This is a genomic window from Microbacterium sp. NPDC090003 (genome assembly GCF_044748385.1).
Taxonomy (GTDB): Bacteria; Actinomycetota; Actinomycetes; order Actinomycetales; family Microbacteriaceae; genus Microbacterium.
In genome coordinates, this window is record NZ_JBIVFW010000001.1 from 1 (window position 1) to 57,025 (window position 57,025).

The window sequence follows — 57,025 nt, forward strand, 5'->3', positions numbered from 1 at the left end:
TTACATTCCGAACCCGGAAGCTAAGCCTCACAGCGCCGATGGTACTGCAGGGGGGACCCTGTGGGAGAGTAGGACACCGCCGGACTTCTTTTAAGTAAAATGGCCACCCAATGCTGGGTGGCCATTTTGCGTTTACAGGGATAGGAATCATCATGCCGGAAGACGACCAGCGCCGACCGCGTCGCGACAACGATCGCGGAGCCCGCAACGAGCGCCCTTCCGGTGGTCGACCGAACTATCGCGAAGGCGGCCAGCGCCGCGAGGGCGGATACAACCGTGATGGTGGTGCCCCGCGTCGTGAGGGTGGATACAGCCGTGATGGTGGTGCCCCGCGTCGCGAGGGCGGGTACAGCCGTGATGGTGGTGCCCCTCGTCGTGATGGTGCTCCGCGTCGCGAGGGTGGATACAGCCGTGATGGTGGTGCCCCGCGTCGCGAGGGCGGGTACAGCCGTGATGGTGGTGCCCCGCGCCGCGAGGGCGGATACAACCGCGATGGTGGTGCCCCTCGTCGTGAGGGCGGCGCTCCCCGTCGTGAAGGTGGGTACAACCGCGACGGTGCTGCTCCCCGTCGTGATGGTGGTGCCCCTCGTCGTGAGGGCGGGTACAGCCGTGATGGTGGTGCCCCGCGCCGCGAGGGTGGGTACAACCGCGATGGTGGTGCCCCGCGCCGCGAGGGTGGATACAACCGCGACGGTGCTGCTCCTCGTCGTGATGCTGGTGCCCCGCGTCGTGAGGGCGGCGCTCCCCGTCGTGAGGGCGGGTACAACCGTGATGGTGGTGCCCCGCGTCGTGAGGGCGGCGCTCCCCGTCGTGAAGGTGGGTACAGCCGTGATGGTGGTGCCCCGCGCCGCGAGGGTGGATACAACCGCGACGGTGGTGCCCCGCGCCGCGAGGGCGGATACAGCCGCGACGGTGCTGCTCCTCGTCGTGAAGGCGGCTACGACCGCACGCCTCGCCGGGAAGGTACCGGCGCCGGCCGCTCGTACCCGCAGCGCGGAGGAGCCGGCCGGGATCGTCCGGTCCAGGCGGCGAACGAGCGCCCGCGCTTCGACGAGCCGCAGATTCCCGAGGAGGTCACCGCACGCGATCTCAACGGCGCCGCACGCAACGAGCTCAAGACCCTGAGCAAAGAGAACGCCGAGCACGTCGCTCGCCATCTTGCGATGGCATCGCGTCTCATCGATGAGGACCCCGCGCTGGCGCACGAGCACGCGCTTGCCGCATCGCGGAGCGCTGGACGTATCGCGATCGTCCGCGAGACTCTCGGGATCACGGCCTACGCGACCGAGGACTTCGCTCTGGCGCTGCGCGAGCTTCGCACCTTCCGCCGTATTTCCGGGAAGGACGACCAGATCGCCCTCATGGTCGACAGCGAGCGCGGCATCGGTCGTCCCGACCGTGCGCTCGAGACCGGACGCGCCGTTGACCGTTCGACGCTGGCGACTCCCGTGCGGGTCGCGCTGGCCATCGCGATGTCGGGCGCCCGTCTCGACCAGGGCGACCTCGAGCTCGCTCTCGGTGAGCTCGAGATCCCCGAACTCGACCCCGATCGTGCCTTCGAGTGGAGCCCGGCGCTCTTCGCCGCGCGCGCCGCTGTGCTCGAGGATCTCGGTCGCGACGATGAGGCAGCGTTCTGGACGCACCGCGCGGAGGTCGCCGCTGAAGCACTCGGTATCGACGAGGCGGGCGACGAAGAGATCTTCATCGAGGACGGCCTCATCGAGGGCGAGTTCGACGACGTCGAGGACGCTGAAGACGTGAGCGGTTCCGAAACGGCGGAAGGTCCCGATTCGGAGCCGGCTGACGCTGACGACGAGCCGTCTGTCGAGGATGAGGTGCGCGAGCTCCTCGACGAGACCGACGACGACGCAGAGACGCCGGGGGCCTGAGTGGCGCTGTTCTCCAAGAAGCGCGCCGCAGCGACCCCGCTCGACGGGGTCGACACCGTCCTAGCCGACCTCGACGGCGTGGTCTACGCGGGCCCCGGGGCTCTTCCGTTCGCGGTCGACAGCCTGAACGAGGCGGCACGCCGTGTGCGGCTCGGTTACATCACCAACAATGCCTCGCGCACCGATGCGTCGGTCGCCGCCCACCTGACCAGCCTCGGTCTCGAGGTCTCGCCGCACGACGTGGTGACCAGCCCTCAGGCGGCTATGCGGCTCCTCGGCGGTATCGTCCCCGCTCCCGCCACCATCCTGGTCGTCGGGGGAGACGGTCTCGTCGATGAGTTGCAGAAGGCCGGCTACACCGTCACACGCAGTGCACAGGACTCGCCTCAAGCCGTCGTGCAGGGCTTCGCACCCGAGGTGGCCTGGACCGACCTCGCCGAAGCATCCTTCGCGCTGCAGGTGCCCGAAGACGAGGGCGGCATCCCCTGGATCGCCACGAACACCGACTGGACGATCCCGCGCGAGCGGGGCGTCGCTCCGGGCAACGGCACTCTTGTCTCGGCCGTGCACACGGCGGTCGGCAGGCTCGCGACCGTGGCCGGGAAGCCCGAGACGCCGATCTTCGAAGAGGCAATCGCGCGCTTCGATGCGAAGAAGGCGCTCTTCATCGGTGACCGGCTCGACACCGATGTCATGGGCGCCAATCGCGTCGGCATCGACTCCGTGCTCGTCCTGACCGGGATCGACCGACCGAAGCACGTTCTGGCGGCACCCGAGGGGTCGCGCCCGACCTTCATCGTGAGCGACCTGCGGGAGCTTCACCAGCCCTACCCGGAGACGGTCGAGCGCGACGGCGCGTTCCACGTGAACGGGGCCGCGGTGCGCGTGCGCGGCGCGGATGTCGAGATCATCGCCGACGCCGGCGAGCAGATCGACCTCCTCCGTGCAGGAGCGGCCGCGATCTGGGCTTCCGGAACCCCGGTTTTCGTGCTGAGGGTGCCGGAGCGCCTCTACGACGATCCGTTCCACCGGCCCTGACCGGACCTTCGGCCGCAGGTGAGCGGCTCCGCCGTGGCGACCGCCGCCGTCGGAGGCTCCGCGTACAGTGGAATCCGTGAGCGAAGACAAGACGACCAGCCCGACCGACGGTCTGTGGAGCCGGCTGCGTCTGATCGAAGGACAGCCGCTGCGTGCGCGCGCCGATGCCTACTCGGCGCTGCACGACGACCTCGCCCGACGCCTCGAGAGCGGGGCGAAACTCGACTCCCGGGAGACGCCGACACGATGACGCGCCTCGATGCCGCCCTCGCCGCGCGGGGACTCGCTCGTTCGCGTACGCATGCCGCCACTCTGATCGCAGACGGGCTCGTGTCGGTCGATGGCACCCCGGTCGTCAAAGCGTCCACTGCGGTGACGGAAGCATCCGAGATCTCGATCGCAGGCAGTGATCACTATGTCGGGCGGGCCGCGCACAAACTGATCGCAGCGCTCGACGGATTCGATGTCGACGTCGACGGGCGTCTCGCCCTCGACATGGGGGCATCCACCGGCGGTTTCACCCAGGTGCTCCGCGAACGCGGTTCCCGTCGCGTCCTCGCAGTCGATGTCGGACACGGCCAGCTCGCGCCTTCGATCGCAGCCGACCCCTGCGTCGTCTCGGTCGAGGGCTACAACGTCCGCCACATGACCTCCGGGAATCTCGCGGAGGCGACCGGGGAGCAGGCGCCGCCCGAGGTCATCGTCGGTGATCTCTCGTTCATCTCCCTCGAACTCGTTCTCCCTGCGGTCGCGGGTGTCGCGGCCCCGACGGCCGACATTGTGCTCCTCGTGAAGCCGCAGTTCGAAGTAGGGCGCACCGCGGTGCGCGGGGGACTCGTCACCGACCCCGCGACCCGTGCCGATGCCGTGGCGCGAACCGTGTGGAGCGCGTGGGACGCGGGACTCGGGATGCTCGGTATCCTTCCCTCCCCGATTCTCGGAACACACGGCAACTCCGAATACCTTGTCCATCTCGCGCCGGGGCGCGGCAGCAATCCGACAGAATGGTGGGACCGCATCAACGCTTTGGCAGGAGGACGATGAACGAGCGCAGCATCCTGGTCGTCGCCCACGCCGGTCGCGCCGACACGGTCGCGGCTGCACGGCGGGTGATCGAGTCCCTGCGCGGCGCGGGCGCGCGCCCCGTGCTGGCATCGGACGACCGTTCCGAGCTCGCCGCGGTCGACGCGTTCTTCGCCGACGTCGACGAGCTCGGCACCACCGTCGATCCCGCTACCCTCGAGCTGGCGATCGTGCTCGGCGGCGACGGCACGATCCTGCGGGCGGCCGAGCTCGTGCGGGAGACCGGGGCGCCGGTCCTCGGCATCAACATGGGCCATGTCGGCTTTCTCGCCGAGATCGATCGCGACGACATGGACGACGCCGTGCGGCGCGTGATCGCTCGCGACTACGAGGTCGAAGAGCGTCTCGCCCTGTCGGTGCGCGTCAAGGATGCGGCGGGCGCGGTCGTCTACGAGACCTGGGCGCTGAATGAGGCGACGGTCGAGAAGGCCAGCCGAGAGCGCATGATCGAGGTCGTGCTCGAGATCGACGGTCGCCCGCTGTCGAGCTTCGGCTGTGACGGCATGGTGATCTCGACGCCCACCGGCTCGACCGCGTACAACTTCTCCGCCGGTGGTCCGGTCATCTGGCCGAGTGTGGAGGCGATCGCGGTCGTGCCGCTCTCGGCGCACGCGCTGTTCGCCAAGCCCCTCGTCGTCAGCCCCGACGCCGCCGTCGCCATCGAGATGCTCGAGCGCACGGACGGCTCCGGCATCCTGTGGTGCGACGGACGCCGTTCCCACGACCTTCCGCCGGGCGCGCGCGTGGTCGCGCGCCGCTCGTCGCGGCCCGTGCGCCTCGCACGTCTGCACCCGACGGCGTTCACCGACCGCCTGGTGCGCAAGTTCCAGCTCCCGGTCGAAGGGTGGAGAGGGCAGGAGGTGCCGTCGTGATCGAGGAGATGCGGATGCAGGGGCTCGGCGTCATCGACGACGCCGTGCTGCCGCTAGGGCCTGGGTTCACGGCGATCACCGGTGAGACGGGTGCGGGAAAGACCATGGTCGTCACCGGCCTCGGGCTGCTCCTCGGCCAGCGCGCCGACTCCGGCGCGGTGCGGGCGGGCGCTGCCCAGGCATCGGTTGCTGGTGTCTGGATCGTGCCCGAGACCGGTGCGGTGTCGGAGATCGTGGCGGATGCCGGAGGCGAGCTCGAGCCCGCAGGAACCGGTCGCTCCGAGCTCTACGTCTCGCGCACGTTGAGCGCCGAAGGCCGCAGCCGCGCGAGTGTCGGAGGTCGGGCTGCCCCGGCCGGCGTGCTCTCGGCACTGGCCGACGAGCTCGTGGTCGTGCACGGCCAGTCCGAACAGCTGCGACTGCGATCGGCCGCCGCACAGCGTGACGCGCTCGATCGTTTCGGTGGCGCTCCCATCGCATCCGCGCTGCAGGCTTACAGCACCGCGTTCGAGTGCTGGCGGACGCTGGATGCCGAGATTTCCGACATCAGTGAGAACCGCGACCGTCGCGCCGACGAGGCGAACCGTCTGCGGGAGGCCCTCGCGCTGATCGAGGCGACGGCGCCCGAGGCGGGGGAGGACGAGGAGCTCGCCGAACGGGCCGAGCGCCTCGCGAATTCTGAAGAGCTCCGGCTCGCGGCGTCCGTCGCCCATGGGGCGCTCTCGAACGAAGAGGGGGAGCCCGACGCCTCTGCTCTGGTGGCGGAGGCACGACGGGTGCTCGAGCGGGTGACCGATGCCAAGCTGGCTGCGATCTCCGAGAGCCTCGCCGACATCGGATACCGCCTGACCGATGTCGCCGGACTCCTCTCGGCGTACCTCGCTGACCTCGACGAGTCCGGCCCACATGAGCTCGCCGCCGTCGAAGAGCGGCGTGCTGCCCTCGGCACCCTCATCCGTGCGCACGGCTCTCTGGGTGAGGCGCTCGAGGTATGGCATACGGGATCGGCTCGGCTCGCCGAGCTCGATGACGATGACGACCGCCTCGAGAGGCTGCTTGCCGACCGCGACGCCGCCCGCGAAGAGCTCGATGCCGCGGCGGATCGTCTGACGGCCGCTCGCACCGAGGCGGCCGAGCGCCTGGGCACCGCCGTGACCGACGAGCTGCATGCCCTGGCGATGCCGGACGCGCGTCTCACCGTCGCGGTATCGACGGGATCCGAGAGCACCCACGGTCGTGACGATGTCGCCATCCTGCTCGCCCCGCATCCCGGTGCGGAACCGCGCTCCGTCGCCAAGGGCGCCTCGGGAGGAGAGCTCTCCCGCGTGATGCTCGCGATCGAGGTCGTCATCGCCGCGACCGATCCCGTGCCGACCTTCGTCTTCGATGAGGTCGACGCCGGCATCGGCGGCGCAGCGGCGATAGAGGTCGGGCGGCGACTCGCCCGGCTTGCAGAGAAGTCGCAGGTCATCGCAGTGACGCACCTCGCCCAGGTCGCCGCGTTCGCCACGAACCACCTGTCCGTCGTGAAGTCCAACGACGGAGCAGTCACCGCCTCGAATGTGAGGCGGCTCGATGGTGCGGATCGAGAGGCGGAGATGGTTCGTCTGCTCTCCGGACTCACCGATTCCGACGCCGCACTGACCCACGCCCGTGAACTCCTCAGCCTCGGACGCTGAACGAACTGTTAGGATAGAAGCCCGTGATGAACTCTTCTTCTGCGGGACCCAGCAACGACACCACCAAGCACATTTTTGTGACGGGCGGTGTCGTTTCGTCTTTGGGTAAGGGGCTCACCGCAGCGAGCCTGGGAAACCTGCTCACGGCTCGCGGAATGCGCGTCGTGATGCAGAAGCTCGACCCGTACCTCAACGTCGATCCGGGAACGATGAACCCGTTCCAGCACGGTGAGGTCTTCGTGACCGATGACGGCGCCGAGACCGATCTCGACATCGGCCACTACGAGCGTTTCCTCGACATCAACCTGTCGCAGGCCGCGAACGTCACCACCGGCCAGATCTATTCGCAGGTCATCGCGCGCGAGCGGCGGGGGGAGTACCTCGGCGACACCGTCCAGGTCATCCCGCACATCACCGACGAGATCAAGCGCCGCATGCGGCTGCAGGCGTCGGAGGACCCGCGCCCCGACGTCATCATCACCGAGGTCGGCGGCACCGTGGGCGACATCGAGTCGCAGCCCTTCCTCGAGGCGGCCCGCCAGCTGCGTCACGAACTCGGTCGAGACAGCGTCTTCTTCGTGCACGTCTCGCTGGTCCCGTTCATGGGTGCCTCGGGTGAGCAGAAGACCAAGCCGACGCAGCACTCGGTCGCGGCCCTCCGACAGGTCGGCATCCAGCCCGATGCGCTCGTGCTCCGCAGCGATCGTCCGGTGAGCGAGAGCAACCGCAACAAGATCGCCCTCATGTGCGACGTCGACGTCGAGGGTGTCGTCAACACCGTCGACCTGCCCAGCATCTACGACATCCCGTCCACGCTCAACGACCAGGGCCTCGACTCCTACATCGTGCGTCGTCTCGGTCTCGACGCCAAGGCTGCCGAGGTCGACTGGACGCGCTGGAACAAGGTGCTGCACGCGGTTCACAACCCCAAGCACGAGGTCACGATCGGGCTCGTCGGCAAGTACATCGACCTGCCTGACGCGTACCTCTCGGTGACCGAGGCGCTCAAAGCGGGTGGATTCGCCCAGGAGACCAAGGTCAACATCCGCTGGATCCCCTCGGACCTCTGCGAGACGCCCGAGGGTGCGCAGGAGCAGCTGTCGCAGCTCGACGGAATCTGCGTCCCCGGTGGTTTCGGCATCCGCGGCATCGAGGGCAAGCTCGGCGCGCTGCGGTTCGCCCGCGAGCAGGGCATTCCGACGCTCGGCCTGTGCCTCGGACTGCAGTGCATGGTCATCGAGTACGCGCGTCACGTGGCCGGCATCGAGGGAGCGTCGTCGAGCGAGTTTGACCCCGAGACCTCCGAGCCGGTCATCGCGACGATGGCGGAACAGGTCGAGATCCTCGACGGCGGTGACCTGGGCGGCACGATGCGTCTGGGCCTCTACCAGGCGGCCCTCGCCGAGGGTTCGCTCGCGCGCGAGGTGTATGGCGCGCCGCAGGCGTCCGAGCGTCACCGTCACCGCTACGAGGTGAACAACGCCTACCGCGGACGTCTGTCCGACGCCGGCCTGGTCTTCTCGGGCCTCAACCCCGAACTCGACCTGGTCGAGTACGTCGAGCTGCCGCGCGACGTGCACCCTTACTACATCGCCACCCAGGCGCACCCCGAGCTGCGTTCGCGCCCGACCGACCCGCACCCGCTGTTCCGCGGTCTGGTCGGGGCAGCCATCGAGCGCCACCGCGCGAGCGAGCTGTTCGACGTCGACGTGGCCGCCGATGCCTGAGACTCACGGCTTCACGGACGATCTCCACGACGAGCCCTTCGAACCCGAGGTCCTGCAGAGCGACCTCGCGTTCGAGGGGGCCGTGTGGAACGTCCGTGACGACCGGGTGCGCTACGGCGACGGCGAGATCCGTCGCCAGTACGTCGAGCACACGGGGGCGGTCGCAATCCTCGCGCTCGACGACGACGGACGCGTGCTGCTCATCCAGCAGTATCGGCATCCGATCCGTCACCGCGACTGGGAGCTGCCCGCCGGACTCCTCGACGTGCCGGGGGAGGAACCGCTGGAAGCGGCTCGCCGCGAGCTCGCCGAGGAGGCCGACCTCACCGCTTCCCAGTGGGAACCCCTGGTCGCGTCGTGGACGACCCCGGGCGGCAACGGTGAGCTGATCCATGTCTTCCTCGCCACGGGACTATCGGATGCCGAGACTCCGCACGCGCGAGAAGACGAAGAGGCCGACATCCGCATCGAGTGGGTTCCACTGGCGGATGCCGTCGACGCGGTGCTGACCGGTCGGATGCGCAACGGCATCCTGGGCCTGGGTGTGATGGCGGCGACGCTGAGGCTGCGCGACCGGGGCTGAGGATGCTGCTCGCGCGCGCCCTCGACTCGTATCTGCGTCATGTCACGATCGAGCGCGGCCTGAGCGAGCACACTGTTTCCGCGTACCGGCGCGACCTCGGCGGCTACATCGACTGGCTGTCGGAGGCGGGGGTCACGGACACCGCGGAGGTCACGGCACAGGTGATCGGGCGCTTCATCGAGGAGCGCTCATCGGAGGTTCCACCGCCGGCCGCCACCAGCCTTGCGCGACTGCAGTCGTCCGTGCGCGGATGGCATCGGTACCTCGCGCGCGAGGGCATCGAACAGGACGATCCGAGCGGGCGTCTCCGGCCGCCGAAGGCTCCGCGCAGGCTGCCGAAGGCGCTGACGATCGACCAGGTCGAGAGACTGCTCCAGGCGCCCTCGTCGGAGGAGCCCATCGGCATCCGCGACCGCGCGCTGCTCGAACTGCTCTATGCGACCGGTGCGCGCGTGTCGGAGGCGGTTGGACTCGACGTCGACGATCTGGCCCACGGTGACGTGCTGCGTCTGCGTGGCAAGGGGTCGAAGGAGCGCATCGTTCCCATCGGATCGTTCGCGCGCGAGGCGGTCGACGCGTACCTGACGAGGGTGCGACCCGGTCTCGCCGCGAAGGGGAGGGCGTCGGCACGCCTGTTCCTCGGGGCTCGAGGCGCGCCTCTTTCGCGTCAGAGCGCCTGGCTGGTCATCCGCTCCGCCGCCGAGCGCGCACAGATCACCGCCGAGGTCTCGCCTCACACGCTGCGCCACTCGTTTGCCACGCACCTCCTCCAGGGCGGCGCGGATGTGCGTGTCGTTCAGGAACTGCTCGGGCACGCATCGGTCGCGACCACCCAGATCTACACGCACGTCTCGGTCGACACACTGCGCGACATCTACGCGACGTCGCACCCCCGGGCCCGCTGACGCGGCGCGCTTCTCGCGTCGGCATCAGGGTGCTGATCCAGTGGATTGGTATGCCGGAAGCCTCCAAGTTCACTTCCAAATGGGCCCGTATCCCGCCCCGAGGATGGGTGTCGACCCTACGGTGAAGACTTCTCTTGGACGAACATTGGAGTCTTTCGTGCGCTCATCCATCTTCCTCGCTCCTGTGGCAGCGATCGTCATGATCACCCTCGCCGGCTGCTCGGCGACACCGTCCACCGGCGATGCCGACGACGCTGCGCTGACCGCCGAGGATTCGCCTCTCTCCGAGTATCTCGAAGCCTCCTACTCGGCGGGGCTCTCGCCGGAAGACGAGGACAAGAAGGACGCAGCCGTCTGGGACGCGGGGGAGGAGCTCATCGCCGAATGCATGAAGGACCAGGGCTTCGAGTACACGCCTGCCGCATACATCTCAGAAAATACGGTGACCGTCGATGAAGGCGATTGGAGACCGGATGATGAGGATTGGGTCGCCGAGTGGGGCTACGGCATCACCGACATTCCGGCGAGACATATGTCGGCAGATGAGGCCGCGCCGGATGGCGCGGGGACGAATCCGAATCTCGACTACCTCGGCACGCTGTCGCCGGTTGAACTGGAGGCGTATCTGGAGGCACTCGAGGGGCCCCCTGCTGATGCGGAGGAGCTCGTCGACGGCGAGAACGTATACAACTGGGAGGAGTCCGGTTGTCGCGGACTTGCCTATCACGAGGTGGTCGGAGAGCAGGCCGACTTGAGCGAATTCGACGGTCTGTGGGGTCAGATCCACGCGTTCGAGAAAGACCTCGTCGACGCTCCGGAGTTCGCCGACCTCGATGCGGCCTGGTCGTCGTGTATGTCGGATGCCGGCGAATCGGGCTTCACTCGCCAGGAGGATGCCCGGCAATCGATCACGGACGCGATGCCCGAGCCGGAGGAAGCACCGGAGGGCGGGGCAGCGGCAGCTGAGTATGAGAATCCGATGGATGACCCCGAGGTCGCAGAGCTGCACGAGCGAGAGACCGAGCTCGCGCTCATCGACCTTGAATGCCGCACGAAGACGGACTACTCCCAGTCCGCGTTGAGGATTCAGTTCGAGCTCGAGGAGCAGTTCATCGAGGATCACAAGACCGAGCTGGAGGCATACAAGCTCGCGGCCGAACAGGCCGGCTGAGTCCCGCGGGTCGGCGTTCGCCCTGGATGTCGGGCGGGGCGAACGCCGACGAGTGCGCGGCAGTGTGACCGCCGGATCTCACAGCGGCACAGCGGCGGGCTGGCATACCGGAAGCCTCCGAGTACACCGCCAAGACGGGCCGAATGCTCGGGGAACCTGTGCCTCGCTTCGTACGGTGAGATCTTCCGTCCCCCGCGACATTGGAGTTCTCATGCGTCCTTCGCGCGTTATCGCCGCATCTGCAGCCGCGGCCCTCACCCTCTTCACGCTCTCGGCGTGCGCCGATGCACCCACAGATGGCGAGAAGACAGACGGGCCGGTCTCGCCGTTGACGCCCTACTACGACGCCGCTTACGGAACGGGGGTCGACACCGAGGCCCAGCAGAAAGAGTGGGACGAGCAGCAGGCCAAGATCGAGCAGGCCGTCGCCGTCTGCATGACCGAGCAGGGCTTCGAGTACACCCCCGTTCCGGTCGAACCCCAATCCTCCGTCGATGTTGGAGCGGACGACGGCGCTGAGGATTGGAACCCCGACGAAAAGGCCTGGGTGGAGCAGTGGGGCTACGGCATCGTCGACTGGCCCGGGCGTGAAGAGATGACGGACGACTCCTACGCGGAAGAGTCGAGCACCGAAGGTGCCTCCGATGACCCCAACCTCGCTTATTACGAGTCTCTCTCAGAGGGCGAGCAAACAGCGTACGACGAGGCACTCCGGGGCCCGTCCATGAACGAGGAGATTCGCCCTGGCGAGAGCCTGGAGTACGACTGGAAGCAGTCGGGATGTTCAGGCAAGGCCTCGCACGACCTCGGCTTGGACGCGGATTCGATGCCCGATCTGAGTGAGTTCGAGGGTCTCCTGGCGCGGATGGACGAGCTGTCGAAAGACATGCCGGATGCTCCTGAGGTTGCAGCCCTCGATGGGGAGTGGGCGGCGTGCATGCAGGAGTCGGGCCATGCCGGTTTCACTACCCAGACGAGCGCGTGGGACTCGATCGCCGCAGAACTCGACGAGTTCTTCCCCGAGACCGATGCGGCGTCGCCGGACGCCGCTTCGGAAGAACTCCCCGATCTGTCGCCCGAGAGCAATCCGGAGATCGCCGAGCTGCAAGAGCGAGAGATCGAGCTCGCGCTGGCAGATCTGTCGTGCCGGGAACAGACGTCGTACCAGGAGGAGTACCAGCGGATCACCTTTGCGAAGGAACAGGAGTTCCTCGACGCGAACAGGGCCGAACTCGATGCGATGAAGCTCGCGGCCGAGCAGGCGAACTGACCTTCCTTTCCCCACTTCGACAGATTCCGGAGTCTCTTATGCGTGCAATTCATCCCCTCGCAGCCTGCGCTGCCGCGGCCCTCGTCCTCACGCTCACGGCCTGCACCGACGCGTCCTCGCCGGACGGTAGCGGCGGCGGAGGAGGCGAAGCCGAAACGACGACGTCGCCATTCGCCCCTTATCGCGAAGCGCTCTACGGCGGTGGATCCGATGCCGAAGCGCAGCAGCTGAAGCAGTTGCAATTCAACGCGAAGGTCGAGGAGAGGGTCGTCGTCTGCATGAAGGAGCAGGGTTTCGAATACACCGCAGCCGAGCCGGACTCCGAGTCCGACCGCAATCTTCTGAGCGGCAAGGACAACGAAGAACAAGAGGAGTACGCCTGGCAACCCGACGATAAGGACTGGGTCGAGAAGTGGGGCTACGGCATCGTCGACTATCCCGGCCGTGCGGAGTTCACCGAGCAGGCGGCCGAGGTCGAGGTCGAGGTCGATGATGCCGAAGGCTCGGGCGACGAGTACTACGACTCCCTCTCGGAGAGTCAGAAGGCGGCCTACGAGGAGGCGCTCCACGGCCCGGCCATCGACAAGGAAGCCGCTCTCGCCGACGAGAACTACGAGTACGACTGGAAAGAGGCCGGCTGCTACGGCAAAGCTCAGCACGAGCTCGAAGGGGACGACGTCGCGACGTTCGATCCGACCGAGTACCAGGATCTGATGGATCGGATGAGTGCGGTCGGCGACGAGATCGCGTCCGATCCGAAGATCGCCGCTCTCGACGCGCGCTGGGCAAGTTGCATGGATCAGGCGGGCGAGCCGGGCTTCGCCATGCAGATGGATGCCGCGGACTCGATCAACATGGCATACGAAGAGCTCTACGTCGCCGCGATGGGGACTTCCGACGGCGAGATGGCAGAGGGCGACATGAGCGCAGAACCCGACCTCTCGCCTGCGACGAACCCGCAGGTCGCTGCACTCCAGGAGCGTGAGGTTACCGTGGCGCTCGCCGATCTCGAGTGCCGCGAGAAGACGTCGTATCAGGACATGTGGGACCAGATCACCATCGACCACGAGCAGGCATTCGTCGATGCGAACAAGGCTCAGCTCGACGCGATGAAGCTCGCGCTCGAGCAGGCGGAGGGATAGAGCGATGACGCATCGGGACGAGAACGAGATCGGCTCGACGTCCGATCCGACAGAGCCGATGGCTGCCCGCACGGAGATCGTTCGGATCGAAGACGAGACGCCGACGACGACCTTCACGAAGCTGCTCCACGACTCGACTGACGGTGAGGTCGGAGACGGTGATCCCGAACGACCGGACGATGTCTCCGACGAGGCGGCGTCCGACGACGCAGCGTCGGGAGACACGTCGCGGGTATCGGGCTGGGGCCGCGTGATCCGAGGCAATCGTGTGCTGTGGATCGTCGCCGCGAGCGCCGTCGTGTGTCTGGTCGCTGGGCTCCTGGTGGGGCGCTTCGTGCTGACTCCCGCGGATGCTTCGGCCGAGACCCCCGAACCGGGGTTGGTGACGGCTCCCGTCGAGTTCGGCGAGCTGACGAACGATGTCACGCTCCGCGCGGACGTGGGCTACGCGGATGCCGTCGAGGTGAAGGTCGACACCTCCGCGCTGTCGAGCGGGGCCGCAGTCGTCACCCTCCCTCCTCCCGCCGTCGGTACGGTGCTCAACCCGCTCTCCATCGCTCTGGAAGTGTCGGGTCGTCCGGTGATCGTTCTCCCCGGTGAATTGCCGGCGTATCGCACGATGAAGTTCGGCACGTCCGGTCCGGATGTGCTGCAGCTCAAGCAAGCTCTCTCCGGTCTCGGCTTCGGCGTGGGCGACGTGAAATCGAACCTCTTCGATCGAGCGACCGCAGAGGCGGTCGGGGCGCTCTACGCCAAAGCAGGGTACCCGGTGCCGGAGGCAGAGGAGGAAGGGGCTGAGGATGCTGTCGCCCTGGCCGAGAAGGCGGTGCGCACCGCGAACGACAGTGTGGCGTCGGCGGAGAAATCGGTCGCCGAGGCGGGAGCCGGGCCCAGCCGTTCCGAACTTCTCGACCTCGACGTTGCCGTCGCCGCAGCGGAGCAGATGCTCGCCGATGCGAAGAAGACCGGGGATGGTGTCCAGCAGGCGGAGTGGGATCTTCAGAAAGCCCGTGTCGCACGCGAGGAGGCGCTCGCGCCGAAGGACACGAGCGCTGAACAGGCCGCACTCGACTCGGCGAGGGAAGATGTGACCGCCGCCGAGAAGGACCTCGAGGAGGCGCGCCAGGACGCCCTGCCGTTCCTCCCCGCCAGCGAGGTGCTGTTCTTGACCGAACTCCCGCGCCGCGTCGATGCGGTGAACGTGAAACGCGGCGATGTGCTGTCCGACGCGGCGATGACGGTCTCGGGTGCCACGATCCGCCTGACCGGTGCCGCCGCCGCGGCCGACGGCGAACTGATCGCCAAGGGCGGAGACGCCACGTTCGAACTCGCTGACGGCACGGAACATCATGCCAAGATCGCTGCAGTCTCGCAGGGCAAGGGCGACTCCGCGCGCTGGACCGTGATCCTCGAGCCCGATCCGCTGAATCCGGAGCAGATCGAAGCGCTCAAAGGGACGAACGTCCGGGTGAAGGTGCCGGTCGGCAAGACCGAGGGCAAGGTGCTTTCGGTACCTGTGGCCGCCGTCACGGCGGGGCCCGGCGGGGAATCGAGGGTCGAGGTGGTCGACTCCGATCCCCGCGATGGCGACGAGGCGAAGACGCACATGGTCGTCGTCGAGACCGGTCTTGCGGCGAAGGGCGCCGTCGAGGTGACTCCCGTCGAGGGCGAACTCGAAAAGGGCGACCTGGTGGTGATCGGCGAGTGAGCACGGCGCTGGTCGAACTGCGCGACGTCACCCGCTCGTTCCCCGGGCCCCCCGAGGTGCAGGCGCTGAAGGGTGTGAACCTCGAGGCCGCCGCCGGTGACTACATCTCCATCGTCGGCCCCAGCGGTTCCGGCAAGTCGACGATGCTCAACCTCCTCGGCCTGCTGGACCGGCCGAGCGTGGGGGAGTATCGGCTCGCCGGATCGCTCACGGGCGACCTCTCCGACGATGAACGGGCGGCCGTGCGTGCACGGTTCATCGGATTCGTATTCCAGGCGTTCCACCTCATGCCGAGGCGCACCGTGCTCGACAACGTGCTGATGCCGATGCTCTACAGCGGCGTGCCCCGAGGGGAGCGGGAATCGCGGGCTCGAGAGGCGCTCGACCGCGTCGGGCTCGGGCACCGCATCGAGTTCCTGCCGAACTCGCTCTCCGGTGGCGAGCGTCAGCGTGTGGCGATCGCGCGTGCCGTCGTCAGCGGACCTCAGTTGCTGCTCGCCGACGAGCCGACCGGAAATCTCGACCAGACGACCTCGGGTGAAGTCATGGAACTGTTCGAGGAACTCAACGACGACGGACTCACCCTCATCGTGATCACGCACGACCCGGCGGTCGCGGCCCGCGCTCGCCGCAGCATCCGCATCGCCGACGGCCGATTGAGCGAGCTGTGAGCGTGGAGTCGCCGCGGCGACGACATCGCCGTGCCGCTGCGGAGACGACGATCGTCGAGTCCGCGGATGCCGGGGCGGAGGAGGTCGGCGAGATGTCTGCGACGGGCCTGCTGCCCGACGTCGCTCATGCCGACCGCTTCACGTTCCAGGATCTCGTCACCGAAGCCACCGCCGACATCGGCTCTCGCCCGGCTCGACTGATCATGACCATTCTCGGTACGGTCCTCGGCATCGCCTCTCTGGTGGCAACGCTCGGCTTCGCGCAGACGGCCGCCGCTCAGGTCGCGAGTCAGTTCGACGGCATCGCCTCGCGACAGGTCGTCGTTACGCCGATGGAGGCGGAGGCGGGTAAGGAGAGTACGAAGGTCGCAGCCGGGCGATTGCCCTGGGACTCTCCCGAACGAGTGGAGTTGCTCGCCGGCGTCGAGAGCGCAGCCCTCATCGCCCCGATCGAGCTGCCCGAGGGCGAGACGATCACTGCGGTGCCCGTGAACGATCCGTCTGCGCCGGCGCTCGCCGCGCCGAAGCTCTTCGCCACCACCGCGGACCTGCCGGAAGCCATCGACGGAACGATGACGACCGGACGCTTCTTCGACGAGGGGCACGACGCCCGCGCCGACCGAGTGGCCGTGCTCGGGCGCTCCGCGGCGGAGAGGATGGGGATCAACCGCGTCGACTCCCAGCCGTCGATCTTCATCGCGGGCGTGCCGTACTCGGTGATCGGCATCGTCGACGGAATGGATCGGCGCGGGGAGTTCCTCGACGGCGTGATCGTCCCGCAGGGTGCCGCGCGCGCCGACTTCGGACTCGAAGCCGCGTCGGAGCTCACGATCCGCATCGCGATCGGCGCAGGGCCCCAGGTCGCGAAACAGGCTGTGCTGGCGCTACAGCCGGACGAACCCGACACGCTCAAAGCGCGCGCACCCGCCGCAGCCTCCGAGCTCAGCCAGAACGTGCAGGCCGATGTGAACATCGTGTTCCTCGTCCTCGGCGTGATCGCGCTGCTCGCCGGCGGGCTCGGCATCGCGAACGTCACCCTGCTCTCCGTCATGGAACGGGTGGGCGAGATCGGTCTGCGGCGTGCGCTCGGCGCCACCCGCCGGCAGATCGGGCGGCAGTTCATGGTCGAGTCGATCGTGATCGGCTTCGTCGGAGGACTCATCGGCTCGGCGCTCGGGGTGATCGGTGTCATCGTCGTCGCGGTGGTGCAGGGGTGGGCTCCCGTGACCGACCCGCTGATCGCCGCCGCCGGGGCGCTTCTCGGCGCGCTGGTGGGCTGGGCATCCGGGTGGTATCCGGCCCGCAGGGCGGCGCGGATCGAACCGGTGGCCGCCCTGCGAGGAGCCTGATCCGACCGTTCCGCGCGCCCGGCCATGTCATCCTTTCGGTGGACGCGCGGAACGGATCCGAATCTCTAGTGTGGGATATTCCGGTACTCGCCGGATGCACAAAGGAGTCCCCACATGCGTTCCACCGTTCCTCTCGCCGCGCTCGCGGCGACCGCCATGGTGCTCGTCCTCTCGGGCTGCGGAGGCGCGTCCTCCGACGAGCTGTCCTACGAGGACTCGCCTTTGAACGAGTACCTCGCCGCGGCATGGGGCAGCGACATGTCTCCCGAGGAACAGCAGAAGAAGTTCGACGAGCAGCAGGTCAAGGTCGAGGAGCTGATCTCGGAGTGCATGTCGGAGGAGGGCTTCGAGTACGTCCCGAACACCAGCAGCGGCGGCGTGATGACCAGCGACGGCGGCGAGTGGGAGCCGGACAAGCGCGAGTGGGTCGAGAAGTACGGCTACGGCTACGTCAACAGCCCGTTCGCCGAGCAGGAGGACGAGGGTCCCACCGACCAGGAGTACGTCGACCCGAACGCGGACTATGTCTCGTCGCTGTCGGAGTCGGAGCAGACGGCGTTCTACGAGGTGCTGTACGGCCCGCCGCAGGAGGAGTCCGAGATGTCGGAGGACGGCAGCTACGAGTACGACTGGGAGACGGCCGGATGCCAGGGCTGGGCTCAGCACGAACTCGAAGGCGATGACCCGTGGCAGGCCGAGGAGTTCGCCGAGCTGCGCGCCAACATGGAAGAGCTGTGGACGACGTCGCAGGATGCTCCCGAGCTCGCTGAGTTGAACGCGGAGTGGGCCTCTTGCATGGCCGAGAAGGGTGAGCCCGGCTTCGAGAAGCAGATCGATGCCGGCCAGTCGATCATCGACGACCAGAACGCGCTCTACGACGCGGCCTACGGTGACGGCTCCGAGCAGGTCGACCTCGACTCGCCCGATTTCGTCGACCCCAGCGAGAGCCCCGAGATGAAGGAACTGGGTGAGCGTGAGATCGCCCTCGCCCTCGTCGATCTCGAATGCCGAGAGAAGACGTCCTTCACGAAGAAGTCGATGGAGATCCAGTTCGCGCTGGAGGAGAAGTTCATCGCCGCGAACAAGGCCGACCTCGACGCCTTCAAGGCCGCCGCCGAGCAGAGCAAGTGATGCGCGGCGACGAGACCCCGACGACGAACATCCCCGCAGAGGGAAGCGACGCCGGGGCGGGGGAGAACTCTGCCACGGCGGAGACGACGACGTTCACCGACCTGATCGACGGACCGGACGGCGAGAGCGCGGATTCCGCCGCGGGCACCGTCGAGGATGCTCCGGAGACGACCGATACCTCGCGGGTGAGCGGGTGGGGGCGTGTGCTCCGGGGTAACCGCACCCTCTGGATCGTGGCACTCGGCGCGGTGCTGTGTCTGGTGGCGGGGCTGCTGGTCGGGCGCTTCCTGCTCTCGCCCGATGCGTCGAGCGCGGACGCGCCCGAGCCCGGTCTCGTGACCGCGCCGGTGGAGTTCGGTCCGTTGAGCAACGACGTCACGCTGCGGGCGGACGTCGGATACGCGGATGCCGTCGACGTGAAGATCGATACCTCCGCGCTCACCGGCGGCGCCGTCGTGACCGGGAAGACGCCAGAGGTGGGTGCCACGCTCGAGCCGCTGTCGGTCGCGCTCGAGATCGTCGGACGCCCGGTGATCGTGCTGCCGGGAGAGCTTCCGGCGTACCGCACACTGCGTTTCGGCGTGTCGGGGCCGGACGTGCTGCAGCTCAAGCAGGCTCTTGAGAGTGTGGGGATCGGCGCGGGCGACGTGAACTCCAACATGTTCGACCAGGCCACCGCCGATGGCATCGCGCAGCTCTACGCGCAGGCCGGGTATCCGGTGCCGGAATCCGAAGAGGGAACCGCTGATGCTGTGCGATCGGCCGAGGAGGCAGTTCGCTCCGCGCAGTCCGGGGTCGCCGACGCGGAGAAGTCCTTGAATGCTGCGGGAGCGGGTCCGACCCCGGTCGAAGCCTTCCAGGCGGATGTCGCCGTGCAGACCGCCGTCGAGGCACTCGACGCTGCACGCGCGGCCGGCGAAGGGGTCCCTGCCGCGGAGCGGGCCCTGCACACGGCGCAGCTCGAGCGGGATGCGATCTGGGCGCCGCGGGACACGAGCAGCGAAGCCTCCGCTCTGGAGAGCGCACGCGCCGCGGTGACCTCGGCGAACGAGGCGCTCGAGGAGGCGCGCCAGAAAGCGCTTCCCTTCCTGCCGGCCAGCGAGGTGCTCTACCTCACCGAACTTCCGCGTCGAGTGGACGCCGTGAACGTGCAGCGCGGCTCGATCGTCGAGGGCGCAGCGATGACCGTCTCCGGCGCGACCGTTCGTCTCACCGGCGCGGCGGCCGAGGCCGATGCCCGCCTGCTCGCGGCGGGAGCCGAGGCGACGTTCGAGCTGCCCGACGGCACCGAGCACCGTGCCGTGATCGCGACGCTCAAGGAGGGGAAGGACAGCAGCGCGCGGTGGTCGGTGATCCTCGAGCCGGACCCGCTCACCCCCGAGCAGATCAGCCAGCTCCAGGGAAGCAACGTCCGCGTCAAGATCGCCGTCGGAGCCACGGACGGCGATGTGCTCTCGGTGCCGCTCGCGGCGCTCACCGCCGGACCCGGTGGCGAGTCGCGCGTCGAGGTGGTCGAGTCCGATCCCCGGGAGGGCGAGGACGCCACGACTCGCCTCGTCGTCGTCGAGCCGGGCCTCGCGGCCAAGGGCGCCGTCGAGGTGACCCCGGTCGAGGGCGAACTCGACGAGGGCGATCTCGTGGTGGTGGGCCGGTGACGGCCGCGCCGCCGCTGGTCGAGCTCCGTGACGTGACGCGTTCGTTTCCCGGTCCGCCCGAGGTCCAGGCGCTGAAGGCGGCCACGCTGAGCGTGGCGGCGGGGGACTACATCTCGATCGTCGGGCCCAGCGGATCCGGCAAGTCGACCATGCTCAATCTGCTCGGGCTGCTCGACCGGCCCAGCGTGGGGGAGTACCGGTTGGCAGGATCGCTGACCGGAGACCTGTCGGATGACGAGCGCGCGGCGGTGCGGGCCCGATTCATCGGCTTCGTCTTCCAGTCGTTCCATCTGCTTCCTCGACGCAGCGTGCTCGACAACGTGCTCATGCCGATGCTCTACAGCGGCGTGCCGCGGCGCGAGCGGGAGGAACGGGCGCGCGAGGCGCTCTCCCGCGTGGGCCTCGGCCACCGCATCGACTTCTTCCCGAACTCGCTGTCGGGCGGCGAACGGCAGCGCGTCGCCGTGGCGCGCGCGGTCGTCAGCGGTCCGCAGCTGCTGCTGGCCGACGAGCCGACGGGCAACCTCGACCAGCGCACGTCCGGTGAGGTCATGGAGCTCTTCGAGGAGCTCAACGCCGACGGCCTCACGCTCATCGTCATCACGCATGACGATGCGGTCGCGCGCCGCGCCGGGCGGAGCATCCGCATCTCCGACGGCCGATTGAGCGAGCTGTGATGCGCCTGTTGCGGCGTCGGCACACGGATGCCGGGCCGACGAATGACCCGGCAGAGAGCGAGACCGCCGATGAGGCGGTTCCCGAGAACGCCGCCACCGCGCTCCTGCCATCGGTGAGACATGCCGATCGATTCACGTTCCAGGATCTGGTCGCCGAGGCGACGGCCGACATCGGATCTCGACCCGCGCGTCTGGTGATGACGATCCTCGGAACCGTGCTCGGCATCGCTTCGCTGGTCGCGACGCTCGGCTTCGCCCAGACGGCGGCGGCGCAGATCGCCGCGCAGTTCGACGGCGTCGCGGCGACGCAGGTCGTCGTCACGCCGGCGAAAGCGCAGTCCGGCCGGGAGAACACGACCGTCGCGGCCGGACGCCTGCCCTGGGACGCCCCGGAGCGCGTGAAACTCCTCGCCGGTGTCGACAGTGCAGCTCTCATCGCCGACGTCGAACTCGCCGATGGCGAGACGATCACGGCCGTGCCGGTGAACGATCCCTCGGCCGCGATCACCGCCTCGCCGAAGCTGTTCGCGACGACCCAGGACCTCCCGGCTGCCGTCGACGGGGAACTCGTGACGGGACGCTTCTTCGACGACGGTCACGACCAGCGGGGTGATCGTGTCGCCGTCCTCGGCCAGCGCGCCGCGGAGCGGATGGGTATCAACCGCGTCGATTCCCAGCCATCGATCTTCATCGCCGGCGTGTCGTATTCCGTCATCGGCATCATCGACGGGATGGAGAGGCGCTCCGAGTTCGTCGACGGGGTGATCATCCCCCAGGGAGCGGCGCGAGCGGACTTCGGACTGGCCGCGCCGTCGGAACTGGCGATCCACATCGTGGTCGGCGCGGGGCCCCAGGTCGCCGAGCAGTCGGTGATCGCGCTCCAGCCCGACGACCCGGAATCACTGGACGCGCGCGCGCCGGCGGCATCCTCCGACCTCAGTCAGAACGTGCAGGCCGATGTGAACGTCGTCTTCCTCATCCTCGGGATCATCGCGCTCCTCGCCGGCGGTCTCGGGATCGCGAACGTCACCCTGCTCTCGGTCATGGAGCGCATCGGTGAGATCGGCCTCCGTCGGGCCCTGGGTGCGACGCGCCGTCAGATCGGCGGACAGTTCATGGTCGAGTCGATCGTGATCGGCTTCATCGGGGGGATCATCGGTTCGGCCCTCGGGGTCGTCGCGGTCATCGTGGTCGCCGCTGTGCAGGGGTGGTCGCCCGTCACCGATCCGCTGATCGCCGTCGCCGGGATCTTCCTGGGGGCGCTGGTCGGATGGGGCTCGGGCTGGTATCCGGCACGGCGCGCCGCACGCATCGAGCCGGTCGCCGCGTTGCGCGGCGTGTGAGGGAGAGGGCGACCGCTAGAATCGAGCAAGCACGAAGGAGCAGGAGAACCGGTGGCGGAGAAAGCGGCGAAGTCCAGGGCGACGGCCAAGAAGGTCGACGAGACACCCATGGGACCCACCGGACGGCCCTATCACGGGTTCGACACACCCGAGCCACTGGCCTCACACGGTCCGGCGAGGATCATCGCGCTGTGCAACCAGAAGGGCGGCGTCGGCAAGACGACGACGACGATCAACCTCGCCGCGGCCCTCGCCGAGTACGGGCGCAAGGTGCTCGCGGTCGACTTCGACCCGCAGGGTGCGCTCTCCGCCGGCCTGGGCATCCAGACGCACGACGTGCCGACGATCTACGACCTGCTGCTCGACACCAAGCGCGACGCGAACGATGCGATCGTCCACTCCAGCGTCGAGAACCTCGATGTCCTGCCCGCGAACATCGATCTGTCGGCCGCCGAGGTGCACCTCGTGAACGAGGTCGCCCGCGAGACGATCCTCGCCCGCGTGCTGCGCCAGGTCGCGGGGGAGTACGACGTCATCCTCGTCGACTGCCAGCCGTCGCTCGGCCTGCTGACGGTGAACGCCCTCACCGCGGCGCACGGCGTCATCATCCCGCTCGAGTGCGAGTTCTTCGCGCTGCGCGGTGTCGCGCTCCTGATCGAGACGATCGACAAGGTGCGCGACCGGCTCAACCCCTCGATCACGATGGACGGCCTGCTCGCGACGATGTACGACCCGCGCACGCTGCACTCGCGTGAGGTCCTCGAACGTGTCGTCGAGGCGTTCGGCGACGACGTGCTCGAGACCGTGATCGGTCGCACCGTGAAGTTCCCCGATGCATCGGTGTCGGGCGTCCCCATCACCGAGTTCGCGCCGGAGCACGCCGCCGCACAGGCGTATCTGCGACTGGCGCGGGAGCTGGTCGCCCGTGGCGCCGTCGCCTGATTCCGAGTTCGACGCCACCCTCGCGCCCGACGGCACCGCGCCTGCTCCGGAAGGCGCGTCCCTCGCGCCCGAAACCGCGGCCGCCGTCATCGATCAGCCGGCAGCCGATCCCGGGTTCCGCGTCTCGCTGTCGAACTTCGACGGGCCCTTCGACCTGCTCCTGAACCTCATCTCGAAGCATGAGATGGACATCACCGAGGTCTCGCTGAGCGCGGTCACCAACGAGTTCATCGCCTATCTGCGAGAGCTCGACGGCGACGAGGAGCTCGACCAGGCCTCCGAATTCCTCGTGGTCGCGGCGACGCTCCTCGACATGAAAGTGGCGGGGCTGCTGCCGCAGGGCGAACTGGTGGATGCCGAGGCCGTCGCGTTGCTCGAGGCACGAGACCTGCTCTTCGCGCGTCTGCTGCAGTACCGCGCCTTCAAGGAGGTATCGGCCTGGTTCTCGCGCTGCCTCCAGCGTGAGGACCGCCGGCACGTGCGAGCGGTGCGGCTCGACGAGAAGCACCGCCGCAAGACGCCCGAGCTCGTCTGGTCGCTCACCGCCGACGATTTCGCCGCGCTCGCGCTCCTCGCGTTCGCTCCGAAGGAGATCCCGCACGTCGGCCTCGATCATCTGCATGCACCGCTGGTGAGCATCCGCGAGCAGGCGGCGATCGTCGTGACGCTGCTGCGCGGCACGGAGTCCCTGAGCTTCCGCGAGCTCGTCGCAGGCGTCAGCGAACCCGGGATCGTCGTCGCGCGGTTCATCTCGGTGCTCGAGCTCTATCGGCACGCGGCACTCTCCTTCGAACAACTGGAACCGCTCGGCGAGCTCACGCTGCGCTGGGCCGCCGACTCCTGGTCGGACGAGACACTCGCGAGCCTGGGGGCCGACTATGACCGATGACGTGACCGCCGCCGAGACCGGGAGCCGCGCCGAGACCACGAGCGCCGCCGAGATCGAGCAGACGCCGTCGACGCCCCTGTCGGAGCGCATCGAGGCGATCCTGCTCATCGTCGACGAGCCGATCGGACTCGTGGCCCTCGCCGCCGCGGTCGGATCGCCCGTGCCCGCCGTTCGGCAGTCGCTCGAGACGCTGGTCGATGACTACGACGGCCGCGGACAGGGTCCACGGCGCGGCTTCGAGCTGCGCGAGGTCGGTGGGGGGTGGCGCCTCTACGTACGTGAGGACCACGATGACCTGATCGCCGAGTTCGTCGGCGGGCAGGCGCCGGCGCGACTGTCGCAGGCCGCGCTCGAGACCCTCGCCGTGATCGCCTACAAGCAGCCCGTCACCCGCAGCCAGGTCGCATCGATCCGCGCCGTGAACGTCGACTCGGTCGTGCGCACCCTGCTCGCCCGCGGCCTGATCACCGAACTGTTCGCCGACTCCGAGACCGGCGCCATCAACTACGGCACGACCGAGGCGCTGCTCCAGCACCTCGGCATCAACTCGCTCGACGAGCTGCCTCCCATCTCTCCGCTGCTCGACGACGGTGCCGATGGGTTCGACGAAGGGACCATCCGATGACCGATTCCGAAGCGCCGCAGGGCGTCCGCCTGCAGAAGGTGCTCGCTGCGGCCGGCGTGGCCTCCCGACGTGTCGTCGAGGAGTACATCGTCGCGGGTCGCATCCGGGTGAACGGCGAGGTCGTGAGCGAGCTCGGACGACGCATCGACCCCGAGACGGATCTGGTCGACGTCGACGGCACGGCGATCCAGCTCGATGTCTCGAAGCGCTATGTCATGCTCAACAAGCCCACCGGCGTCGTCAGCAGCATGCGCGACGAGAGCGGGCGGCCCGACCTGCGCCGCTTCACCGACCAGTACGAGGAACGCCTCTACAACGTCGGTCGCCTGGACGCCGAGACCAGCGGGCTGCTCATCCTCACGAATGACGGGGAGCTCGCCCACGTGCTCGCCCACCCGTCGTTCGGAGTCACCAAGGTGTACATCGCCAAGGTGGAGGGAACCGTCACGGCGCAGACGATCGCGAAGCTGACCGCCGGGTTCGACCTCGAAGACGGGCACATCCGCGCCGACAAGGCCCGTCTCCTCGACACGTCGCGCGGATCGAGCCTCGTCGAGCTCACGCTGCACTCCGGCCGCAACCGCATCGTGCGTCGCATGATGGCCGCGGTGGGCCACCCGGTCACCGAACTGGTGCGTCGTCAGTTCGGGCCGCTCCACCTGGGAACGCTCCCGGCAGGAAAGTCCCGCGAACTGGGTAAAATCGAACTCGGCGCGCTGCTCACTCTGTCGCGCCGTGATTCCGGTGTCGCCTCGGCGCCAGGCGAGCAACAGGAGAACGAGTGACCGACACGTCCAGCGCGTCCAGCGTGCGATCGACGTCCGTCGACGCTGCTCGTCGTCCGGGATCCGAGCGATCGGCGGTCGCCCCTCGACTGTCGGGGACCGTCCGCGTCGTGGGTGCCGGACTCCTCGGCGCGAGCGTCGGACATGCGCTCCGCGCGAAAGGCATCGACGTCGTCCTGACGGACTCGTCGCCCGCGCAGCTGCGTCTCGCCGTCGACTACGGCGCCGGCCGCCTCGCCGCAGGCGACGATCGTCCCACCCTCATCGTGGTCGCCGTGCCTCCGGACGTGACGGCCGACGTCGTCCAGGCCGAGCTCGCTCAGTATCCGGATGCCGTCGTCACCGATGTCGCCAGCGTGAAGCTCGAGCCGTTCCGCGAGCTGCAGGAACGCGGTGTCGATCTCGCTCGCTACATCGGTTCGCATCCGCTGGCCGGACGCGAGCGCGGGGGAGCCATCTCCGCGCGCGCCGACCTGTTCATCGGACGCCCCTGGGTCGTGTGCCGTGACGCCGACACCTCCGCCGCCGACCTCGCTCTCGTGGAGGCGCTCGCCCTCGACGTCGGCGCCATGCCCCTGGAGATGACCCCGGAGGAGCACGATCGCTCGGTCGCTCTCACCTCGCACGTTCCGCAGGTGGTCGCGAGCCTGCTCGCCGGGCGCCTGGCCGAGGCCGATGAGGGTTCCCTCCGGTTGTCCGGGCAGGGCGTCCGCGACACGACCCGCATCGCGGCATCCGCCCCCGAGCTATGGGTGCAGATCCTCGGCGCGAACGCGGGACCCGTCGTCGAGATCCTCGATTCGCTGGCCGCCGACCTGCGGGAGGTGTCGGACGCCCTGCGCGACCCCGGCGCCGCGGGCGCCCGTCGTGTCGTCGCGGAGGCGATCCGCCAGGGCAACGACGGCGTCGACCGGCTCCCCGGCAAGCACGGCCAGAACCGGCGCTTCGAATCGCTCGTCGTGATGATCGACGACACCCCCGGTCAGCTCGGCCGTCTGTTCGGAGAGCTCGGCGAGCTCGGCGTCAACGTCGAGGACCTTCGTCTCGAGCACTCGCCGGGCGCGCAGTTCGGCCTCGCCGAGATCAGCGTCGAACCTGCCTCGCTGCACGGCGCGATCTCGGGTCTTCAAGAACGTGGATGGCGGATTGCGGGGAACACCAATGACTGACACCTCTCTCGACCGGTCCGCCGCCGACACCTCGGCCGTGGACTTCATCGCGATCGACGGCCCCGCAGGTTCCGGCAAGTCGAGCGTGTCGAAGGCGGTCGCGCGGCGACTCGGCTTCGGGTACCTCGACACCGGGTCCGCCTACCGGGCGCTCGCCTGGCATGTGCTCGACCGGGGCGCCGACACGGCGGATGCCGATGCGGTGCTCGCCGCGGCATCCGACTTCCCGGTACGTCTCGGGCTCGATCCCGACGACCGCACCGTGCGTGTCGGCGACGTCGACATCACCGACGCGATCCGCGAACCGCGGGTGTCCGGTGCCGTGAGCGGCGTCGCTCGCGTGCCCGCCGTGCGGGCCCAGGTCAACGATCTCTTCCGCTCGCTCGTCGCGGAGGCGCCGTATCCGGCCGTCGTCGTCGAAGGGCGCGACATCACGACGGTCGTCGCCCCCGACGCGCCCGTCCGCATCCTGCTGACCGCGGCCCCCGAAGTGCGGGCCGCACGCCGAGCCGGTGAACTCGCCGGCGAGAACGCGGAGGCCGTCGCCGCTGCTCTGCACAAGCGCGACGCCTCCGACAGCGCCGTCGTCGACTTCCTCAACGCCGCGGACGGCGTCGAGGTCGTCGACTCGACGGAGCTCGATTTCCCCCAGACCATCGATGCCGTCCTCACGGTGATCGAACGACTCCGAGGAGCACACCGTGGCTGACGAAGAATACGAAGGCGGCCCTGACCGTCTCGCCGAGAAGATGGAGGAGCTCGACGAGCACCTCGCCGAGCAGCGCGCCGAGACGCTGCGCGCAGGCCTCGCCGACTACGAGCTCGACGACGAGGACGCGGCCCTCCTCGCCGGCGTCGAACTGGGCGAGGACGGGATCCAGTTCCTGCCCGCCCTGCCCGTCGTCGCGATCGTCGGGCGCCCGAACGTGGGCAAGTCCCAGCTCGTGAACCGCATCCTCGGTCGCCGCGAGGCCGTCGTCGAGGACACCCCCGGCGTCACCCGCGACCGCGTCACCTACAAGGCGGAGTGGGCGGATCGCCGCTTCACCCTCGTCGACACCGGAGGATGGGAGCCGGATGCCCGTGGCATCGACCGCTCCGTCGCCGCGCAGGCCGAGGTCGCGATCGATCTCTCCGACGTCGTGCTGTTCGTCGTCGACGCGATGGTCGGTGCCACATCGACCGACGAGCACGTCGTGAAGCTGCTGCGCAAGAGCGGCAAGCCGGTCTTCCTCGTCGCCAACAAGATCGACGACGCGCGCCAGGAGCCCGAGGCCGCGGCTCTCTGGAACCTCGGTCTCGGTGAGCCGCACCCGGTCTCGGCGATCCACGGTCGTGGCGTGGCCGACCTGCTCGACGAGGTGCTGAAGAAGTTGCCCGAGGTCTCCGCCGTCGCCAAGGCCGAGATCGGCGGGCCGCGTCGCGTCGCGATCCTCGGCCGTCCGAACGTCGGCAAGTCGTCGCTGCTCAACAAGGCCGCTGGCGAGGAGCGCGTCGTGGTCAACGACCTCGCCGGTACCACCCGCGACCCGGTCGACGAGATCGTCGAGCTGGGGGGCAAGCTGTGGACGCTGGTCGACACCGCCGGCATCCGTCGACGCGTGCACATGGCGCAGGGCGCCGACTTCTATGCGTCGCTGCGCACCTCGGCCGCTCTCGAGAAGGCCGAGGTCGCCGTGGTCGTGCTCGACGTCTCGGAGACGATCAGCGAGCAGGACGTACGCATCATCGACCTGGTGCTCGAGTCGGGTCGCGCGCTCGTGCTGGCGTTCAACAAGTGGGATCGTCTCAATGACGACGACCTCGAGAACGCCGACCGTCGTCGCTACCTCGAGCGCGAGATCGAGCAGGACCTCGCGCACGTCGCCTGGGCGCCGCGCGTGAACATCTCGGCGAAGACCGGCCGTCACCTCGACAAGCTCGTGCCCGCGCTCGAGACGTCGCTGGAGAACTGGGATCGACGCATCCCCACCGGCAAGTTCAACGCGTTCCTCGCCGAGCTCGTGGCCGAGCACCCGCACCCGCTGCGCGGCGGAAAGCAGCCGCGCATCCTCTTCGGGACGCAGGCGTCGACGCGTCCGCCGACGTTCGTGCTGTTCACGACGGGATTCCTCGACCCGGGGTACCGCCGATTCATCCAGCGTCGTCTGCGCGAGCTGTACTCCTTCGAGGGAACCCCGATCGTGATCAACATGCGCGTGCGCGAGAAGCGCCAGCGCTGATCGATCCAGTGGTCAGAGCGGGCGCACCCCTTCCCGGGGTGCGCCCGCTGTTTTCGTTGTGTGACCGATCCGATGCCGTCCGCCCGATGCTGTGACAGGGTGGAGGGGTGACGATCGTTCCCCCCACCTTCGGCGAGCCGCGCCGCCCGGAGGGCCCGCGCGATCCCGGGGACGCCTGGGTCGTCGCCGACTCCGGAGAGCGGTACTGGGGACGCTTCGGCGCTGCCGGGCTGTTGGCCGTGGATGCCGAGCGCGGGGTGCTGCTGCAGCACCGGGTCGCGTGGAGCCATTTCGGTGGCACGTGGGGGCTTCCGGGTGGCGCGCTGCACGAGGGGGAGAGTTCGATCGTGGGCGCGCTGCGCGAAGCGCAGGAAGAAGCGGGCGTGCCCGACGGCGCTGTTCGCCCGCGATTCACGAGCGTGCTCGACCTCGAGATCTGGTCGTACACGACCGTCGTCGCCGATGTGCAGACGCCGTTCGAGCCGGTGATCAGCGATCCCGAGAGCGTGGCGCTCGAATGGGTAGCGCTCGAGGACGTGGATTCGCGGCCGCTGCATCCCGGCTTCGCCCGGTCCTGGCCGGAGCTGCGCCGCCTTCTCGAAGAGCGCGTGGCGCTCGTCGTGGATGCGGCCAACGTGGTCGGATCCGTTCCCGACGGGTGGTGGAAGGATCGTGTCGATGCGGCCGAGCGACTGGCCGGGCGGCTGGACGGTCTTGGAGTCCCCGCCTCCGAGCTGGGCATCGGTGGCACCGAGTGGTTCCCGGAGGTGTCGCTCGTCGTCGAGGGGCAGGCACGGGCGCTCGACGCGCACCCACAGGGTGTGTCGATCGTGCGCGCGGATGCCGCCGGTGATGACGCGATCGTCGCCGAGGTAGAAAAGCGGGTCGATTCCGGAGCGAACGTCTTCGGAATCACGAGCGACCGCGAGCTCGCAGATCGCATCCGGCGGACCGAGCCGGCGCAGGTGCGCTCGGCCGGGTGGTTGCTCGAGCGGCTCTGAACGTTCCCTCCTGCGTGCTCGCAGTGCGAAACTTCAGCGGAGGAAGTCGTCCGATCCGCGTTCGGACCGTGCGTGCAGGCGATCGATCTCCCGGCGTTCGCGTTTGGTGGGGCGTCCGGCGCCGCGGTCGCGGAGGCCGAGTGCCGCCTGCGGCTCGCGCTCGGGCGTGCGGTCGTCGTAGGCCACGGCAGCGAGGGGTGCGCCGACGCGCTTGACCAGCAACTGCCGCACGAACAGGATGCGGTCGAATCCGGAGATCCGGATGCGCACCTCATCACCGATCTTGATGGCCTGGGCTGCCTTCACCTTGTCGCCGTTGACGCGCACATGCCCCGCGCGGCATGCCGTGGTCGCCGCGGAGCGGGTCTTGTAGACGCGCACCGCCCAGAGCCAGCTGTCGACGCGTGCGGTGGGGCTCATGACGTTCTCCTGCGGGTGAGAGCGGCGAGGACGCCGGCGATGAGGAGGCCCTGTCCGAGAGTGTAGGTGAGCATCACGGCGGGGCTCCCCCAGGGGTAGACGGCTTCGGGGAGGAAAAGGCGGAAGGCGAGGATCGTATCGCTCGTGAGGAAGAACGCTCCGCCCACGGCGATCGTCGGCGTGCTGCGCGCGGAGGTGGCAGCCGTGCCGGCGAGGACGACGCCGTAGAGGGCCAGCGCGAGGAGGAGCCCGTCGGTGTGCGGCCCGAGGACGATGAGCATCGCGATCCACCAGATTGCGTAGATCAGCGTCCACCACGGCATCCGTCGCTGGGCGAGGAAGCGGAGGAAGAGAGCGATGTAGGCGAGGTGCGCGAGGCCGAAGAACGCGAGCATCAGCGGCAGTTCGGGAAGCGCGGGGAAGAAAGCACCTGCGCTGTCGCCCAGCCAGGAGAACATCAGCGCGGCGGCGATGAGGAACGTGGTTGGCCGAGAGCCCAGTCGTCGCGCAGTCGGGATCACCGGCACGGCGAGCAGCGGCATCAGCAGGATCTTCGTCGGGCCTACCGCCGGGCTTTCGATGGCGAGAAGGATGACGTGTGTGATCGACACGACGACATAGGGCGTGAAGGCCCACACCAGCGCGGGGGAGAGGACGCGTCGGTGCATTTCCCCATCGTAGAGTCGCTGCGGGTCGATGATCGGCTCAGGATTCGACGGCTCAGGATTCGGACGGCTCAGGATTCGACGGTGACGTGCGTGATGGTGTCGTCATCGTCGAGGTGGACCGCGGGCCAGTAGCCCTCGGGAAAGTGCGTGCCGCAGGTGTCGGTCAGGTGGAGCACGATCGTGCCGTCGGAGGCCGCCTCGATCGCTTCGAGCGCCAGGTCGGATGCCGCGTCGTCGAGCTCGTGGGGTTCAGGATCGCCCTGGCTGAAGGCGGTGACCACCGCATCGGATGCGCGGCGCTGAATTGAGTCGATGTCGGCGACGACGGCGCGGAGTCGGGGGAGTCGTTCGCGGGACTCCTCGGCCGACGTCCCCTCGAGCATGAGCTCTACCGAGGAATCGTCTCGCGCGAGCGATCCGCCGTACCAATCGTGGGTGAGCACCGTGCCGTCGGTGAGTTCGGTCGTCGCCCGGGTGAAGGTGCCGAGTACGGCGTCGTCGATGATCGGATGCTCGTCGCTCATGTCTTCACGCTACCGGTCGGCGCGGGGGCGTGGACGTTCATGCGCGAGGTCGAGGACCACGAGCGGCCGGCCGGGCTTCAGTTCGCCGCGCGGGCGAAATCCCTCTGCGAGGAAGGTCGTGAGCATGCCGTGGAACAGCTCGTTCGCATGCTGCTTCGTGCCACCGGTGTCGACGGGATACCCCTCGATCAGGCGGGCGCCTGCGGTGCGGGCGTAGTCGATGGCCGCTCGGAGCAGGGTGCCGTTGAGGCCCCGGCCCCGGTGCTCGCGTCGCACGACGAAGCAGGTCACGGCCCAGACCAAGTCGTCGTCGAACGGCTCCTCCGTTGCGGCGGCGATCGCACGGGTGTGTTCCAGTCGGCGCTGCACCGTTCTCGGTCCGATGCGGATCCATCCGGCGGCCTCACCGTCGACGTACGCGACGAGGCCCGGGGCAGGACCGGAGGAGATCTCGTCGCGGAGCATCGTCGTGCGCTCGGGCGTGCTCGTCTCGTTCCAGTCTTTGCTGCGCAGCATCGGCCAGATGCACTGACAGCTGGCACCGTCGCCGCCGCCGGTCAGCGCGTGCTGCACGTCGCTCCACCGGGCGATCGTGGCCGGCTCGGTCGTGATCGTGGTCATGCGCGGCACGTTACGCCGGGCATCCGACACTCGCAACGCCGGTGGTTCGCGGAGGCCCCGGCGTCAGGCTAAGATGGATGAGTTGCCTGCGCGAGAGTGCAGAACAACGGGCTGTGGCGCAGCTTGGTAGCGCACTTGACTGGGGGTCAAGGGGTCGCAGGTTCAAATCCTGTCAGCCCGACCAGATAAGCCCCGGAGATCGCAGAACGATGCGGATCTCCGGGGCTTTTTCGTGCGTCGAGGGGCCCGCCGGCATCCGCCGGCGAGCCCCCTCGGCTCACTCGAAGTACGACTCGCAGGCCCGGCCGTCGTTGTTGCCGTCCAGCCGGAAAACGTCGCCGTACCACGGGTAGTACTTGTTGAAATCTGCCTGGGCCGCCGCCTGCGACGGGTAGTCCGGGCAGTTCTTGTCGAAGTTCGGACGCGGCGGCGCTGTCGGCTTCGGGGGAGTGGTCGGCTTCGGGGGAGTACCCCGCATCTCGGGACGGGGCGATCCCATCGCCCTGTACTCGGCGGCCGTGAGTGCCTTCGAGACCGTCGGTCCGGAGTAGTAGATCGTGCTGCTGCCGTAGTTCTGCCAGACCTGGTCGTTCGGGAACCTCGTGCGCACGACCGGCGTCGGGTTGCCCTCCGCCTTCCATCGCGCAGCGGTGATCGGTGTGCCGAGCCCCTGGGCGTAGTCGGTCAGGAAAGCGATGCTGGAGTTCCAGGAGAGTTTCACGAATCCCTGATTGGGGCGCTTCTCGAACGGCTGGTTGCCGGATGCCGCCCATTCCGCCCCGGTCAGCGCGTGCTTCGTGCGCCCGACGTCTTGCACGAAGATCTGCGACGAGCCCGCCCACTGGTAGTAGGTCGAGCCTTCGATCCACCCGGCGTTGCGCGGCTTCGGGTTGCCCGCCTTCTTCCATTCGGCGGCGCTCACGTGCTTCCAGATCCAGCGCGACTTGTCGGTGCCGAAGATCGTGACGGCGCTGATGGTGGGTGACCACGCGTACTTGACGTAGCTCGTCGGCGCCGGCCGAGGAGTGGGCGTGCCGGCTGCCTGCCACTGCGCGAAGGTGAGGGCGGTGATGGTGGCTCCCGTGACCGCCCAGATCGTCCCGTCGTACTTCGTGATGTAGTAATCGGTCGGCGATGCCGGTGTGGCCGGGCGGTCGTCCGGAATCGTCGGGACGATAGTCGTCTGCGGCCCGCATCCCGCGAGCACGTTCTGCACGGCGGACTTCTCGGCCTGATCGATGGAGAGGTTCCACCGCCACTTCACCGCGACCCAGTCGGAGACGTAGGTGCAGCGCGCAGCGGGGAGCGAGGTCGTCGGCAACCACCCGGCCGGATCCTTGTCGGATTTGGCGGTGTTGACGGACGCGGTCACCATGTTCAGCGATCGCGCGTCACCGGTGTCGTTCGAGAACGCCGTGCGCTGCGCGTCGGTCCACGTCCATGCGCCGGAGACCCAGGCTTCCTTCAACGCGACGAGGTGGTCCATCTCCACCGCCGCCGGGTCGACGTGCAGCACGTTGTCGTAGGTCGAGAGCCACTGGCCGCTCACGACGTCGCAGCCCTCGACGACGACGGCCGGAACCTGGGACTCCTCGATGAGTACTTCTTGGCGCGTTCGGCATCCGTTAGCATCGAGGTCCTGCCCCTCGAAGAAGAAGTCGCGGTTGTACGCCGGCCCGGAAGTCACCTCCACCCTGAGCTCGTTGAGCAGATCCGACACGAGGACCTGCTGGCCCGCCGGAGGCGCGGCCAGAGCGACGGTCGGTGTTGCGGAGCCGATGATGACGAGCGCGACGGATATCGCCGCAATACGTACGCGATTGCGCATGCTTCTCCCCTGAACGGGCTCCGCCATGGAGCCTCGCGCTCAGGATACACACAGGTATATCGATGTGCATGGATCTCGCGAGTTGCGAAGATGATGAGCCGAGGGGAAAACGATCCGGCCCCTCATCGCCCGAGATGAGGGGCCGGCGAAGTCGAGCGAGAAGGTCCGCAAGCGTACCCACCCCCGATTGGAACGCTCGGACCCGAGAGAGTATCCGGTTGTGCCGCCTGGTTCGACCGACGCGGAGTCGCGTCTACGACTCGTTGTCTAACCAGGTTAGCTTTTCCATCCGATCGCTGCTTTCCCTTGACGTGACGTCATAGACCAGCTATGCGCCGCGGGGGAAGCAGCGGCAGTGTCAGCCCTCACGGCGTGACTGGCTCCGGAGCAAGAGCGCGATCCCGCCGAGAAGCAATGCCGTGGCGGCCCACAACCCGCCGCCGAGATCGAGTCCGCTCTCCGCCAGTTCCGGTGCGCCCGATTCCTGGGGTGAGCCGGAGCCCGGCGCCGCCGGAGGTACCGCGACCACCGCGGGTTCGATCGTGATCTCGTAGGCGACCACGACGTCGGGCGCGGTGCCGTTGCTCACCACCACGGTGAAGGGGAAGGTTCCTGGAGTAGTCGGCGTTCCGCTGATGACGCCGGTGATCCCGTCGAGCGCGAGTCCGGGAGGCAGCGAGCCCTCGCCGATCGCGTACGTCGGAGCCGGGGTGCCGGTGGCGGTGATCGTGTGCGAGTAGTCCACGTCGGTCCCGCCGTTCGCCGGGGCGCCGGAGGTGACCTCAGGGCTGGTGCTCACGGTGCCGGGAGCCGAGCAGCCGCTCGGTACGACGATGACGTTGTCATCGAGCGTCACGGCCCCGGTGCGTGCCAGCAGACGGCCCTCCACGGTCGCGGCTGTCTCCGCCGTGACCGAGACGTCGGCCATGACGGTGCCGATGAACTGCGCCGCCGAGCCGATGGTGGCGGACGATCCCACCTGCCAGAACACGTTGCAGGCGCTTGCACCGCCGGTGAGGGTGATGGTGGCGCCGGTCCCGATCGTCAGCGTCGACGCGGCCTGGAAGATCCAGACGGATTCGGCCGTGCCCTCGAGGGTCAGCGCTCCAGAGAGGGAGAGCTCTCCTCCCGAGTACACGCCAGGAGTCAGCGATGCGCCCGTGAGATCGCCGAGCCCGGACGTCGTCGGCGTCAGGCCCGCGGCGACGTCGTACGCCGTCGTCAGATCGGCCTGCGCCTGAGCCGCGACCGCGTCGGTCTGATGCACGGTGCCGGTCACGGTTCCCGGCGGAAAGCCGGTGATCGAGGTCTGCGGGCTCAGTCCGAGATCGCCGTCGAGCACCGACGGCCCGGTGTTGGTCACGGCAGAGGCCGCCAGAACAACGAAGGGCGTGGCCGTGCCGAGGTCGATCGGGCCATCGATCGTCGTGTCGGCGGATGCCGCGCCGGGCGAGGCGAGGAGGAGGACCGTAGCGGCCGTCGCGGCGAGGAGGAGGGCAGGTTTTCGAATCCGGAACACGACGTTCCTTCCGTTCGGGAGGGCTCGTCATCGACAGCGGTCAACAGGTCGGCACCTCTCGTCTGTCTATCACCGATATACCGATGTTCCCGATTTGCGCTCGACTGACGACTCAATCGTGACCTTCGCCCGACGGGCAGGTGGGCACTCAGCATCCGCATTCCTCCCGCTCCTAGACTGAGCGGCACGGCGCCCGTGCCGAGGAGGACCCCATGGACCACACACCGCTGTCCGAGGCCAAGCCCTGGCTGAACGCGTACGCCGAGGGCGTTCCGCACGAGATCGACGAGGTGACCCAGACCCTCCCGGAAATGCTCCGCCAGAGCGCCAAGAAGCACGCGAAGCGCACGGCGCTGGAGTTCTTCGGGGCACGGACCAGCTACGCCGATCTCGACGAGCGTGTGCGGCGTGCGGCTGCCGGTCTCAAGACCCTCGGGGTGCGAAAGGGCGACCGGGTCGCCCTGGTCCTTCCCAACTGCCCGCAGCACGTCATCGCTTTCTACGCGGCGCTGCGGATCGGCGCGATCGTCGTCGAGCACAACCCGCTCTACACGCCGCGCGAGCTGCGGCACCAGTTCGAGGATCACGGCGCGAGCTTCGCGATCGTCTGGAACAAGGTCGCCGACACCGTCGCGGCCTTCCCGTCCGACGTGCGTCCGGCGCACATCCTCACCGTCGACCTGACGCGGGCGATGCCTGCCACGCAGCGCCTCGCGCTGCGTCTGCCGGTCCGACGTGCACGCGACGCACGCGCGGCGTTGACCGCCAAGGCGCCGCGGGGCCGCGGCATCCGCGAGTGGGAGAGCATCGAGCGCTCCCGGCCACTCGCGCGGCGAGCACCCGGTCCCGAGCTCGATGACATCGCCCTGCTCCAGTACACGAGCGGAACCACGGGCGAGCCCAAGGGAGCGATGCTCACCCACCGCAACCTCCGCGCGAACGCGATGCAGGGACGCGCCTGGCTGCCCGGTCTTCGTGAGGGTGAGGAGACGGTCTACGGAGTGCTGCCGCTGTTCCATGCCTACGGGATGACGCTCTGCCTGACGTTCGCGATGGGCATCGGCGCCAAGCTCGTGCTCTTCCCGACGTTCGACGTGGGGCTGGTCTCGACGGCTGTGCGCAAGTCGCCCCCCACCTTCCTTCCCGCGGTGCCGCCGATCTACGACCGTCTGACGCGGGCGGCATCCCGTGACGGACTCGATCTCTCGAGCGTGCGCTTCGCGATCTCGGGGGCGATGAGCCTGCCCGTGTCGACGGTCGCGCGTTGGGAGGAGGCGACCGGCGGCCTCCTCGTGGAGGGATACGGGATGACCGAGACCTCGCCCGTCGCCCTCGGCAACCCCGTCGGGCCGACGCGGCGACCCGGTACCGTCGGCGTCCCGTTCCCGAGCACGACCATCCGCGTGGTCGATCCCGATGACGTTCAGGTCGAGGTCGCACCGGGAGAGCCCGGCGAACTGCTCATCCACGGGCCGCAGGTGTTCTCGGGCTACTGGGGGCGGCCGGAGGAGACCGCCGAGACCCTGCTTCCGGGCGGCTGGGTGCGCACCGGAGACATCGTCACGGTGTCGGAGGACGGCTTCGTGACGGTGGTCGATCGCCGCAAGGAGCTCATCATCACGGGCGGCTTCAACGTCTCGCCCAGCGAGGTCGAGGAGGCGCTGCGCTCGCATCCGGATGTGGAGGACGCTGCGGTCGTGTCGCTCCCGCGCGGCGATGGAGCCGAGATGGTCGCGGCCGCGGTCGTGCTGCACGCCTCGGCGGCGGTCGGGATGGAGGCGCTCCGCGACTACTGCCGGACCCGGCTCGCGGCCTACAAGGTTCCGCGTCGGATCGTTCCGATGGACGATCTGCCCCGATCGCTGATCGGAAAGGTCCTGCGGAAGGATGTCCGTCAGCGGATGCTCCAGAAGGAGAACGAGCGCGACGGGGGATGAGCCCTCTCGAGTCCTCTGCCCCACGCAGGTCTTCTCGAGAGGGCTTCACCGTCCGTCCCGGACGGTGGGGAGGCGGCGATGAAAACTCGCTGCTCTCTCTCGGGCTGATTCCCCAGTCCTCAGCCCTGTAGCCCCCGCTACGCATATCAGAATATCCCGAAAATGTCTTGTCCGCCATTTGGGGGACAAACTTTTTTGAAAGTCCTGATTTTCCGGGGTCTCTACCGCCCCGAGCGGATGCTTCCTAAGGTGGAGTCATGGACAGGTCGATCGTTTTTCCGGGGCAGGTCGCCATCGCGCAGGGCCACCGCGTCGAGGTGACCGAGCAACTCGATCCGCTCAGTGGCGAGACGCTCGCGATCGCCGTCCGTGATCTCGAGACGAACATCCGCTATCGGCTCGTCGAGGAGGCTGCCGGCCTCGATGAGGTGCGCTGGCTGGGCAGGGTGCTGGACTGCACGATCAGCGTGTCGTCGACCGGATCCCGCACCGATCTGCGCGTGGATGCCCGCGGGCCGGGTCCGGTCGGCGCGAAGGTCGCGCTGCGCGAGGCGGATGCCGCGGCCGATGCCGCCAAGGCCGAGGCCGACCGTTGGGGCGGGTCGGATCGTCCGCCACCCGTCGAGGAGTCCGAGCGCTTCTGGTGAGGGCTGCGAGCGGGGGCTCACCGATGCTCATCGGAAGTCCCGCGAGTGGTGGGAGAGGCCGGTGCGCAGGTCGTCGAAGGCGTCCGCGAGAACGTTGATGACCCCCTCCTCGGATCGTTCGAGAATGCCCCGGATGATCAGCGCGGGGGAATCCCGAGCGACCCGGCGGTAGCGGTTCCAGACACCCGCCGAGCAGATGATGTTGACGAGTCCCGTCTCATCCTCGAGATTCACGAAGGTCACGCCCGCCGCGGTCGCCGGTCGCTGGCGATGGGTCACGAGGCCGGCGACCTCGACGCGTCGGCCCGTCTCGTGGGTGCGCAGATCGGCGGAGGTGAGCACGCCGCGCTCGCCCAGCGCCGAGCGGAAGTGCAGCATCGGGTGGTCGTCGGTCGAGACCCCGGTGGCCCACAGATCGGCCGAGAGGCGCTCGTAGCTGCTCTGATCGGCGAACAGCGGCGGCTGTACGGACACGCTCGTCCCCGGCAGGAAGCGGGAGCGGTCATCGGCCGCCGCGCCCGCGAGCCAGATGGCTTCACGGCGCTCCAGCCCGAGGCAGGCGAACGCCCCGGCGGTCGCGAGCGCCTCGAGCTGTGCGGCCGTGGCATCCGTGCGCCGCACGAGATCGTTCAGATCGCGATATGGGCCGTGCGCCTCGCGTTCCGCGACGATCCGCTCGGCCATCGGCACACCGATCCCACGCACTCCGCTGAGCCCCATCCGCACGGCGTAGCCGCCGTCACGACGGTGGGCATCGGATTCGTCCGGGGCATCGCGGTCGAAGCGCAGCGTCGGCGGCTGGGGCACGTCGCGGCAGGAGTCGCGTCCCGTCGGCATCCGGCCCTCTGTTCCGGTGAGCGGCTCGAGTGTCTCGGTCGCGCCGGAGACCTGCAGATCGGGTCGCCGCACCTCCACGCCATGCCGACGAGCATCCGCCGTCAGGGTCGCCGCGGAGTAGAAACCCATCGGCTGCGAACGCAGGAGACCGGCGAGGAAGGCCGCGGGGTAGTGCAGCTTCAGCCAGGAGCTGGCGTACACCAGAAGGGCGAACGACAGCGAGTGCGACTCCGCGAAGCCGAAGTTCGCGAACGCCTGGATCTGCGCGTAGATGCGATCGGACGCCGCCTCGTCGAGTCCACGGCGTGCCATGCCCGCATAGAGCTTCTCGCGCACCTTCTCGATCTTCTCCAGGCCGCGCTTGGATCCCATCGCACGACGGAGCAGGTCGGCCTCGTCGGCGGTGCAGTCGCCGACCGCGGTCGCCATCTGGATCAACTGCTCCTGGAAGATCGGGATGCCCAGGGTGCGCTTCAGGATCGGCTCGAGATCCGCATGCGGATAGGGGATCGGGAAGTCGACGGGCGCCTCACCGCGGGCCGCGCGTTCCCGGTTCTCCTCGTCGACCCTGTCCTTGGCCATCTTGCGCTGCACGAACGGGTGCACCGCGCCGCCCTGGATGGGGCCCGGACGAATGAGGGCGATCTGGATCGCGAGGTCGTAGAAGCTCCGCGGTTGCAACCGGGGCAGCAGCCCGATCTGTGCCCGGGACTCCACCTGGAAGACACCGATCGAGTCGGCGCGGCAGAGCATGTCGTAGACGCCGGGCTCCTCCTTGGGCAGGGACTCGAGCGTCCAGAGCTCTCCCGTCGCCTCGTGGATCAGGTCGAAGCAGTGCTGCAGGGCCGCCAGCATCCCGAGACCCAGCAGGTCGAACTTGACCAGCCCCATGAAGGCCGCGTCGTCCTTGTCCCACTGGATGACGGTCCTGTTCTCCATACGAGCGTGCTCGACCGGAACGACCTCGCCGACCGGACGTGCCGTGAGCACCATCCCGCCCGAATGGATGCCGAGATGGCGCGGCGCCTTCATCAACTCGCCGGCGTAAGCGAGGACGTTCTCGGGGATGTCGTGCCCCTCTGCGGGTTCCAGCCCGGCGCCCCAGCCGTCGACCTGCCGCGACCACGAGTCCTGCTGTCCCGGGGAGTGCCCGAGCGCTCTGGCCATGTCGCGCACGGCGTTCTTCGGGCGGTACTGGATCACGTTCGCCACCTGAGCGGCGCGCTCCCGGCCGTACTCGGCGTACACCCACTGGATGATCTCCTCCCGGCGCCGCGAGTCGAAGTCGACGTCGATGTCGGGCTCCTCCTGGCGGGTGGTGGCGAGGAACCTCTCGAAGGGCAACCCGTACAGGATGGGGTCGACGGCGGTGATCCCCAACAGGTAGCAGACCGCGCTCGCCGCGGCCGACCCGCGCCCCTGGCAGAGGATGCCGCGGCGGCGGGCCTCGGCGACGATGCCGTGCACGATGAGGAAGTAGCCGGGGAAGTCCTTCTCCTCGATCACGTTCAACTCGCGTTCGATCCGGCTCCGCCCGGCGTCATCGATGCGGGGGTACTTCGAGGGCACGGCCTCCCACACGAGCCGCCGCAGCCAGCTCATCGGGGTGTGCCCCTCCGGGACCTTCTGCCGGGGGAGGGCCGGGCGGGCGAGACGCAGGGGAAAGGCGGATGCCGACGCCAGCTCGAGCCCCGAGGAGATGGCTCCGGGGTATCGCCGGAATCGCGCCGTCATCTCGGCGCCGCTGCGCAGATGAGCGCCACCGTGCGCGGGCAGCCATCCGTCGAGCTCGTCCATGCTGCGCACCGCCCGGACCGCGGCGACGGCCTCGGCGAGCGGTGCCTGCTGAGGGGCGGCGTAGTGCACGTTGTTCGTCGCGACGACGGGGAGGTGCATCCGCCCCGCCAGCTCCGCGAGCACGTCGTTGCGGCGGGTGTCGAGCGGGTCCCCGTGGTCGAAGAGCTCGACGGCGACGTGCTCTGCGCCGAAGAGGTCGACGAGATGCTGCAACGGCTCCCGGGCGTCACCGCGTTCGAGCCCCTGACGCACCGCACCCTTGCGGCATCCGGTCAGGATGGTCCAATGGCCTCCGGCGCTCGCCGCGAGCTCGTCGAGGTCGTAGACGGGGCGCCCCTTCTCGCCGCCGCGGAGCTGCGCGGCGGTGATGACGCCGGAGAGCCGGTGGTAGCCCTCCATCCCCCGGGCGAGGACGAGCAGGTGCTCGCCCGCGGGATCGGGAGTGCCGCGCTGCGGGGCCGGGAGATCGAGCGACAGTTCGGCTCCGAAGACGGTCTGCAGCCGGACGTCCATGAGCTCGGCGGCCTCGGCGAAACGCGCGGCCCCGTAGAACCCGTCGTGGTCGGTGAGCGCGAGGGCGCTGAGTCCGAGGCGCTCCGCCTCGATCAGGAGCGCCTCGGGGGAGGAGGCGCCGTCGAGGAACGAGTACGAGGAGTGGGCGTGCAGTTCGGCGTAGGGAACGGCATCCTCGGGGCGCGGCACGGACGAGGGGGGGATGCTCTTGCGTCGCCTGCTCACCGGTCCGGGATCGGCACGTGTGCCGGAGGGCTCGGCGCTCGGTGGCTCTCCGCTCAGGGTGCGCGCCAGCTCCCCCCACTTCAGCGGCGGATTGTGGAAGCCCATCAGCGGTACCGTCCCTCGGCCCACCAGCGTCCACCGGCGCAGAACACCAGCCAGGCGCGATCCCGATCGTCGACGACCTGGAAGCGGTGCCCCCTCTTGCCTCCGCCCGAGGCCCAGCGGCGCTCGTGCACGGGCCAGGGTCCTGCCCAGGCGTGCACGGCGGTGCCGTCGATGAACGCGGGGTCGGAGGAGAGCGCGCCGCGTTCATCGATGCGGATCGCGGCGCCGTCGGCTCCGGTGACCCCGAGGGGACGGGGCGGGCGGAAGACCTCGGCGGGAAGCGGATCGGGAAGGCTCCCGGGCCAGGGGGAGGCGGAGTCGCGCGGAGCGACCGCGCGTTCTCCCCACGGAGTGAGCACCTGGCGGTCGGCGAGCCACCGCCCGCCGGCGAGCGCGGCGGTGACCACGCCCTCGTGCCCCAGCATCGTCTGCACGCGGGACACGGCGTGGTGCAGGCGCTCGTCCGTGCCGGAGCCGAAGAGCCCCGGCTGGTGGTGAGCGGCGTCATCGACCGCGACCGGCACGATTCGGACTGCCGAGATACCGCCGAACGCCCGCGCCTCATCGACCGGATCCTTCGCGGACTGCGCCGCCAGCGCCTCCAGCTGCCAGCGGACCCGGTCGACCAGGTCGGAGGCGTCGAAGCACGAGGGGTGCAGCCACGGTCGGGAGAACACCTGCCCGTTGTCGTCGGTCAGGTCGATGCGCACCTCGGTGCAGACGACGGATGCCTCGCCCAGCGCGAGCATCACCGCGTCGGCCGTCTGCCGCACCGCGAAGGCCACCTGATCCGCGCCGCCCAGCGGGGTCTCGAACTCCACGCTCCGCATCAGTTCGGGGTCGGGAGGACGGGGCTCGAGTCGCTGCGAGTCCGCGCCGGCGGCCAGCGCCCGGAGACGGGCGCCGCGCTCGCCGAAGCGATCGCGCACGTCGACGGGGTCGAGGGCGGCGAACTCTCCGAGCGTGCGGACGCCAAGTCGGAGGAGAAGACCGGTGATCTGCTCGTCGCGCAGCACCTGCACGGGGAACGGCGCGAGGAACTCCCGGGCCTCGCCCGGCGGTACGACGGTGCAGCGCTGAGGCCCGCGGGCGGCGGTCTCGGCGGTGAAGGGGCCGTCGCCGACGCCGATGCGCACCTCGGGGAACCCCGCTTCCGTGAGCCGCGACACGAGCCAGCCCGCGGCTGCCTCCTCTCCGCCGTGATAGCGGGAGATCCCGCGGGCACGGAGCACCGCGAGTCCCGGACGCAGCAGTGTGACGCCGGGGGCGTGCTCCTCGATGAGCTGCAGCACGGGGAGGAAAGCACGCTCGTCGCGGTCGGGGTCGTGGGGGAGCACGCGCAGGGAGGAGAGGCGTCCCTGCGCCTCGCGCCGGCGCTGCCCGACCCGCACTCCGTGTTCGCGGGCTGAGGCGGTGCAGGCGACGACGGTGTTCGCATGCATGAGAGCCGTCGGCGGGTGCGGGAGCGCGTCGCCCAGCGCGGCGCGCAGCGGCCAGTCGGGGAACCACAGCACCAGGACGCGGAGAGGGGCGTTCATCCGGCTTCCGCCCAACGGAGGAGCTCGGGCGCCGGGGCATGGCTCTGCGTGCGCGCGGGCAGAGCAGGGAGTGCGGTGAGCTCGGTCGTCACGGACTCGAGTGCGCCGTCGCGCCCGGGCAGTCGCACGCGGACGCTGGACGCGAGCGGGCGTCGGCGGGTCTGCGCTGTCACGGTCACCGTGCGGTCGGATAGCAGCCCCCAGCCCGCCCCGAGACCGTTCCACTGCGGGTCGTGCACGCGGATGGACCCTTCGCTCTGCGGCCAGACGCCGGTGACGAGCAGCGTGGTGCCACGATCGCGCAGTCGGGCGCTCAGCCGGGAGACGTCGGCGTCGCGCAGCCGTGTTCCGGGGTGCACGGCGATCAGGGGCACGACCTCGGCGAGGGCGGAGGTCGCGGCGAACCAGCGATCGCCGGGATCGGGCACCAGGATCAGCCGGTCGAGATCGATGCCGAAGCCCGCGGCCGCTTCGACGCCGAGCGTCGGCATGCCGACGACGGCGCACCAGTGCCCCTTCTGCGAGGCCGCGCTCAGCAGGGCGAGGACGAGACTCGGTGAGGGGGAGAGCGTGTACGCGGTGCCGGCGAGGAGTCCTTCGTCGGGGAGGATGGACGAGAGGGCGGGGTCGAGGGGGAGCACCGCCTGGTCGCTGCGGCGGCGCTGCATCCGACTGATCTCACGGCGCAGGCGAAGCACCTCTCCCGCACGCGCATCGCTGTTCGGAGAGAGCGCGGTCACCGCATCGAGCCCGATCCCCATGATCTCCATCCTCGAACGAATATTCGAATATATCAAGTAGTGGAATCGAGAGTAATTCGTACATGGGACATTGCGGCTCCGGCGGCGGGTGCCGGCCGTCGGGTTATCCACAGCGCCCCGCGGGGCAGGGCCGGAATCTCCTAGCCTTTCGGGATGGATACGCGCTTCGCCCTCGTCGGGCTCGTCCACCTCGTGCTGCTCGGCATCGGCGGGTGGCTGCTCGTCATCGATGCGCGCACCCACCGCCTTCCCGATCGCATCGTGCTCCCGACCCTCGGGGGACTCCTGCTGCTCGCACTCGTCGATGCGCTCGCGACCGGCGACAGGGCGCCGTCGATCCGTGCGCTCCTGGGCATGATCGTGCTCGGCGGCTTCTACGCACTGCTGCGCCTCCTGAGCCGCTCGGGCATGGGCGGGGGCGATGTGAAGCTCGCGGCCGTGATCGGCCTGGTGCTGGCCTGGCACGGATGGACGGCACTCGCCGTGGGCGCGGCATCCGCCTTCGTCCTCGGCGCGCTGTACGCCGTGGGACTCATGGCGCTCCGACGGGCCGATCGGACCACGCGCATCGCCTTCGGCCCCTGGATGATCGTCGGCGCGGTGCTCGGCGTCCTCGCGGTCTGACCCGGACCCGCCGATTCTCCGCCCGAACGTCGGAGCGCGGCGATAGGGTGAGGGCATGGCACTCGCACGACTTCACGGCGGCCCGCTGGACGGGCAGATCCTTCCCCTCGGCGACGCGGACGACAAGCTGATCGTCCCCTACAGCGAGACGCAGGTGGTGTACAACCGTCGCGGCGAGCCGCAGAACACCGGCTCCGACGACGGTCCCACCGAGATCGACTACTGGTACGACGAGTCCCTCGAGGACCTCACGTCCAGCGATGACTGAGCCGTCGCGCACCGTCGAGGTCGAGCGCAAGTTCGATGTCGACGATGCGACGCCGCTCCCTCGATGGGACGCGATCCCCGGAGTCGACACCGTCACGGACGCTGAGTCCCGCGACCTCGACGCCCAGTACTTCGACACGGCCGAGGGGGCGCTGTCGCGCTCCGGAGTGGCGCTGCGTCGCCGCACCGGCGGCCCCGACGCGGGCTGGCACGTCAAAGGTCCGCGCGAGGGCGACGGCCGGCTCGAGCTGGGATGGCCGCTCGACGACGGCGAGGGCATCCCGGATGCCGTCGCCGCCACGGTCGCCCGATGGACGACCGATCCGTTGACGCCCCTCGCGCGCATCCGCAACGACCGCACCGCCTACCTCCTCACCGGCGCCGACGGCGTGATCGCCGAGTTCGTCGACGATCGGGTCCGCGCCACCGATCTCCGCCAGGGCATCGAGCGCGCGTGGCGCGAGTGGGAGATGGAGCTGGGGCCGGCTGCGCCCGCGGATGCCGACGGGCGCGAGGCCTTCTTCTCCGCCGTCGAAGCCGCAGTGCGTACGGCGGGAGGGCGTGAGGCCTCTTCCGGCTCCAAGCTCGCCCGCGCACTCGGCTTCTGAGCCTTCGCAGAGGTCGCGACACGGCACAACCCCCTTCCCCACGGAAGCGGCGGCGTGCTTGAGTGACACCATGAGCCGTCCCGCCGTCCTGCGCTCGCTGCAGACGATCGTTCCCGACACCGTCATCGCGCAGGACGCGGTGAGAGACGTCTTCGCGCAGCAGCCCGGTCTGGGGCGGCTCGCGCAGAGGATCGTCACGGCCTCCTTCGACGGCTCCGGCATCGATACCCGGCACACCGTGATCGAGGAGTTCTCGCCGCTGCACGAGACCGAAGAGCCGGTGTTCTTCGCCCCGGCGACGCGCCAGTTGCTCGCGGCAGGCACCCGGGCGCGCAACGACATCTACGTGCGTGAGTCGACGCGATTGTTCGTGGAGGTCGCGCAGCGGGCGATCGAGGAGGATCCCGACCTTCAGGCATCCGATGTGACGCACGTGATCACCGTCTCGTGCACGGGCTTCCATGCCCCGGGACCCGAGTACGAGATCGTGCGGGCCCTGGGGTTGGCCGACAGCGTGCAGCGCTTCCATTTCGGGTTCATGGGCTGCTACGCCGTCATGCCGGCCCTGCGCGCGGCGAGCCAGTTCTGCTCGGCGGATCCGGATGCCGTCGTCCTCGTCGTGAGCGTCGAGCTCTGCACGCTGCATCTGCGCTCTTCCGAAGACCCCGACACGATCGTCGCGACCTCGCTGTTCGCCGATGGAGGGGCGGCCGGGATCGTCACGGCGCGCCAGCTGCCGTCGGAGGTGCCGGCGCTGAGTCTCGACCGTTTCCACACGGCCATCGCCCCCGAGGGTGAGAAGGACATGGCCTGGACGATCGGCGACGAGGGCTTCGAGATGATCCTCTCGACCGCGGTGCCGCAGATCATCGGCGAGACCATACTCGGAGCGCTACGCCCGCTGTACGTCGGGGAGCACGACATGTCGATCGCCTTCGAGGAGGGCACGATCGGCGAGAGGGTCGCGCACTGGGCCATCCATCCCGGGGGCCGCAGCATCCTCGACCGGATCCAGGAGCGTCTGCATCTGAGTGACGCACAGCTGCATCCGGCGCGCGCGGTCCTGCGCGAGAACGGCAACATGTCGAGTGCCACGATCCTGTTCGTGCTCAAGCGCATCCTCGAGGAGGAGGGGGCGCAGCGCGGAGATCGTGTGGCGGCGATGGCCTTCGGCCCGGGGCTCACCGCGGAGAGCGCGCTGATGACGGTCGAGACGCCGCGCGGTCATGACGCCTGACCTGCGGCAGCGGGCGGTCGATCTACCGGAACTCATGGATGACCCGGCGGCAGATCTGCGGATGCTCGAGCGCACGTATCAGCGCTTCGAGCTCGTCAACGCGCTGGTGTCACGACCGGGGCTGCTCTACCGACGTCACGTGCGACCGCGCGCACGGCGCGGCGAGGTGCGCATCCTCGACATCGGAGCAGGCGGGGGAGATCTCTGCCGGTATATGGCGCGGCGCCTTCGACGCGAGGGGCTGTCGGCTCGGATCACGGCGCTCGACCCGGATGAGCGGGCGATCGATTGGGCGCGCACCCACGACGGTTCAGCGGGGGTGGACTATAGATGCGCCGACAGTGCGACGCTCGCCGCCGCGGGTGAGCAGTTCGACATCATCGTCTCGAACCACCTCCTCCACCACCTCGACTCCGCCGAGTTGGCCGCTCTTCTGCGCGACAGCGAGACGCTGGTGGCGCCGGGTGGCGTCGTCGCACACCAGGACATCGCGCGCGGTCGCGCCGCCTATGCGCTCTACGCGGTGGGCACGGCGCCGTTCGCGAAGAACTTCCTCGCGGGCTCGTTCATCCGGACCGACGGCCTGCGCAGCATCCGCCGCTCCCACACCGCCACCGAGCTCGACGCACTCGCTCCGGACGGATGGCAGGTACGCTCGGCGCTGCCCGCCCGACTCGAACTGCGGTGGGAGCATCCGCTCGGCTGACCGCGCCGACGGCCGCAGCACGCACGAAGGCCCGGTCGCGCGAGTGCGGACCGGGCCTTCGTGGCGATGCCTTCGAGAGGCAAGCGTGATCAGAAGTTGATCATGTGCCCCGCGAGGCCGTGGAAGCCCTCCTGCAGTGCCTCCGACAGCGTCGGGTGCGTGTGCACGTTGCGTGCCAGCTCGAGAGCGGTGAGGTCCCACTTCTGAGCGAGCGTCAGCTCGGGGAGGAGCTCGGAGACGTCCGGTCCGATCATGTGGGCGCCGAGGAGCTCGAGGTGCTCGGCGTCGGCGATCAGCTTGACGAAACCGACCGGCTCGCCGAGGCCGTGCGCCTTGCCGTTGGCCATGAACGGGAAGCTGACGACCTTGACGTCATGGCCCTCGTCCTTCGCCTGCTGCTCGGTGAGGCCGAACGAGGCCACCTGCGGCGAGCAGAACGTCGCGCGGGGCATCATGCGGTAGTCGCCGAGGGTCATGGTCTCGGCGTCGCCGATGGTCTCCGCGGCGACCACGCCCTGCGCTTCCGCCACGTGGGCGAGCTGCAGCTTGGCGGTCACGTCGCCGATGGCGTAGATGCCCTCGACGTTGGTGCGCATGTGGTCGTCGATCGCGATCGCACCGCGCTCGGTGAGCTCGACGCCGGTCTTCTCGAGCCCGAAGCCCTCGACGCGCGGGGCGAAGCCGATCGACATGAGCACCTTCGAGGCCTCAATCGAGCCGGCCTGGCCGTCCTTGCCGGTGTAGGTGACGGTGACGGAGGAGCCGTTGTCGACGACCGTCTCGACCTTGGTCGAGGTGAGGATGTCGACGCCGTAGTTCTTGTACTGCTTGGCGATCTCCTTCGACACGTCGGCGTCCTCGTTGGGGAGGGCACGGTCGAGGAACTCGATGATCGTGACCTTCACGCCGTAGTTCGTCATGACGTACGCGAACTCCATGCCGATCGCGCCGGCGCCGACGATGACGATCGACTCGGGGAGCTCACGGCTCATGATCTGCTCTTCGTAGGTGACGACGTTCTCGCTGAGCGTGACGCCGGGTAGCAGACGAACCGTCGAACCCGTCGCGATGATCACGTTGTCGAAGGTGACCTCTTCGACCTGGCCGTCGGACTTGGCGACCGAGATGGCCTTCGGACCGGTGAAGGTGCCGCGGCCGTCGTACTCGGTGACCTTGTTCTTCTTCATCAGGAAGTGGATGCCCTTGACGCGGCCGTCGGCCACGACACGGCTGCGATCGAACGCCTTGCCGTAGTCGAGCGAGAACTCCCCCGAGATGCCGAAGAAGTCGGCCTTGTGCTTCAGGGTGTGGGCGATCTCCGCGTTCTTCAGGAGGGCCTTGGAGGGGATGCAGCCGACGTTGAGGCACACACCACCCCAGTACTTCTCCTCGATGATGGCGGTGGACAGGCCGAGCTGCGCGCTGCGAACCGCAGCGACGTATCCACCAGGACCTGCACCGAGGATGACGACGTCGTAATGAGGCATGCGTCAAGCCTATCGCGACGTGGAGCCGTCGGAACCGGTCGGTGAGGCGCCGCGGCGGCGTCGGGAGAGGATGACGGCGAGCGTGATCCCGGCCGCGATCACCAGGATGCCGAGGACGACGAGGATCCAGATCCAGGCGGTCGACGGGCTGGCCGACGCGTCGTCATCGGTGGCCGTCGTGGTCGGGCTCGCCGAGGGCGATGCCGAGGGTTCGGCCGAGGCGAACGGGGCGGATGCCGTCTCGGTCGCGGTGGGGGTCGGGGTCGGGTCCGTGCTGTTCGCGACGGTGAAGGAGAATTCCTCCGACGTCGGATGTCCATCGCTCGAGACGACCTTCCACACGACGCGATACACACCGGCTTCGGCCGCGGCCATCAGAGGCTGTGTGACAGTCGCCCCCTCGGTCACGGCAGCACCCTCGGAGACGAGATTCTCGTTCGCGTCGAGAACCTGGACCTCGGTGGCGTTCTCCCCGGTGATCAGGTCGGCGTTGAACGTCAGCACGATCTCCGATGGGAGGACATCGACCGTCGAGTCCGCCGCCGGAGACGAGGAGATCAGGTCGTCGTGGGCCGAAGCCGACAGGGGCGCGAACAGCACGAGGAAGGCGGTGAGAAGGGTCGCGGCGAGGGCGAGGGGCGCGGTCGAGCGCCGGAGGATGGTGGTCTGCACCCCACCACCCTAGGAATATCCGGTGTGCGGTGCCTGAATGTGTGGATCGCCTGTGGATGCGGCTCCCGCGAGGGCCCCGGCATCCGATAGTGTGGACGACCAGGAGGGCGAAGTGACAGACAACGACAGCCGACCGGCCGCAGACGCGGCGATCCACCGATCCGGCGAGCAGAAGCACGACGTGACGCAGACGTTCGGACACGATTCCGACCTGTCGTTCGTTCCCTTCGGTGTGGAATTGACCGAGGTTGAGCAGTCGGCGATCGCCGCGCTTCCCTCGGGATCCGCGCTGCTGCTGGTGCGCTCCGGCGCGTTGGCGGGTGCGCGCTACCTCCTCGACACCGACGTGACCACGATCGGGCGTCACCCCGAGGCCGACATCTTCTTCGACGACGTGACGGTCTCGCGTCGGCACGCCGAGGTCACTCGCAGCGGCACGGCGTTCGAGATCATCGATCAGCGGTCGCTGAACGGCACGTACGTCAACGGCGAGCGGTTCGACCGCAGCCCCCTGGTCGACGGAGCAGAGGTGCGCGTCGGCAAGTTCCGGCTCAACTTCTTCGCCTCGCCGATCGACCGCGCAGCGGCCAACGCCTGATGGCGGCGTCCCCGGCCCGCGAACGATCTGCGTCCGCGGGTCTTCTGAGCATCGGTCAGGTGCTCGCACGTCTGACTCCCGACTTCCCCGACCTCACCTCCAGCAAGCTGCGGTTCCTCGAGGTGCAGGGGATCGTCACTCCCTCGCGCACGGAGTCGGGATACCGCAAGTTCTCGCAGGCCGACATCGAGCGCCTGCGTCTCGGGCTCACGCTCCAGCGTGACCACTACCTTCCGCTGAGCGTGATCCGCGAGCAGCTGGACGAGGCGAGCACCGAGTCCACAGCCCTCGCGCCTCCGCCGTCGATCACCCCGACGCCGCGTCGCTACCGGCGTACCGAGTTGCTCTCCGCGGCGGGCGCCGGTCCCCAGCTGCTGAACGACGCGATCAGCACCGGCGTCATCACGGCGCAGGAGACGTACCCCGAGGCAACGGTCGCCCTGCTGCGCGGATTGGTCGCTCTCGACCGCCACGGCATCGAGCCGCGGCACCTGCGGGCGCTGCGCCAAGGAGCGGATCGCGAGGTCGCCCTCATCGAGTCCGCGCTGTCGGCGCTGCTGCGGCGCACCGACGCCGCATCGCGTGCCAAGGCGAGCGAACTGGCGCCGGAACTGGCGTCGAAGATCGACGAGGTCCGCGGGCTCTTCGTCAAGGAAGCGCTCACGCGCGTCCTTTCGTAACGAACTGATTGCGACACACCTTCGCGGTGTCGCGGATGTCGTTGCCGCTCCGGGGGTGCTGCTCTAGCGTGGAGGTAACCGTTCCAGGGAGGATTTGAAATGAATGCGGATGAGCTCACAGGCGACCCGCGGTTCGTGCCCGAACTCCTCTTCACCGACGGTCTCCCGGCGATGGACGACGAGGTCGGATACCGCGGAGCGGTCGCCGCTCGTGCCGCCGGCATCACCTACCGCCAGCTCGACTACTGGGCGCGTACGGAACTGGTCGTTCCGACCGTCCGCGGCGCCAGCGGCTCCGGCTCGCAGCGTCTCTACGGTTTCCGTGACATCCTCGTCCTCAAGCTCGTGAAGAGCCTCCTCGACACCGGTATCTCTCTGCAGCAGATTCGCACCGCGGTCGAAGAGCTGCGCCGCGCCGGCATCCGCGATCTCGCCGGCACCACCCTCATGAGCGATGGCGCCTCCGTGTATCTCTGCACGTCGAACGACGAGGTCATCGACCTCGTCAGCCGCGGACAGGGCGTGTTCGGCATCGCTGTCGGCAAGGTGCTCCGCGAGGTCGAGTCGACCCTGGTGGAGTTCGACCCCACGGCTCCCGACCCCGTCGACGAGCTGGCCAGCCGCCGCTCGAAGCGCTCCGCCTGACCCACCGTCCCTCCGGACACAAGAACGGCCACCCTCGTCGAGGATGGCCGTTTCTCATGTCTGCGGGTGCTTACGCCTGCTGTCCGGTCTCGGGTACGGGGATGCGCCCCGTTCGGATGATCCGGTCGAGGAGCTGATCGAAGTCGGCGGCGAGCTCCTGCGCCGAGTCGCCGGGCCAGATGTGCAAGGGCTTGGCGGCGCCCTGCGCCTGCTGGAGCGATGTGCGTTCGGGGAGCTGCGGAGAGAGGACGAGCGGGCCGAACATGTCGCGCAGTTCCTTGATGCGGAACTGGTGCTCGATCGACTGCGGGCGCACGCGGTTCACGACGATGCCCAGCGGCTGCAGACGCGGGGAGAGGCCGCGGCGGATCTCCTCGATCGCGCGCAGGGCTCGGTCGGCCGCGGCGACCGAGAACAGGCCGGGCTCGGTGACGACCATGACGCGGTCGCTCGCGGCCCAGGCCGTACGGGTGAGGGCGTTGAGCGACGGGGCGCAGTCGATGAGGACGAGGTCGTAGTCGGCCTCGACCGCAGCGAGGGCCTCTTCGAGCTTCCACACGTCGCGCACACTGGGGTGCGGACCGTCGAAGTTGATCGCCGACGGGCTGCCGATGAGCACGTCGATCGTGCCGGGGTGCACCTTCGCCCAGCCGCTGGAGGTGATCGCCTGACGGACGACCTTCTCCTTCGGGTTCGCCAGGACGTCGGCGATGTTGAGTCGTCCTGCCACCTGGATGTCCATACCGGTGGACACATCGGACTGCGGGTCGAGGTCGACGACGAGAGTACGGACGCCCCGGGCGAAGGCCGCTGAGGCCAGGCCGAGGGTCACGGTCGTCTTGCCGACGCCTCCCTTGAGAGAGCTGACGCTGAGTACGTGCACGGACTCCACGTTACCTTGCCCTAGTCTGGGGGAACACTCAGCCCCGCCCCATGTGCGTGCATCCACGCGCACATCGAGCTCCCAGAGGTGTGCATGTTCCAGAAGATCCTTGTGGCCAACCGCGGCGAGATCGCGATCCGTGCCTTCCGCGCGGCCTATGAAGTCGGAGCCAGGACCGTCGCGGTCTTCCCGCATGAGGATCGGGGCTCCGTGCACCGCCTCAAGGCGGACGAGGCCTACGAGATCGGGGAGCGCGGCCATCCGGTGCGTGCGTACCTGAACGTCGACGAGATCATCCGTGTCGCGCTCGAGTCCGGCGCCGACGCGATCTACCCCGGGTACGGCTTCCTCTCCGAGAACCCGGAACTGGCCGAGAAGGCCGCGGCCAACGGCATCGTGTTCATCGGCCCGCCCGCCGCCGTGCTCGAGATGGCCGGCAACAAGGTCGAGGCCAAGCGCCACGCCGTCGAGGCCGGCGTGCCCGTGCTCCGCTCGACCGAGGCGTCCGCCGATGTGGAGGCGCTGGTGTCGCAGGCCTCCGACATCGGTTTCCCCCTTTTCGCCAAGGCCGTGGCCGGCGGTGGCGGACGAGGAATGCGTCGCGTCGAGACGGCCGCCGAACTCGCCCCCGCACTTGCCGAGGCGATGCGCGAAGCGGACAGCGCCTTCGGCGACCCGCGGATGTTCCTCGAGCAGGCCGTGGTGCGTCCCCGTCACATCGAGGTGCAGATCCTCGCCGACAAGACCGGCGAGACGGTGCACCTCTTCGAGCGCGACTGCTCGGTGCAGCGCCGTCATCAGAAGGTCGTCGAGATCGCCCCGGCGCCGAACCTCGACGACGGCATCCGCACCGCACTGCACGGATATGCCGTCGCCTTCGCACGCTCGATCGGGTACGAGAACGCCGGCACGGTCGAGTTCCTGCTCGAGACGGCGGGGGAGCGGGCCGGCGAGGTCGTCTTCATCGAGATGAACCCGCGGATCCAGGTCGAGCACACGGTCACCGAAGAAGTCACCGATGTCGACCTCGTGCAGAGCCAGATGCGCATCGCTTCCGGTCAGACGCTGGCGGAGCTCGGCCTGCAGCAGCAGAACCTGCAGCTGCGGGGAGCGGCCCTCCAGTGCCGGATCACGACCGAGGATCCTACGCAGGGCTTCCGCCCGGACACGGGGAAGATCACGACGTACCGGTCGCCCGGTGGCGCCGGCATCCGTCTCGACGGCGGAACCGTGCACCAGGGCGCGCAGATCAGCCCCCACTTCGATTCGATGCTGTCGAAGCTGACCTGCCGCGGACGCGACTTCCCCGCGGCGGTCGCCCGAGCTCGTCGTGCACTGGCGGAGTTCCGCATCCGCGGCGTCGCGACGAACATCCCGTTCCTGCAGGCGCTGCTCGACGACGACGCCTTCGTCGCCGGTGACCTCAGCACCTCATTCATCGACGAGCGTCCCGAGCTCCTGCGCGGACGGGTGTCGAAGGACCGCGGCACCAAGATCCTCAACTGGCTGGTCGACGTCACCGTCAACAAGCCGAACGGTGCGCACCCGGGGGCTGTCGATCCCCGCACGAAGCTTCCGGCGATCGACCTCGCGGCCGAGCCCGTGCCCGGCTCGCGTCAGCGCCTGCTCGAACTCGGGCCGGAAGGGTTCGCGGCCGAGCTTCGCGAGCAGAGCGCGCTGGCGATCACCGAGACGACCTTCCGCGATGCGCACCAGTCGCTGCTCGCCACGCGCGTGCGGACGAAGGACCTCGTCGCGGCCGCGCCCTACGTCGCTCGGCTGACGCCGGGCCTGCTCTCGGTCGAGGCATGGGGCGGGGCGACCTACGATGTCGCGCTCCGGTTCCTGGGGGAGGACCCCTGGGAGCGCCTCGACAAGCTGCGGGCGGAGCTTCCGAACGTGGCGATCCAGATGCTTCTCCGCGGACGGAACACGGTCGGCTACACGCCGTACCCGACGGCCGTCACCGATGCCTTCGTGGCCGAGGCCGCTGCGAGCGGTGTCGATATCTTCCGCATCTTCGACGCCCTCAACGACATCGAGCAGATGCGGCCGGCGATCGCCGCGGTCAGACGTACGGGGACGGCGATCGCCGAGGTCGCGCTCTGCTACACCGGCGACCTGTCGAATCCTGCCGAGGACCTCTACACGCTCGACTACTACCTCGGCCTCGCCGAGAAGATCGTCGACGCCGGGGCGCACATCATCGCCATCAAGGACATGGCGGGTCTCCTCCGCCCGGCGGCTGCCGCCACCCTCGTCTCCGCGCTGCGCGAGCGCTTCGACCTCCCGGTGCACCTGCACACGCACGACACCCCGGGCGGACAACTCGCGACACTCCTGGCCGCCAGCGCCGCCGGTGTCGACGCCGTGGATGCGGCATCCGCTCCGCTGTCGGGCACGACGAGTCAGCCCTCGCTGTCGGCGCTGGTCGCTGCGCTCGCGCACACCGACCGCGACAGCGGCATCGATCTCGGGGGCGTCTCGGATCTCGAGCCGTACTGGGAAGCCGTGCGGCACCAGTACGCGCCGTTCGAGTCGGGTCTTCCGGGGCCCACGGGGCGCGTGTACCACCATGAGATCCCGGGTGGTCAGCTCTCGAACCTGCGGCAGCAGGCCAAGGCGCTCGGTCTCGCCGACGACTTCGAGCTGATCGAGGACATGTACGCCGCCGCCGACCGGATCCTCGGCCGGGTGCCGAAGGTCACGCCCTCGTCCAAGGTGGTCGGCGATCTCGCCCTGCATCTCGCCGCGGTGAAGGCCGACCCGGCGGATTTCGAGGCGAACCCCGAGAAGTACGATGTGCCGGACTCGGTCGTCGGCTTCATGGCGGGCGAACTCGGCGACCTGCCCGGTGGGTGGCCGGAGCCGTTCCGATCGAAGGTTCTCGCGGGGCGCACTGTCCGCGTCGGGCTGACCGACCTCACGGCCGACGACGAGTCGGCACTCGCGGGCGACAGCGCGACACGGCGGGCGCGACTGAACACCTTGCTCTTCCCGGCGCCGATGCAGGAGTTCAGCCAGATGCGCGAACTCTTCGGCGACCTGTCGGTGCTCGACACGAGCGACTATCTGTACGGCCTCGTCGCGGGGCAGGAGCACCTGGTCGAGATCGACCGCGGCGTGCAACTCTACGTCGGTCTGGAGGCGATCGGTGACGCCGACGACCGCGGCATCCGCACCGTGATGACGACCCTCAACGGCCAGCTCCGACCGGTCTTCGTGCGGGATCGTGCGATCTCGGTCGACGCCCACGAGGTCGAGAAGGCCGACACCTCCGTTCCCGGTCAGGTCGCTGCTCCGTTCTCGGGAGTCGTCACCCTGAAGGCCGAGGTCGGCGCGACGGTCCGCGCCGGTGAGCCGGTCGCGTCGATCGAGGCGATGAAGATGGAGGCCGCGATCACCGCGCCCGTCGACGGTGTGGTCGAGCGTCACGCGATCTCGTCGACGCAGCAGGTCGACGCCGGCGATCTTTTGGTCGTCATCCGTCCCGCGCACTAACCTTGTCCGGGCGGGGGCAGCGCACGATGCGGCGCGCCCTCGCCCGCGCATGCTTGGAGCGAGACAGTGACCCCGAAGAACACCCCGGATCCCCACGAGGACGACGCGATGGGGGTGCTCGTCGACGCCGCGTCCGTTGCGACCACCGGCATCGGCATCCTCGGCGGAACCGCCCAGGTGAGCGTCGTCATGCCGCGGGAGCAGGATGACGATCTCGCCGATGAGGAGGTCATCGATGGCGAGGTCGACGAGGCCGTCGTCGCCGACATCGTGCTGGAGGATGCCGTCGCCGTGGCGGTGGCCGCGCCGATCCCCGTTGCCGTCGACGAGGCCATCGCCGAGCCCGAGCCCGTTCTCGAGCCGACCGTGGCGTCCGCTCCCGCCCCCGTGAAGGAGGCCGCTCCCGTGGAGAGCCCGAAGAAGTCCCTCGCACCGCGTACCGCTCAACCGGAGGTGACGCTGGCGTCCAAGCGTCTCGGCGACCTGAGCGGTACCCACCGTGAGTCCGCTGATCTGCTCACGACCGACCGCCTGCTCGATCCGCATCGCGTGACGAAACCCGAGCCCGAAGGGGCCTGGAGTCATCTGCTGTACTCCGTCTCCGGCCGACGGATCAACATCGGTGACGGCCGTCGGGCCCGCGAGCGCAAGGCGCTCTCCGCCCGCATCGCCGCTCCGCTGCCCGGCGGAGCGCGGTTCGTGCCGGTTCTCTCCCGCAAGGGCGGAGTGGGGAAGACCGCGATCACGGCTCTGCTGGGCATGGCTCTGGCGGATGCTCGTGACGATCGGGTCATCGCGATCGACGCGAATCCCGACCGGGGAACGCTCGCCGATCGGATCGTGCGCCCGCAGCACACGAAGTCGGTGCGCGATCTCGTGCGCATCCACGATCAGGTGACGGGTTACCACGACATCTCGGCGGTCGTCGCACGCGATGCGACGCGGCTCGATGTGCTCGCATCGGACGCCGATCCGCGCATCGCCGAGGCCTTCGGCGACACCGACTACCGGGACGTGGCGGATCTGGCCGCCCACTACTACTCGCTCGTGCTCACCGACACCGGAACGGGCATCGTTCACCCGGTGATGGCAGCCACGCTCGACGTCGCCGACCGTATCGTCATCGTCTCGGGGCTCAGCGTCGACGAGGCGCGTCTGGCGTCCGAGACCCTGACCTGGTTGGAGACGAACGGGTTCGAGGATCTCGCGCACGACGCGATCGTCGTCCTCAACCATTCCACGCCCGGAACACCGCTCGTGCGGGTGAACGAGCTGGAGGCCCACTTCGCCTCCCGCGTTCGCAGCGTGGTGCAGATGCCCTACGACGCGCAGATCGCCGCGGGCGGTGTGATGGTGTTCGCGAACCTGCAGCCCGAGACGCGTCTTGCGGCGCGTCGGCTCGCTGCGTTGCTGGTCGAAGGACTGCGGGCGGAGGCATCCGCATGACCGTCCGTGAGATCCGGATCTTCGGCGATCCCGTGCTGCGCACCGTGTGCGCACCCATCAGCGAGATCGACGACGGCATCCGTGCCCTGGTGACCGACCTCGTCGAGACCGTGGAGCTGCCCGGGCGCGCCGGAGTGGCCGCGCCGCAGATCGGTGTCGCGCTGCGGGCGTTCAGCTACAACATCGACGGCGACATCGGCTACGT

General features: G+C 68.8%; 52 protein-coding genes, 1 tRNA gene and 1 rRNA gene (1 of these 54 cut by a window edge). 42 read left to right on the plus strand and 12 right to left on the minus strand.

What is annotated here, in order from left to right; genetic code table 11:
• The 28 genes from rrf to ACIPVN_RS00140 all read left to right on the plus strand — a co-directional run.
• A 5S ribosomal RNA gene (gene rrf, locus ACIPVN_RS00005) occupies window positions 1–85 on the plus strand; the annotation flags it as partial.
• A 67-nt stretch (window positions 86–152) separates the two neighbouring features.
• A complete protein-coding gene (locus ACIPVN_RS00010; protein WP_400437972.1) occupies window positions 153–1,889 on the plus strand; it encodes a primosomal protein in 1,737 nt (578 codons plus the stop codon).
• On the plus strand, window positions 1,890–2,927 hold the full coding sequence (locus ACIPVN_RS00015) for an HAD-IIA family hydrolase (RefSeq protein ID WP_400437974.1): 1,038 nt from the start codon (window positions 1,890–1,892) through the stop codon (window positions 2,925–2,927).
• A gap of 76 nt (window positions 2,928–3,003) precedes the next feature.
• Window positions 3,004–3,177, plus strand: coding sequence for a hypothetical protein (locus ACIPVN_RS00020; protein WP_400437976.1), 174 nt, complete (start codon window positions 3,004–3,006; stop codon window positions 3,175–3,177).
• Window positions 3,174–3,971: a TlyA family RNA methyltransferase gene (locus ACIPVN_RS00025; protein ID WP_400437978.1), complete on the plus strand. Its 798-nt coding sequence runs from the start codon at window positions 3,174–3,176 to the stop codon at window positions 3,969–3,971. Before ACIPVN_RS00020 ends, ACIPVN_RS00025 begins: the two co-directional genes overlap by 4 nt.
• Window positions 3,968–4,882, plus strand: coding sequence for an NAD kinase (locus tag ACIPVN_RS00030; RefSeq protein WP_400437980.1), 915 nt, complete (start codon window positions 3,968–3,970; stop codon window positions 4,880–4,882). The genes ACIPVN_RS00025 and ACIPVN_RS00030 overlap by 4 nt, the downstream gene beginning before the upstream one ends.
• Window positions 4,879–6,561 (plus strand): DNA repair protein RecN, encoded by a 1,683-nt coding sequence (recN, locus tag ACIPVN_RS00035; RefSeq protein ID WP_400437982.1) that lies wholly within the window; start codon window positions 4,879–4,881, stop codon window positions 6,559–6,561. The genes ACIPVN_RS00030 and recN overlap by 4 nt, the downstream gene beginning before the upstream one ends.
• A gap of 26 nt (window positions 6,562–6,587) precedes the next feature.
• Window positions 6,588–8,288, plus strand: coding sequence for a CTP synthase (locus ACIPVN_RS00040; protein ID WP_400437984.1), 1,701 nt, complete (start codon window positions 6,588–6,590; stop codon window positions 8,286–8,288).
• Window positions 8,281–8,871 (plus strand): NUDIX domain-containing protein, encoded by a 591-nt coding sequence (locus tag ACIPVN_RS00045; protein ID WP_400437986.1) that lies wholly within the window; start codon window positions 8,281–8,283, stop codon window positions 8,869–8,871. Before ACIPVN_RS00040 ends, ACIPVN_RS00045 begins: the two co-directional genes overlap by 8 nt.
• A gap of 2 nt (window positions 8,872–8,873) precedes the next feature.
• Window positions 8,874–9,776: a site-specific tyrosine recombinase XerD gene (gene xerD / locus ACIPVN_RS00050; protein WP_400437988.1), complete on the plus strand. Its 903-nt coding sequence runs from the start codon at window positions 8,874–8,876 to the stop codon at window positions 9,774–9,776.
• A 199-nt stretch (window positions 9,777–9,975) separates the two neighbouring features.
• The gene (locus tag ACIPVN_RS00055) at window positions 9,976–10,947 is read left to right on the plus strand and encodes a hypothetical protein (RefSeq protein ID WP_400437990.1); all 972 of its coding nucleotides are present in this window, start codon (window positions 9,976–9,978) and stop codon (window positions 10,945–10,947) included.
• 64 nt (window positions 10,948–11,011) lie between these two features.
• Complete coding sequence (locus tag ACIPVN_RS00060; RefSeq protein ID WP_400437992.1) at window positions 11,012–12,217, plus strand: hypothetical protein; 1,206 nt, start codon at window positions 11,012–11,014, stop codon at window positions 12,215–12,217.
• 38 nt (window positions 12,218–12,255) lie between these two features.
• On the plus strand, window positions 12,256–13,359 hold the full coding sequence (locus ACIPVN_RS00065) for a hypothetical protein (protein ID WP_400437994.1): 1,104 nt from the start codon (window positions 12,256–12,258) through the stop codon (window positions 13,357–13,359).
• 58 nt (window positions 13,360–13,417) lie between these two features.
• Window positions 13,418–15,067 carry a hypothetical protein gene (locus ACIPVN_RS00070; protein ID WP_400437996.1) on the plus strand — a complete coding sequence of 550 codons (1,650 nt, stop codon included), beginning with the start codon at window positions 13,418–13,420 and terminating at the stop codon, window positions 15,065–15,067.
• On the plus strand, window positions 15,064–15,738 hold the full coding sequence (locus ACIPVN_RS00075; protein WP_400437998.1) for an ABC transporter ATP-binding protein: 675 nt from the start codon (window positions 15,064–15,066) through the stop codon (window positions 15,736–15,738). The genes ACIPVN_RS00070 and ACIPVN_RS00075 overlap by 4 nt, the downstream gene beginning before the upstream one ends.
• Window positions 15,739–15,830: 92 nt before the next feature.
• Window positions 15,831–17,087 carry an ABC transporter permease gene (locus ACIPVN_RS00080; RefSeq protein WP_400443260.1) on the plus strand — a complete coding sequence of 419 codons (1,257 nt, stop codon included), beginning with the start codon at window positions 15,831–15,833 and terminating at the stop codon, window positions 17,085–17,087.
• A 114-nt stretch (window positions 17,088–17,201) separates the two neighbouring features.
• Complete coding sequence (locus ACIPVN_RS00085; protein WP_400438000.1) at window positions 17,202–18,218, plus strand: hypothetical protein; 1,017 nt, start codon at window positions 17,202–17,204, stop codon at window positions 18,216–18,218.
• Window positions 18,218–19,873 carry a hypothetical protein gene (locus tag ACIPVN_RS00090; RefSeq protein ID WP_400438002.1) on the plus strand — a complete coding sequence of 552 codons (1,656 nt, stop codon included), beginning with the start codon at window positions 18,218–18,220 and terminating at the stop codon, window positions 19,871–19,873. The genes ACIPVN_RS00085 and ACIPVN_RS00090 overlap by 1 nt, the downstream gene beginning before the upstream one ends.
• Window positions 19,870–20,550, plus strand: a complete 681-nt coding sequence (locus ACIPVN_RS00095; RefSeq protein ID WP_247622039.1) for an ABC transporter ATP-binding protein — start codon at window positions 19,870–19,872, stop codon at window positions 20,548–20,550. The genes ACIPVN_RS00090 and ACIPVN_RS00095 overlap by 4 nt, the downstream gene beginning before the upstream one ends.
• Window positions 20,547–21,893: an ABC transporter permease gene (locus ACIPVN_RS00100; RefSeq protein WP_400438005.1), complete on the plus strand. Its 1,347-nt coding sequence runs from the start codon at window positions 20,547–20,549 to the stop codon at window positions 21,891–21,893. The genes ACIPVN_RS00095 and ACIPVN_RS00100 overlap by 4 nt, the downstream gene beginning before the upstream one ends.
• Window positions 21,894–22,001: 108 nt before the next feature.
• Window positions 22,002–22,835, plus strand: coding sequence for a ParA family protein (locus ACIPVN_RS00105; protein ID WP_400443261.1), 834 nt, complete (start codon window positions 22,002–22,004; stop codon window positions 22,833–22,835).
• Entirely contained in the window at window positions 22,819–23,724 is a 906-nt protein-coding gene (locus tag ACIPVN_RS00110; RefSeq protein ID WP_400438007.1) for a segregation and condensation protein A, read from the plus strand. Before ACIPVN_RS00105 ends, ACIPVN_RS00110 begins: the two co-directional genes overlap by 17 nt.
• Window positions 23,714–24,349, plus strand: coding sequence for an SMC-Scp complex subunit ScpB (gene scpB / locus ACIPVN_RS00115; RefSeq protein ID WP_400438009.1), 636 nt, complete (start codon window positions 23,714–23,716; stop codon window positions 24,347–24,349). The genes ACIPVN_RS00110 and scpB overlap by 11 nt, the downstream gene beginning before the upstream one ends.
• A complete protein-coding gene (locus ACIPVN_RS00120) occupies window positions 24,346–25,134 on the plus strand; it encodes a pseudouridine synthase (RefSeq protein ID WP_247622042.1) in 789 nt (262 codons plus the stop codon). Before scpB ends, ACIPVN_RS00120 begins: the two co-directional genes overlap by 4 nt.
• Window positions 25,135–25,157: 23 nt before the next feature.
• Window positions 25,158–26,303 (plus strand): prephenate dehydrogenase, encoded by a 1,146-nt coding sequence (locus ACIPVN_RS00125; RefSeq protein ID WP_400443263.1) that lies wholly within the window; start codon window positions 25,158–25,160, stop codon window positions 26,301–26,303.
• Window positions 26,296–27,012 (plus strand): (d)CMP kinase, encoded by a 717-nt coding sequence (gene cmk, locus ACIPVN_RS00130; RefSeq protein ID WP_400438011.1) that lies wholly within the window; start codon window positions 26,296–26,298, stop codon window positions 27,010–27,012. The genes ACIPVN_RS00125 and cmk overlap by 8 nt, the downstream gene beginning before the upstream one ends.
• Before the next feature lie 40 nt (window positions 27,013–27,052).
• Complete coding sequence (gene der, locus ACIPVN_RS00135) at window positions 27,053–28,525, plus strand: ribosome biogenesis GTPase Der (protein WP_247624674.1); 1,473 nt, start codon at window positions 27,053–27,055, stop codon at window positions 28,523–28,525.
• A 107-nt stretch (window positions 28,526–28,632) separates the two neighbouring features.
• A complete protein-coding gene (locus ACIPVN_RS00140; RefSeq protein WP_400438013.1) occupies window positions 28,633–29,526 on the plus strand; it encodes an NUDIX domain-containing protein in 894 nt (297 codons plus the stop codon).
• Window positions 29,527–29,559: 33 nt separating this feature from the next.
• On the opposite strand, the gene ACIPVN_RS00145 is transcribed toward ACIPVN_RS00140, so the two are convergent.
• From ACIPVN_RS00145 to ACIPVN_RS00160, 4 genes are all read right to left on the minus strand, one after another.
• Window positions 29,560–29,946: an RNA-binding S4 domain-containing protein gene (locus ACIPVN_RS00145; protein ID WP_400438015.1), complete on the minus strand. Its 387-nt coding sequence runs from the start codon at window positions 29,944–29,946 to the stop codon at window positions 29,560–29,562.
• Entirely contained in the window at window positions 29,943–30,614 is a 672-nt protein-coding gene (locus tag ACIPVN_RS00150; RefSeq protein WP_400438017.1) for a lysoplasmalogenase family protein, read from the minus strand. Before ACIPVN_RS00150 ends, ACIPVN_RS00145 begins: the two co-directional genes overlap by 4 nt.
• 68 nt (window positions 30,615–30,682) lie before the next feature.
• Entirely contained in the window at window positions 30,683–31,138 is a 456-nt protein-coding gene (locus tag ACIPVN_RS00155) for a hypothetical protein (RefSeq protein WP_400438019.1), read from the minus strand.
• 9 nt (window positions 31,139–31,147) lie between these two features.
• On the minus strand, window positions 31,148–31,759 hold the full coding sequence (locus ACIPVN_RS00160) for a GNAT family N-acetyltransferase (protein ID WP_400438021.1): 612 nt from the start codon (window positions 31,757–31,759) through the stop codon (window positions 31,148–31,150).
• A 107-nt stretch (window positions 31,760–31,866) separates the two neighbouring features.
• Here ACIPVN_RS00160 and ACIPVN_RS00165 point away from each other — a divergent pair.
• Window positions 31,867–31,943: transfer RNA gene (locus ACIPVN_RS00165), tRNA-Pro, on the plus strand.
• Window positions 31,944–32,036: 93 nt separating this feature from the next.
• Here ACIPVN_RS00165 and ACIPVN_RS00170 read toward each other — a convergent pair.
• Window positions 32,037–33,587, minus strand: coding sequence for a hypothetical protein (locus ACIPVN_RS00170; RefSeq protein WP_400438023.1), 1,551 nt, complete (start codon window positions 33,585–33,587; stop codon window positions 32,037–32,039).
• Between the two features lie 358 nt (window positions 33,588–33,945).
• Entirely contained in the window at window positions 33,946–35,106 is a 1,161-nt protein-coding gene (locus ACIPVN_RS00175) for an ice-binding family protein (protein ID WP_400438025.1), read from the minus strand.
• Between the two features lie 212 nt (window positions 35,107–35,318).
• On the opposite strand from ACIPVN_RS00175, the gene ACIPVN_RS00180 reads away from it, so the two are divergent.
• Complete coding sequence (locus ACIPVN_RS00180) at window positions 35,319–37,043, plus strand: long-chain-fatty-acid--CoA ligase (protein ID WP_400438027.1); 1,725 nt, start codon at window positions 35,319–35,321, stop codon at window positions 37,041–37,043.
• A gap of 257 nt (window positions 37,044–37,300) precedes the next feature.
• Window positions 37,301–37,690: a hypothetical protein gene (locus tag ACIPVN_RS00185; protein ID WP_400438029.1), complete on the plus strand. Its 390-nt coding sequence runs from the start codon at window positions 37,301–37,303 to the stop codon at window positions 37,688–37,690.
• Between the two features lie 27 nt (window positions 37,691–37,717).
• On the opposite strand, the gene ACIPVN_RS00190 is transcribed toward ACIPVN_RS00185, so the two are convergent.
• Genes ACIPVN_RS00190 through ACIPVN_RS00200 form a run of 3 tightly spaced genes read right to left on the minus strand, consistent with a single transcriptional unit; the run spans window position 37,718 to window position 43,466 of the window.
• The gene (locus ACIPVN_RS00190; RefSeq protein WP_400443265.1) at window positions 37,718–41,167 is read right to left on the minus strand and encodes an error-prone DNA polymerase; all 3,450 of its coding nucleotides are present in this window, start codon (window positions 41,165–41,167) and stop codon (window positions 37,718–37,720) included.
• Complete coding sequence (locus ACIPVN_RS00195) at window positions 41,167–42,705, minus strand: DNA polymerase Y family protein (RefSeq protein WP_400438031.1); 1,539 nt, start codon at window positions 42,703–42,705, stop codon at window positions 41,167–41,169. Before ACIPVN_RS00195 ends, ACIPVN_RS00190 begins: the two co-directional genes overlap by 1 nt.
• On the minus strand, window positions 42,702–43,466 hold the full coding sequence (locus ACIPVN_RS00200; RefSeq protein WP_400438033.1) for a hypothetical protein: 765 nt from the start codon (window positions 43,464–43,466) through the stop codon (window positions 42,702–42,704). Before ACIPVN_RS00200 ends, ACIPVN_RS00195 begins: the two co-directional genes overlap by 4 nt.
• Before the next feature lie 153 nt (window positions 43,467–43,619).
• Between ACIPVN_RS00200 and ACIPVN_RS00205 the strand changes: the two genes are divergently transcribed.
• From ACIPVN_RS00205 to ACIPVN_RS00225, 5 genes are all read left to right on the plus strand, one after another.
• The gene (locus ACIPVN_RS00205) at window positions 43,620–44,090 is read left to right on the plus strand and encodes a prepilin peptidase (protein WP_400438035.1); all 471 of its coding nucleotides are present in this window, start codon (window positions 43,620–43,622) and stop codon (window positions 44,088–44,090) included.
• 55 nt (window positions 44,091–44,145) lie between these two features.
• Window positions 44,146–44,358: a response regulator gene (locus ACIPVN_RS00210; RefSeq protein ID WP_400438037.1), complete on the plus strand. Its 213-nt coding sequence runs from the start codon at window positions 44,146–44,148 to the stop codon at window positions 44,356–44,358.
• On the plus strand, window positions 44,351–44,965 hold the full coding sequence (locus ACIPVN_RS00215) for a CYTH domain-containing protein (protein ID WP_400438039.1): 615 nt from the start codon (window positions 44,351–44,353) through the stop codon (window positions 44,963–44,965). The genes ACIPVN_RS00210 and ACIPVN_RS00215 overlap by 8 nt, the downstream gene beginning before the upstream one ends.
• 70 nt (window positions 44,966–45,035) lie before the next feature.
• On the plus strand, window positions 45,036–46,202 hold the full coding sequence (locus ACIPVN_RS00220; RefSeq protein WP_400438041.1) for a type III polyketide synthase: 1,167 nt from the start codon (window positions 45,036–45,038) through the stop codon (window positions 46,200–46,202).
• A complete protein-coding gene (locus ACIPVN_RS00225; RefSeq protein ID WP_400438043.1) occupies window positions 46,192–46,908 on the plus strand; it encodes a methyltransferase domain-containing protein in 717 nt (238 codons plus the stop codon). Before ACIPVN_RS00220 ends, ACIPVN_RS00225 begins: the two co-directional genes overlap by 11 nt.
• 89 nt (window positions 46,909–46,997) lie before the next feature.
• Here the strand turns inward: ACIPVN_RS00225 and lpdA are convergent, their stop codons facing one another.
• On the minus strand, window positions 46,998–48,395 hold the full coding sequence (gene lpdA / locus ACIPVN_RS00230; RefSeq protein ID WP_400438045.1) for a dihydrolipoyl dehydrogenase: 1,398 nt from the start codon (window positions 48,393–48,395) through the stop codon (window positions 46,998–47,000).
• A gap of 9 nt (window positions 48,396–48,404) precedes the next feature.
• Window positions 48,405–49,067, minus strand: coding sequence for a copper resistance protein CopC (locus tag ACIPVN_RS00235; protein ID WP_400438047.1), 663 nt, complete (start codon window positions 49,065–49,067; stop codon window positions 48,405–48,407).
• A 112-nt stretch (window positions 49,068–49,179) separates the two neighbouring features.
• Here ACIPVN_RS00235 and ACIPVN_RS00240 point away from each other — a divergent pair, with 112 nt between their 5' ends.
• From ACIPVN_RS00240 to ACIPVN_RS00250, 3 genes are all read left to right on the plus strand, one after another.
• A complete protein-coding gene (locus ACIPVN_RS00240) occupies window positions 49,180–49,665 on the plus strand; it encodes an FHA domain-containing protein (RefSeq protein WP_400438049.1) in 486 nt (161 codons plus the stop codon).
• Window positions 49,665–50,345 carry a MerR family transcriptional regulator gene (locus tag ACIPVN_RS00245; RefSeq protein ID WP_400438051.1) on the plus strand — a complete coding sequence of 227 codons (681 nt, stop codon included), beginning with the start codon at window positions 49,665–49,667 and terminating at the stop codon, window positions 50,343–50,345. The genes ACIPVN_RS00240 and ACIPVN_RS00245 overlap by 1 nt, the downstream gene beginning before the upstream one ends.
• A gap of 99 nt (window positions 50,346–50,444) precedes the next feature.
• Window positions 50,445–50,990 carry a MerR family transcriptional regulator gene (locus tag ACIPVN_RS00250; protein WP_247622066.1) on the plus strand — a complete coding sequence of 182 codons (546 nt, stop codon included), beginning with the start codon at window positions 50,445–50,447 and terminating at the stop codon, window positions 50,988–50,990.
• Window positions 50,991–51,060: 70 nt separating this feature from the next.
• Here the strand turns inward: ACIPVN_RS00250 and ACIPVN_RS00255 are convergent, their stop codons facing one another.
• Entirely contained in the window at window positions 51,061–51,873 is an 813-nt protein-coding gene (locus ACIPVN_RS00255; RefSeq protein ID WP_247622067.1) for a ParA family protein, read from the minus strand.
• Between the two features lie 93 nt (window positions 51,874–51,966).
• Between ACIPVN_RS00255 and ACIPVN_RS00260 the strand changes: the two genes are divergently transcribed.
• The 3 genes from ACIPVN_RS00260 to def all read left to right on the plus strand — a co-directional run.
• Window positions 51,967–55,374 (plus strand): pyruvate carboxylase, encoded by a 3,408-nt coding sequence (locus tag ACIPVN_RS00260; protein WP_400438054.1) that lies wholly within the window; start codon window positions 51,967–51,969, stop codon window positions 55,372–55,374.
• 66 nt (window positions 55,375–55,440) lie between these two features.
• The gene (locus tag ACIPVN_RS00265) at window positions 55,441–56,820 is read left to right on the plus strand and encodes a MinD/ParA family protein (protein WP_400438056.1); all 1,380 of its coding nucleotides are present in this window, start codon (window positions 55,441–55,443) and stop codon (window positions 56,818–56,820) included.
• Window positions 56,817–57,025, plus strand: partial view of a peptide deformylase gene (gene def / locus ACIPVN_RS00270; protein ID WP_400438058.1) — the 5' portion only. Its footprint extends 283 nt past the window's final position; 209 of the gene's 492 nt are visible here — the first part of the coding sequence; it begins with the start codon at window positions 56,817–56,819; the stop codon falls past the right edge of the window. The genes ACIPVN_RS00265 and def overlap by 4 nt, the downstream gene beginning before the upstream one ends.

Excerpts from the sequence above, each read along its gene's own strand:
- ACIPVN_RS00010 (WP_400437972.1), top strand. The coding sequence starts at position 153 with ATGCCGGAAGACGACCAGCGCCGACCGCGTCGCGACAACGATCGCGGA.
- ACIPVN_RS00025 (WP_400437978.1), top strand. The coding sequence starts at position 3,174 with ATGACGCGCCTCGATGCCGCCCTCGCCGCGCGGGGACTCGCTCGTTCG.
- ACIPVN_RS00030 (WP_400437980.1), top strand. The coding sequence starts at position 3,968 with ATGAACGAGCGCAGCATCCTGGTCGTCGCCCACGCCGGTCGCGCCGAC.
- ACIPVN_RS00040 (WP_400437984.1), top strand. The coding sequence starts at position 6,588 with ATGAACTCTTCTTCTGCGGGACCCAGCAACGACACCACCAAGCACATT.
- ACIPVN_RS00045 (WP_400437986.1), top strand. The coding sequence starts at position 8,281 with ATGCCTGAGACTCACGGCTTCACGGACGATCTCCACGACGAGCCCTTC.
- xerD (WP_400437988.1), top strand. The coding sequence starts at position 8,874 with ATGCTGCTCGCGCGCGCCCTCGACTCGTATCTGCGTCATGTCACGATC.
- ACIPVN_RS00055 (WP_400437990.1), top strand. The coding sequence starts at position 9,976 with ATGATCACCCTCGCCGGCTGCTCGGCGACACCGTCCACCGGCGATGCC.
- ACIPVN_RS00065 (WP_400437994.1), top strand. The coding sequence starts at position 12,256 with ATGCGTGCAATTCATCCCCTCGCAGCCTGCGCTGCCGCGGCCCTCGTC.
- ACIPVN_RS00070 (WP_400437996.1), top strand. The coding sequence starts at position 13,418 with ATGGCTGCCCGCACGGAGATCGTTCGGATCGAAGACGAGACGCCGACG.
- ACIPVN_RS00080 (WP_400443260.1), top strand. The coding sequence starts at position 15,831 with ATGTCTGCGACGGGCCTGCTGCCCGACGTCGCTCATGCCGACCGCTTC.
- ACIPVN_RS00085 (WP_400438000.1), top strand. The coding sequence starts at position 17,202 with ATGCGTTCCACCGTTCCTCTCGCCGCGCTCGCGGCGACCGCCATGGTG.
- ACIPVN_RS00090 (WP_400438002.1), top strand. The coding sequence starts at position 18,218 with ATGCGCGGCGACGAGACCCCGACGACGAACATCCCCGCAGAGGGAAGC.
- ACIPVN_RS00105 (WP_400443261.1), top strand. The coding sequence starts at position 22,002 with ATGGGACCCACCGGACGGCCCTATCACGGGTTCGACACACCCGAGCCA.
- scpB (WP_400438009.1), top strand. The coding sequence starts at position 23,714 with ATGACCGATGACGTGACCGCCGCCGAGACCGGGAGCCGCGCCGAGACC.
- ACIPVN_RS00120 (WP_247622042.1), top strand. The coding sequence starts at position 24,346 with ATGACCGATTCCGAAGCGCCGCAGGGCGTCCGCCTGCAGAAGGTGCTC.
- cmk (WP_400438011.1), top strand. The coding sequence starts at position 26,296 with ATGACTGACACCTCTCTCGACCGGTCCGCCGCCGACACCTCGGCCGTG.
- der (WP_247624674.1), top strand. The coding sequence starts at position 27,053 with ATGGAGGAGCTCGACGAGCACCTCGCCGAGCAGCGCGCCGAGACGCTG.
- ACIPVN_RS00145 (WP_400438015.1), bottom strand. The coding sequence starts at position 29,946 with ATGAGCCCCACCGCACGCGTCGACAGCTGGCTCTGGGCGGTGCGCGTC.
- ACIPVN_RS00150 (WP_400438017.1), bottom strand. The coding sequence starts at position 30,614 with ATGCACCGACGCGTCCTCTCCCCCGCGCTGGTGTGGGCCTTCACGCCC.
- ACIPVN_RS00155 (WP_400438019.1), bottom strand. The coding sequence starts at position 31,138 with ATGAGCGACGAGCATCCGATCATCGACGACGCCGTACTCGGCACCTTC.
- ACIPVN_RS00160 (WP_400438021.1), bottom strand. The coding sequence starts at position 31,759 with ATGACCACGATCACGACCGAGCCGGCCACGATCGCCCGGTGGAGCGAC.
- ACIPVN_RS00170 (WP_400438023.1), bottom strand. The coding sequence starts at position 33,587 with ATGCGCAATCGCGTACGTATTGCGGCGATATCCGTCGCGCTCGTCATC.
- ACIPVN_RS00180 (WP_400438027.1), top strand. The coding sequence starts at position 35,319 with ATGGACCACACACCGCTGTCCGAGGCCAAGCCCTGGCTGAACGCGTAC.
- ACIPVN_RS00185 (WP_400438029.1), top strand. The coding sequence starts at position 37,301 with ATGGACAGGTCGATCGTTTTTCCGGGGCAGGTCGCCATCGCGCAGGGC.
- ACIPVN_RS00190 (WP_400443265.1), bottom strand. The coding sequence starts at position 41,167 with ATGGGCTTCCACAATCCGCCGCTGAAGTGGGGGGAGCTGGCGCGCACC.
- ACIPVN_RS00195 (WP_400438031.1), bottom strand. The coding sequence starts at position 42,705 with ATGAACGCCCCTCTCCGCGTCCTGGTGCTGTGGTTCCCCGACTGGCCG.
- ACIPVN_RS00200 (WP_400438033.1), bottom strand. The coding sequence starts at position 43,466 with ATGGGGATCGGGCTCGATGCGGTGACCGCGCTCTCTCCGAACAGCGAT.
- ACIPVN_RS00205 (WP_400438035.1), top strand. The coding sequence starts at position 43,620 with ATGGATACGCGCTTCGCCCTCGTCGGGCTCGTCCACCTCGTGCTGCTC.
- ACIPVN_RS00210 (WP_400438037.1), top strand. The coding sequence starts at position 44,146 with ATGGCACTCGCACGACTTCACGGCGGCCCGCTGGACGGGCAGATCCTT.
- ACIPVN_RS00215 (WP_400438039.1), top strand. The coding sequence starts at position 44,351 with ATGACTGAGCCGTCGCGCACCGTCGAGGTCGAGCGCAAGTTCGATGTC.
- ACIPVN_RS00220 (WP_400438041.1), top strand. The coding sequence starts at position 45,036 with ATGAGCCGTCCCGCCGTCCTGCGCTCGCTGCAGACGATCGTTCCCGAC.
- ACIPVN_RS00225 (WP_400438043.1), top strand. The coding sequence starts at position 46,192 with ATGACGCCTGACCTGCGGCAGCGGGCGGTCGATCTACCGGAACTCATG.
- lpdA (WP_400438045.1), bottom strand. The coding sequence starts at position 48,395 with ATGCCTCATTACGACGTCGTCATCCTCGGTGCAGGTCCTGGTGGATAC.
- ACIPVN_RS00245 (WP_400438051.1), top strand. The coding sequence starts at position 49,665 with ATGGCGGCGTCCCCGGCCCGCGAACGATCTGCGTCCGCGGGTCTTCTG.
- ACIPVN_RS00250 (WP_247622066.1), top strand. The coding sequence starts at position 50,445 with ATGAATGCGGATGAGCTCACAGGCGACCCGCGGTTCGTGCCCGAACTC.
- ACIPVN_RS00260 (WP_400438054.1), top strand. The coding sequence starts at position 51,967 with ATGTTCCAGAAGATCCTTGTGGCCAACCGCGGCGAGATCGCGATCCGT.